Source organism: Bradyrhizobium sp. USDA3010 (assembly GCF_056429065.1).
In genome coordinates this window covers 1-57,510 of sequence record NZ_JBWJZD010000024.1, presented here as the reverse complement: position 1 = coordinate 57,510, position 57,510 = coordinate 1, and the positions used below count along the sequence as shown (strand labels likewise).

50 protein-coding genes and 1 pseudogene (1 of these 51 only partly in view) are annotated in these 57,510 nt (G+C 64.8%); 34 read left to right on the top strand and 17 right to left on the bottom strand.

The annotated features are described in order from the left end of the window. Together AC066Y_RS29565 and AC066Y_RS29560 are read right to left on the bottom strand one after the other, a co-directional pair. Window positions 1–966 carry the 5' end (the start) of a tetratricopeptide repeat protein gene (locus AC066Y_RS29565; protein WP_478276945.1) on the bottom strand. The gene continues 1,344 nt to the left of window position 1, outside the view, so 966 of the gene's 2,310 nt are visible here — the first part of the coding sequence; the start codon lies at window positions 964–966; its stop codon lies beyond the left edge, outside the window. A 213-nt stretch (window positions 967–1,179) separates the two neighbouring features. Further along, the gene (locus AC066Y_RS29560; protein WP_478276944.1) at window positions 1,180–2,475 is read right to left on the bottom strand and encodes an MFS transporter; all 1,296 of its coding nucleotides are present in this window, start codon (window positions 2,473–2,475) and stop codon (window positions 1,180–1,182) included. A 94-nt stretch (window positions 2,476–2,569) separates the two neighbouring features. Between AC066Y_RS29560 and AC066Y_RS29555 the strand changes: the two genes are divergently transcribed. Then, the gene (locus AC066Y_RS29555; RefSeq protein WP_478276943.1) at window positions 2,570–3,166 is read left to right on the top strand and encodes a TetR/AcrR family transcriptional regulator; all 597 of its coding nucleotides are present in this window, start codon (window positions 2,570–2,572) and stop codon (window positions 3,164–3,166) included. A 490-nt stretch (window positions 3,167–3,656) separates the two neighbouring features. Here AC066Y_RS29555 and fabF read toward each other — a convergent pair whose 3' ends face one another. Continuing rightward, window positions 3,657–4,919: a beta-ketoacyl-ACP synthase II gene (fabF, locus tag AC066Y_RS29550; RefSeq protein ID WP_478276942.1), complete on the bottom strand. Its 1,263-nt coding sequence runs from the start codon at window positions 4,917–4,919 to the stop codon at window positions 3,657–3,659. Window positions 4,920–5,415: 496 nt separating this feature from the next. Between fabF and AC066Y_RS29545 the strand changes: the two genes are divergently transcribed. Beyond that, on the top strand, window positions 5,416–6,426 hold the full coding sequence (locus tag AC066Y_RS29545) for a DUF262 domain-containing protein (protein WP_478276941.1): 1,011 nt from the start codon (window positions 5,416–5,418) through the stop codon (window positions 6,424–6,426). A gap of 243 nt (window positions 6,427–6,669) precedes the next feature. On the opposite strand, the gene AC066Y_RS29540 is transcribed toward AC066Y_RS29545, so the two are convergent. Together AC066Y_RS29540 and AC066Y_RS29535 are read right to left on the bottom strand one after the other, a co-directional pair. Then, window positions 6,670–6,936, bottom strand: a complete 267-nt coding sequence (locus AC066Y_RS29540; protein WP_478276940.1) for an HGGxSTG domain-containing protein — start codon at window positions 6,934–6,936, stop codon at window positions 6,670–6,672. Next, on the bottom strand, window positions 6,933–7,592 hold the full coding sequence (locus tag AC066Y_RS29535; RefSeq protein WP_478276939.1) for a hypothetical protein: 660 nt from the start codon (window positions 7,590–7,592) through the stop codon (window positions 6,933–6,935). Before AC066Y_RS29535 ends, AC066Y_RS29540 begins: the two co-directional genes overlap by 4 nt. A gap of 448 nt (window positions 7,593–8,040) precedes the next feature. On the opposite strand from AC066Y_RS29535, the gene AC066Y_RS29530 reads away from it, so the two are divergent. The 3 genes from AC066Y_RS29530 to AC066Y_RS29520 all read left to right on the top strand — a co-directional run bounded on the left by AC066Y_RS29530 (window position 8,041) and on the right by AC066Y_RS29520 (window position 12,418). Then, window positions 8,041–10,362 carry a molybdopterin guanine dinucleotide-containing S/N-oxide reductase gene (locus AC066Y_RS29530; protein WP_478276938.1) on the top strand — a complete coding sequence of 774 codons (2,322 nt, stop codon included), beginning with the start codon at window positions 8,041–8,043 and terminating at the stop codon, window positions 10,360–10,362. Between the two features lie 110 nt (window positions 10,363–10,472). Then, complete coding sequence (locus AC066Y_RS29525) at window positions 10,473–11,516, top strand: alpha/beta fold hydrolase (RefSeq protein WP_478276937.1); 1,044 nt, start codon at window positions 10,473–10,475, stop codon at window positions 11,514–11,516. 26 nt (window positions 11,517–11,542) lie between these two features. Next, window positions 11,543–12,418 carry a PhzF family phenazine biosynthesis protein gene (locus AC066Y_RS29520; RefSeq protein ID WP_478276936.1) on the top strand — a complete coding sequence of 292 codons (876 nt, stop codon included), beginning with the start codon at window positions 11,543–11,545 and terminating at the stop codon, window positions 12,416–12,418. A 13-nt stretch (window positions 12,419–12,431) separates the two neighbouring features. On the opposite strand, the gene AC066Y_RS29515 is transcribed toward AC066Y_RS29520, so the two are convergent. Next, the gene (locus AC066Y_RS29515) at window positions 12,432–12,944 is read right to left on the bottom strand and encodes a winged helix-turn-helix transcriptional regulator (RefSeq protein WP_176529401.1); all 513 of its coding nucleotides are present in this window, start codon (window positions 12,942–12,944) and stop codon (window positions 12,432–12,434) included. Window positions 12,945–13,152: 208 nt separating this feature from the next. Between AC066Y_RS29515 and AC066Y_RS29510 the strand changes: the two genes are divergently transcribed. From AC066Y_RS29510 to AC066Y_RS29455, 12 genes are all read left to right on the top strand, one after another. Continuing rightward, window positions 13,153–13,791 carry a 2-hydroxychromene-2-carboxylate isomerase gene (locus AC066Y_RS29510; protein WP_092116716.1) on the top strand — a complete coding sequence of 213 codons (639 nt, stop codon included), beginning with the start codon at window positions 13,153–13,155 and terminating at the stop codon, window positions 13,789–13,791. Between the two features lie 53 nt (window positions 13,792–13,844). Continuing rightward, window positions 13,845–15,392 (top strand): class I adenylate-forming enzyme family protein, encoded by a 1,548-nt coding sequence (locus AC066Y_RS29505; protein ID WP_478276935.1) that lies wholly within the window; start codon window positions 13,845–13,847, stop codon window positions 15,390–15,392. A gap of 51 nt (window positions 15,393–15,443) precedes the next feature. Then, window positions 15,444–16,181, top strand: a complete 738-nt coding sequence (locus tag AC066Y_RS29500; protein WP_092116714.1) for an SDR family oxidoreductase — start codon at window positions 15,444–15,446, stop codon at window positions 16,179–16,181. Window positions 16,182–16,193: 12 nt separating this feature from the next. Then, window positions 16,194–17,375, top strand: a complete 1,182-nt coding sequence (locus AC066Y_RS29495; RefSeq protein ID WP_478276934.1) for an acyl-CoA dehydrogenase family protein — start codon at window positions 16,194–16,196, stop codon at window positions 17,373–17,375. A gap of 71 nt (window positions 17,376–17,446) precedes the next feature. Further along, window positions 17,447–18,577, top strand: a complete 1,131-nt coding sequence (locus AC066Y_RS29490) for an acyl-CoA dehydrogenase family protein (RefSeq protein ID WP_478276933.1) — start codon at window positions 17,447–17,449, stop codon at window positions 18,575–18,577. Between the two features lie 15 nt (window positions 18,578–18,592). Then, complete coding sequence (locus tag AC066Y_RS29485; protein WP_478276932.1) at window positions 18,593–19,780, top strand: acetyl-CoA C-acyltransferase; 1,188 nt, start codon at window positions 18,593–18,595, stop codon at window positions 19,778–19,780. Between the two features lie 21 nt (window positions 19,781–19,801). Beyond that, a complete protein-coding gene (locus AC066Y_RS29480) occupies window positions 19,802–20,812 on the top strand; it encodes an NAD(P)H-dependent flavin oxidoreductase (RefSeq protein WP_478276931.1) in 1,011 nt (336 codons plus the stop codon). Window positions 20,813–20,823: 11 nt separating this feature from the next. Then, a complete protein-coding gene (locus AC066Y_RS29475; protein WP_478276930.1) occupies window positions 20,824–21,597 on the top strand; it encodes an enoyl-CoA hydratase-related protein in 774 nt (257 codons plus the stop codon). Between the two features lie 40 nt (window positions 21,598–21,637). Next, window positions 21,638–22,798 (top strand): iron-containing alcohol dehydrogenase, encoded by a 1,161-nt coding sequence (locus tag AC066Y_RS29470; RefSeq protein WP_478276929.1) that lies wholly within the window; start codon window positions 21,638–21,640, stop codon window positions 22,796–22,798. Between the two features lie 26 nt (window positions 22,799–22,824). Then, window positions 22,825–23,631 carry a glutathione S-transferase family protein gene (locus tag AC066Y_RS29465; protein WP_478276928.1) on the top strand — a complete coding sequence of 269 codons (807 nt, stop codon included), beginning with the start codon at window positions 22,825–22,827 and terminating at the stop codon, window positions 23,629–23,631. 39 nt (window positions 23,632–23,670) lie between these two features. Then, window positions 23,671–24,372 carry an SDR family NAD(P)-dependent oxidoreductase gene (locus AC066Y_RS29460; protein ID WP_478276927.1) on the top strand — a complete coding sequence of 234 codons (702 nt, stop codon included), beginning with the start codon at window positions 23,671–23,673 and terminating at the stop codon, window positions 24,370–24,372. Between the two features lie 55 nt (window positions 24,373–24,427). Next, window positions 24,428–25,630 (top strand): ABC transporter substrate-binding protein, encoded by a 1,203-nt coding sequence (locus AC066Y_RS29455; RefSeq protein ID WP_478276926.1) that lies wholly within the window; start codon window positions 24,428–24,430, stop codon window positions 25,628–25,630. Window positions 25,631–25,659: 29 nt separating this feature from the next. On the opposite strand, the gene AC066Y_RS29450 is transcribed toward AC066Y_RS29455, so the two are convergent. Both AC066Y_RS29450 and AC066Y_RS29445 read right to left on the bottom strand, forming a co-directional pair. Beyond that, complete coding sequence (locus AC066Y_RS29450) at window positions 25,660–27,216, bottom strand: glucosamine inositolphosphorylceramide transferase family protein (RefSeq protein ID WP_478276925.1); 1,557 nt, start codon at window positions 27,214–27,216, stop codon at window positions 25,660–25,662. Window positions 27,217–27,231: 15 nt separating this feature from the next. Further along, window positions 27,232–28,533, bottom strand: coding sequence for a glycosyltransferase family 4 protein (locus AC066Y_RS29445; protein ID WP_478276924.1), 1,302 nt, complete (start codon window positions 28,531–28,533; stop codon window positions 27,232–27,234). A gap of 166 nt (window positions 28,534–28,699) precedes the next feature. Between AC066Y_RS29445 and AC066Y_RS29440 the strand changes: the two genes are divergently transcribed. After that, window positions 28,700–30,805 (top strand): GumC family protein, encoded by a 2,106-nt coding sequence (locus tag AC066Y_RS29440; protein WP_478276923.1) that lies wholly within the window; start codon window positions 28,700–28,702, stop codon window positions 30,803–30,805. Window positions 30,806–30,895: 90 nt separating this feature from the next. On the opposite strand, the gene AC066Y_RS29435 is transcribed toward AC066Y_RS29440, so the two are convergent. Continuing rightward, entirely contained in the window at window positions 30,896–32,221 is a 1,326-nt protein-coding gene (locus AC066Y_RS29435) for a lipopolysaccharide biosynthesis protein (RefSeq protein WP_478276922.1), read from the bottom strand. Window positions 32,222–32,732: 511 nt separating this feature from the next. Here AC066Y_RS29435 and AC066Y_RS29430 point away from each other — a divergent pair. Further along, window positions 32,733–33,953: an FAD-dependent monooxygenase gene (locus AC066Y_RS29430; RefSeq protein WP_478276921.1), complete on the top strand. Its 1,221-nt coding sequence runs from the start codon at window positions 32,733–32,735 to the stop codon at window positions 33,951–33,953. A 129-nt stretch (window positions 33,954–34,082) separates the two neighbouring features. Here AC066Y_RS29430 and AC066Y_RS29425 read toward each other — a convergent pair whose 3' ends face one another. Continuing rightward, window positions 34,083–35,213, bottom strand: coding sequence for a GNAT family N-acetyltransferase (locus tag AC066Y_RS29425; protein WP_478276920.1), 1,131 nt, complete (start codon window positions 35,211–35,213; stop codon window positions 34,083–34,085). A 473-nt stretch (window positions 35,214–35,686) separates the two neighbouring features. Here AC066Y_RS29425 and AC066Y_RS29420 point away from each other — a divergent pair, with 473 nt between their 5' ends. The 4 genes from AC066Y_RS29420 (at window position 35,687) to AC066Y_RS29405 (ending at window position 40,300) form a co-directional block, all read left to right on the top strand. Beyond that, window positions 35,687–36,511 carry a WecB/TagA/CpsF family glycosyltransferase gene (locus AC066Y_RS29420; protein ID WP_478276919.1) on the top strand — a complete coding sequence of 275 codons (825 nt, stop codon included), beginning with the start codon at window positions 35,687–35,689 and terminating at the stop codon, window positions 36,509–36,511. A 72-nt stretch (window positions 36,512–36,583) separates the two neighbouring features. Then, window positions 36,584–37,873 (top strand): O-antigen ligase family protein, encoded by a 1,290-nt coding sequence (locus AC066Y_RS29415; protein ID WP_478276918.1) that lies wholly within the window; start codon window positions 36,584–36,586, stop codon window positions 37,871–37,873. Further along, window positions 37,870–38,892, top strand: coding sequence for a glycoside hydrolase family 5 protein (locus AC066Y_RS29410; RefSeq protein WP_478276917.1), 1,023 nt, complete (start codon window positions 37,870–37,872; stop codon window positions 38,890–38,892). Before AC066Y_RS29415 ends, AC066Y_RS29410 begins: the two co-directional genes overlap by 4 nt. Before the next feature lie 118 nt (window positions 38,893–39,010). Continuing rightward, the gene (locus AC066Y_RS29405; RefSeq protein WP_478276916.1) at window positions 39,011–40,300 is read left to right on the top strand and encodes an MFS transporter; all 1,290 of its coding nucleotides are present in this window, start codon (window positions 39,011–39,013) and stop codon (window positions 40,298–40,300) included. Between the two features lie 9 nt (window positions 40,301–40,309). Here the strand turns inward: AC066Y_RS29405 and AC066Y_RS29400 are convergent, their stop codons facing one another. The 5 genes from AC066Y_RS29400 to clpB all read right to left on the bottom strand — a co-directional run bounded on the left by AC066Y_RS29400 (window position 40,310) and on the right by clpB (window position 45,559). Then, window positions 40,310–40,501 (bottom strand): hypothetical protein, encoded by a 192-nt coding sequence (locus tag AC066Y_RS29400; RefSeq protein WP_097672779.1) that lies wholly within the window; start codon window positions 40,499–40,501, stop codon window positions 40,310–40,312. Window positions 40,502–40,586: 85 nt separating this feature from the next. Continuing rightward, complete coding sequence (locus AC066Y_RS29395) at window positions 40,587–41,402, bottom strand: family 1 encapsulin nanocompartment shell protein (protein WP_342709490.1); 816 nt, start codon at window positions 41,400–41,402, stop codon at window positions 40,587–40,589. Then, a complete protein-coding gene (locus tag AC066Y_RS29390) occupies window positions 41,395–42,456 on the bottom strand; it encodes a Dyp-type peroxidase (protein ID WP_478276915.1) in 1,062 nt (353 codons plus the stop codon). Before AC066Y_RS29390 ends, AC066Y_RS29395 begins: the two co-directional genes overlap by 8 nt. 118 nt (window positions 42,457–42,574) lie before the next feature. Then, entirely contained in the window at window positions 42,575–42,844 is a 270-nt protein-coding gene (locus AC066Y_RS29385) for a DUF2171 domain-containing protein (RefSeq protein ID WP_478276914.1), read from the bottom strand. A 102-nt stretch (window positions 42,845–42,946) separates the two neighbouring features. Further along, the gene (clpB, locus tag AC066Y_RS29380) at window positions 42,947–45,559 is read right to left on the bottom strand and encodes an ATP-dependent chaperone ClpB (protein WP_478276913.1); all 2,613 of its coding nucleotides are present in this window, start codon (window positions 45,557–45,559) and stop codon (window positions 42,947–42,949) included. Window positions 45,560–46,218: 659 nt separating this feature from the next. On the opposite strand from clpB, the gene AC066Y_RS29375 reads away from it, so the two are divergent. From AC066Y_RS29375 to AC066Y_RS29355, 5 genes are all read left to right on the top strand, one after another. Further along, entirely contained in the window at window positions 46,219–47,604 is a 1,386-nt protein-coding gene (locus AC066Y_RS29375) for a YXWGXW repeat-containing protein (RefSeq protein ID WP_478276912.1), read from the top strand. An 86-nt stretch (window positions 47,605–47,690) separates the two neighbouring features. After that, window positions 47,691–47,873, top strand: coding sequence for a hypothetical protein (locus tag AC066Y_RS29370; protein WP_092116659.1), 183 nt, complete (start codon window positions 47,691–47,693; stop codon window positions 47,871–47,873). Between the two features lie 122 nt (window positions 47,874–47,995). Then, a complete protein-coding gene (locus AC066Y_RS29365) occupies window positions 47,996–48,898 on the top strand; it encodes a DnaJ C-terminal domain-containing protein (RefSeq protein ID WP_478276911.1) in 903 nt (300 codons plus the stop codon). Then, complete coding sequence (locus tag AC066Y_RS29360; protein ID WP_092116655.1) at window positions 48,895–49,170, top strand: chaperone modulator CbpM; 276 nt, start codon at window positions 48,895–48,897, stop codon at window positions 49,168–49,170. Before AC066Y_RS29365 ends, AC066Y_RS29360 begins: the two co-directional genes overlap by 4 nt. Before the next feature lie 40 nt (window positions 49,171–49,210). Next, on the top strand, window positions 49,211–49,435 hold the full coding sequence (locus AC066Y_RS29355; protein ID WP_021081495.1) for a hypothetical protein: 225 nt from the start codon (window positions 49,211–49,213) through the stop codon (window positions 49,433–49,435). 5 nt (window positions 49,436–49,440) lie between these two features. Here AC066Y_RS29355 and AC066Y_RS29350 read toward each other — a convergent pair whose 3' ends face one another. Then, window positions 49,441–49,674, bottom strand: a complete 234-nt coding sequence (locus AC066Y_RS29350; protein WP_478276910.1) for a hypothetical protein — start codon at window positions 49,672–49,674, stop codon at window positions 49,441–49,443. A 39-nt stretch (window positions 49,675–49,713) separates the two neighbouring features. Continuing rightward, window positions 49,714–51,447, bottom strand: a complete 1,734-nt coding sequence (gene ybaL, locus AC066Y_RS29345; protein ID WP_478276909.1) for a YbaL family putative K(+) efflux transporter — start codon at window positions 51,445–51,447, stop codon at window positions 49,714–49,716. Window positions 51,448–51,562: 115 nt separating this feature from the next. Between ybaL and AC066Y_RS29340 the strand changes: the two genes are divergently transcribed. From AC066Y_RS29340 to AC066Y_RS29315, 6 genes and pseudogenes are all read left to right on the top strand, one after another. Continuing rightward, window positions 51,563–52,228 carry an HAD family hydrolase gene (locus tag AC066Y_RS29340; RefSeq protein ID WP_478276908.1) on the top strand — a complete coding sequence of 222 codons (666 nt, stop codon included), beginning with the start codon at window positions 51,563–51,565 and terminating at the stop codon, window positions 52,226–52,228. A 9-nt stretch (window positions 52,229–52,237) separates the two neighbouring features. Beyond that, the gene (locus AC066Y_RS29335) at window positions 52,238–53,191 is read left to right on the top strand and encodes a sugar-binding transcriptional regulator (RefSeq protein WP_456758592.1); all 954 of its coding nucleotides are present in this window, start codon (window positions 52,238–52,240) and stop codon (window positions 53,189–53,191) included. Window positions 53,192–53,533: 342 nt separating this feature from the next. Further along, a complete protein-coding gene (locus AC066Y_RS29330; protein WP_478276907.1) occupies window positions 53,534–54,847 on the top strand; it encodes an ABC transporter substrate-binding protein in 1,314 nt (437 codons plus the stop codon). Window positions 54,848–54,982: 135 nt separating this feature from the next. Then, on the top strand, window positions 54,983–55,855 hold the full coding sequence (locus tag AC066Y_RS29325) for a carbohydrate ABC transporter permease (RefSeq protein WP_478276906.1): 873 nt from the start codon (window positions 54,983–54,985) through the stop codon (window positions 55,853–55,855). A 4-nt stretch (window positions 55,856–55,859) separates the two neighbouring features. Further along, the gene (locus AC066Y_RS29320; RefSeq protein WP_092116645.1) at window positions 55,860–56,690 is read left to right on the top strand and encodes a carbohydrate ABC transporter permease; all 831 of its coding nucleotides are present in this window, start codon (window positions 55,860–55,862) and stop codon (window positions 56,688–56,690) included. A gap of 16 nt (window positions 56,691–56,706) precedes the next feature. After that, window positions 56,707–57,381, top strand: a pseudogene (locus AC066Y_RS29315) (ABC transporter ATP-binding protein); the annotation flags it as partial. Window positions 57,382–57,510 lie beyond the last annotated feature (129 nt).

Here is a 57,510-nt window from a genome sequence, read left to right as displayed (position 1 = left end):
ATCGCCCTCGATGTCGGCCTGGTCCGGCTTGAGCGCGACGGCCTTGTCATAGGCAGCGAGTGCCTCGTCGTAGCGTGCCAGAATGGATAGAACCTTGCCGCGGTTGGCATGGGCAGCCGCATCGTCGCCTTTGTGCTGGATCGCCTTGTCGATGCTGGCGAGCGCCGCCTCATGATGCTTGAGCTTGAACAGCGCCGTGCCGCGGTTGTTGTAGGCTTCGGCATAATCGGGTTGCAGCGCGATCGCCTGGTCGTAGCTTGCAATTGCCTCTTCGAGACGATCCAGCTTGATCAGCACGTTGCCGCGGTTGTAGCACGCGCCGGCAATTCCCGGCGCCCGGTCGTAGCTCGCGAGCGCATCATCGAACCTTTCGAGGTCATTGAGCACGTTGCCGCGATCGTTGTGTGCACCGGCATCGCTGGGCTTGAGCGCAATCGCCCGGTCCAGGCTCGCCAGGGCCGCCTCGAGCCGCCCCAGCTTTCTCAGCCCGGCGCCCCTGTTTCGATAGGCATCCGCATGGCCAGGCACGAGCGCGATCACGCGATCGTAGCTTGCGAGCGCCTCCTCGTGGCGCCCGAGCTCCGCGAGCGTAAGTCCGCGATTGTAGAGCGCCGGCGCAAGGTCTGGCTTGAGCGCGATCGCCCTGTCGAAGCTCGCGAGCGCTTCGTCGAGGCGACGCAATCCGCGCAGCGCATTGCCGAGGTTGTTGTGCGCGTCCGCGACGTTGCCGTTGAGCCTGATCGCTCGCCGGATCAGCTCAACGCCGCGCTCGCTGCGGCCGGTCTGCGCGGAAATCAGGCCCAGCAGATGCAGCGCATTGAAGTCGTTTGGCTGCTGCCGGAGAATGTCTTCGTAGATCTTCTCTGCTGCCGCCAACTGCCCCCGCTGATGCAGCGCGACAGCCTGCGCGAAGGCGAGCTGCAAGGCGGTCGAATTGGATTTTTGAGGTTCACCTGTATCGGGCATTCGACTTCTTCACGCGCTCCCCGGAATAGCGTGGCTGAAACGGATCGTCCCTGGCCGGCCTGCCGGCTGCCTGCCATTTGATATCTGCTTTGCCTCGAAAGCAACCGGCGGACGTGGGGCACCCACTCGCGATGGGCGAGGCGCGCGTCCGCCGGAAAACCGGGATGCTTCTCGATTGCAGTTCGTCGATACGCCAACGCGGTCGGCGCGTGCTTACGCTGCGACCAGGACCGGTTGCGCCGGCCGCCGGGTGATCGTCAGTGACAGCACGGCTGCGACGATGCCGGTCAAGCCGGCGATCATGAAGGCCTGCAGATAATCGCCCTGGGCCGAGCGCATGAAGCCGGCAAGGAACGCGGCGCAGGCGGCGCCGAGCTGATGGCCTGCAACCACCCAGCCGAACACCAGCGGCGCGTTCTTGTCGCCGAACGCCTCGTTGGCGATGCGCACGGTCGGCGGCACGGTCGCGATCCAGTCGAGACCGTAGAACACCGCGAATACCGACAGGCTGACCAGCGAGAAATCCGAGTAGGGCAGGTAGATCAGCGACAGGCCGCGCAGCCCGTAATAGAAGAACAGCAGCTTGCGCGGATCGAAACGGTCGGTGAGCCAGCCCGAGAGCGTGGTGCCGAACAGGTCGAAGAATCCCATCAGCGCGAGCAGGCTCGCCGCCTGCACCTCGACGATGCCATGGTCGCCGCAGAACGCGATCAGATGGGTGCCGACCAGCCCGTTGGTGGTGAAGCCGCAGATGAAGAAGGTCGCGAACAGGAACCAGAACGCCCGCGTCTTCGCGGCGCGCGCGAGGTTTGAGAACGCGGCGGTGAACGGGTTGCCCTCAGCCTTCGGCGCGGCATGATCCTCGTGCGGGCTGCCGAACGAGCGCAGGCCGACCGACGCGGGCCGCTCCGGCACCAGGAAATACACCAGCGGGATCAGCGCCGCGCAGCACGCGGCAACCGTCAGCACCACCGGCTTCCAGCCGCCCCATTCCACCAGCGCCGCGAGGCCCGGCATGAAGATCAGCGTGCCGGTCGCGGTCGACGCCGTCAAAAGCCCCATGACGAGGCCGCGATTGGTGGTGAACCAGCGATTGACGATGGTGGCGCCGAGCACGTTGGCGACCGCGCCCGAGCCGATGCCGGAGAGCAGTCCCCAGCTCATGAACAATTGCCACGGCGCGGTCATGAAATAGCTGACGCCGGTCGAGGCCGACATCAGCACCAGCGCGCCCAGCACCGTGCGGCGGATGCCGAAGCGCTGCATCACGGCCGCCGCGAACGGGCCCGCGAGGCCGTAGAGGAAGATGCCGACCGCGGCCGACGACGAGATCACGCCGACATCCCAGCCGAACGCCTTTTGCAGCGGCAGCATCAGCACGCCCGGCGTTGAACGCAGGCCGGCGGAGGCAAGCAGCGCGAGGAAGATCACGGCGACGACGACGAAAGCGTAGTTCTGGCCGAACGGCCGTCTCGAGGTGGCGGCGGGTTGAATGGAGGCATCGGGCATGTTACTTACCGGTACGTGTTGCGATGCGGCGTGTATACGTACCGGTCAGTAACATTGTCAAGCGTGCCCAGCGCAAAATCTGGAGGGAGCCGTCATGAAGAAGACCGCCGAGCCGTCTGCGGAACGCCCCGTGCGCGCCGCCGACCGGATCCGCGCCTCCGCGCGCGAGCTGTTCTATCGCGAGGGCATCCGCGCCGTCGGCGTCGACGAGGTGGTCGACCGCGCCGGCGTCACCAAGCCGAGCCTCTATCGCAGCTTCGCCTCCAAGGACGATCTCGCCGCCGCCTATATGCGCGATTACGACCTGGCCTTCTGGGAGGAATTCGAGAAGCCCGGCGGCAAATCCTATTCGGATGCGCGCGAGCACGTGCTCGCCTACATTCGTGACCTGTCGACGCGCGCGGTGCGCAAGGGCTATCGCGGCTGCGGCCTCAGCAACGCGACCGTGGAATATCCGGCGCGGGACAATCCCGCACGGCAGGTCGCCGAAGCCCACAAGAAGGTGTTTCGCAAGCGCCTGCGCGAGCTCGCGGCCGGCATGGGCGCGCGCCACCCCGCCGTGCTCGGCGATGCCCTGCTGCTGCTGATCGAAGGCATCTACGTCACCGGCCAGCAGTCGGAAGACGGACCGGCGCAGTCGGCGCTCGCGGCGGCGAAGCTCCTGATCGATGCGAGCGTCGCGAAGGGTTGACGTTGAGCGGCGCCGCAGGTCCACCTCTCCCTCGGGGGAGGTCGGCGCACTCGGATCGGCGCTTTGCGCCGTCCGAGCACGGGCTCCGCGCCGGGTGAGGGGTTACGGTCCCTCGTGTACCGATCAGGACCGTAACGCATCGATGGCGTGGGCAACGAGAATGCCGACGCTCACTATAATCAAAAGGGAAATTATCACGTTAAACATGGGCTCTACGAAAGCGTCCGGCCCATAATCAGTCAAAAGATTTCGCGCCATCGCGCTTGTTTCGTGCGACACTGATGCGCTCACGACACGGAATAAAAGCCGCCCCTGGCATCCCTCAGGGAGCGCCACCATGCTCCCACAATTTCAGAGGGATTTTTCCCATGCTGTTGAAATCGATTGCTGATTGCCTGTGACCTGTTGCTCTTCTTCGCGAACGCTCCGCGGGAGTACGTCGTCCGCCACGCGAGCAACCCTCTTTTCCTTGCCAGGCCAATCAGCCGGCTCAGGACCAGCGTCGAAAGACGAGACTGGCGTTGACGCCGCCAAATCCAAAACCGTTCGAGATCGCGTGTTCGATCGGCATCGGCCGCGCGACGTTCGCGACCAGGTCGATGCCCTGCGCGGCCGGATCGGCGTTCTCCAGGTTGAGCGTGGGCGGCGCCACCTGATCGCGCAGTGCCAGGATCGTGAAGATCGCCTCGATTCCGCCGGCAGCCCCAAGCAGATGTCCTGTCGCCGACTTGGTCGCGCTGACGGCAACGCGCCCCTCGCGCCCGAACACGCGCGTGATGGCCGCGAGTTCGCTGAGATCGCCGACCGGCGTCGATGTCGAATGCGCGTTGAGATGCTGGATCTGGCCCGGCCGGAGCCCGGCCTGCCGCAGCGCCGCCTCCATCGCGCGCCGGGCGCCGTCGCCGTCTTCGGGACCTGCGGTGATGTGATAGGCGTCCGCCGTCGTGCCGTAGCCGACGAGCTCGGCGATCGGCCTGGCGCCGCGCCGCAGCGCGTGGTCGAGCTCCTCGATGACGAGCACGCCGGCGCCTTCGCCCATCACGAAGCCGTCGCGGTCGCGGTCGAACGGCCGCGAGGCCCGGGCCGGCGTGTCGTTGAACGACGTCGAAAGCGCCCGCGCCGCCGCAAAGCCGCCGAGGCTCACCGGATCGATGCAGGCCTCCGTGCCGCCGCAGATCGCGATGTCGGCCTCATTGGACCTGATCAGGCGCGCGGCATCGCCGATCGCCTGCACGCTCGCGGCGCAAGCGGTCACCGGCGCGCCGATCGGACCCTTGAAGCCGTATCGGATGCTGATGTGCCCGGCCGCGAGATTGGCCAGGAAGGAGGGAACGGTGAACGGCGACAGCCGGCGCAGCCCGCTCGTCTCCGCCGTGCGCACGGCGTCCGCGATCGCGGGAAACCCGCCGATGCCGGATGCGATCACGGTCGCGGTGCGCTCCTGCGCAAGCGCCTCGGCCGGCATCCAGCCGGCCTGCGCCACGGCTTCCGCCGCGGCCAGCAGCGCGAACAGGATGAACCGGTCCATCTTCTTCTGGTCCTTGCGCGGCGCCGCAGAATCGGGATCGAAGCCGCCCTCGGCATCGTCGGTCTTGCCAGGAACCTGTCCTGCGACGCGCCCCGGCAGTGCCGCCGCCCACGCCGGCAATGCGCCAAGCCCGGAACGGCCCGCAAGCAGCCTCGACCAGACCAGTTCGGTGCCACAGCCCAGCGGGGACACCGTCCCCAGGCCCGTCACAACAATTCGACGCATGGTTCTCCTGTCGCGCCCTTCGTGCGAACCGGCATGGCCGGGATTCGCAGCTGCCCGGGCGTCGGGTCGTTATATGATGTATATCATCTATGATCTTGGCGGGCCGGGCGTCAAGGTGACGGCTCCGCTGCGCGCTTGACGCGAAGCCGTTCCGTAAGGCGATTAGCGAGGCACTGATGCGCTCCCGAGCGGCCGGGTAGCAAGCCAAGGAAGCCGCCGAGCAACTGAGGCGAGCCCAGAAAGCTCCTGCGCCGACCTCGGCGCGGGACGTCGTTGGGACTGCGCTAGAAGTTCGCCAACGCGGCCTAGATGCCGGCATCTTCAAGTTTGACTATTGCGCTGCGCGCCTCTCAAGACCGTATCTCAATGCAGATTGCTAGTCCGTTCAGATTAGGCACGGCTGGCGACCATTGTACAAAAAGCTGCGAATCGATCAAAAGTTGAAATGCGCCTCTCGGCTCGCGTCGCTATGCTGAGGGTTGGAGCAGTACCGGCTGTGTTTAATAATCTCGAAATACAAAATCCGAAACGGAACAGCCGAGCCAACTCCGGTTGGGAAGGTTTCTTCCCGTACTACGCTGGCTTTCCCGAGAGTTTCGCTGCCGGGATGTTGTGTAGTAGCGGTCTTCCTCTCACTGCAAGAATTTTCGATCCATGGAACGGGAGTGGCACTACAACGTACGCGGCGTCGCGGCTAGGCTTCGCTGCCGTTGGTCACGACATAAATCCGGCGATGGTGGTGATTGCGCGCGCACGCCTGCTGGCTTCTTCTGAGGCGGATAGCCTCGAACCCTTGGCTGGAGAAATACTAAAATCTGCTATTGGCAAGCTGAAGAAAGCCGAGATCGATAGCTCAGATCCCCTATTGTCTTGGTATACTCCAAAGTCGGCGATTTTCCTAAGAACACTTGAACGCGAAATACGCTCTCACTTGATCGGGGAGTTGTCCCTGCCACCTGATGGAAGGCTTGATCGGATTTCCGGTATCGCCGCGACTCTCTACGTCGCGCTTTTTTCGGTATCGAGAAAGCTCCTGTCTCAATTTCAATCCTCCAATCCGACATGGCTCAAATTCCCAGCTGATGGGCAGCGGAAGGTCGCGCTTGACGGAAATCGGTTGGGGACGCAAATGATCGATACCGTGCGGAGTATGGCTGGCGCCTTGTGTTCGGAATCGGTGACGCGACTTAATGAATTTGGTGTCGCCGACATGTCGGTGACCGATTACTGTCAAGCGATTAAAGCTAAGAAGATAGTTGTTAACGAGGAGTACCAGAGGAAGGAGGGGCTGTGGAATAATTCCGCTCGATCTTTCTTCATTGAGTCTATTCTGCTCGAATACCCAATTCCCAAACTTTTTCTGTATGCGAAACTTGATCTCAAAACCCGTGAGACGATCAAAGAAATCGTAGATGGTCAGCAGAGAAGCCAATCCCTCGTTGCATTCTTCGAGAATCGACTTCCGCTAGCTGAAGCACAACTCTTCTTTGAGGAGTTGATGAAGTAGGGCAACACCTTATTCATTCGGTCGAGCCATCTTCGCCTTCACGTTGCTCCCGAGAAACGAGATGCCGCAGTAGTGGAGTCATGGAAGCTGTTGGAAGCATGGCTTCAGCAGTGCTGAGCGAGCAGTTCTCCCGGTGGCGAGGTTTCGAGACCCCCCGATTGTGCGTTGTTATTTATCTCGTTGCAGCTCGGATAGCTCTCACTTGCACGCACTTAATTAGTGTACCACCGTCACCGTGGCCAATCACTTCATCTCCTCCAGCATCTTCCGCACGTCCCCCAACACCTCCCGTATCTGCCTCCGCTCGGCGATCGCATCCCTGCTGAACCGGCCGTGCTTGCGCGCGTTCCGGTTTGCTCTGGGCGCGCCGGACCCCTTTGCGCCGCCGTGCATGCGGCAGCGCGTCTTGCCGCGCACCGCCGGCGCGCGGCACGAACCGCCGCAGCGGGTTTTGGCGCCGCAGCGCGCGCTCGCCAGCATCAGGCCGATCGTGCCGCTGTGACCGCTCATGCCTGCGAGTCCTGCCTGGCATCGGCGCAATCATGCCGTCGCCTGGAGCCCGCGGGCCTCAGCGCCCGCGCTGCGGGTGCCGGCTCCTTGTCCGAGACGATCACGCTCGCATGCTGGGTGACGTTGCCGACAATGGCGTTGCCGCCGTCCTCCACCTTCACGTTCTGCACGGTGATGGCGGGCTCGCGCTGGCTGCGGTAGCGGGTCAGCGCGTCGATCTGGGCGGGAAACGTGCGGGTGAGCCGGCCGAGCGCCCGCGCGGCGCTGTCGTGCTGGGCGAGGTCGTCGGCATGCGCGAGGTGATGGGCGCAGCGCATCGCCATCACATGAACCGAAACCATCTGCGCCACCAGCATGGCCTCGACGGAATCCCGTGGGCCAATGCTCTTCACCATCGAGATCATGAAGGCGAGGTTGACCTTGCAGGCCTTGCCGCCGCTCACGCTGGCCTTGACCAATTGCCGCAGGATGCCCTCCATCGCGTCGCGATCGGCGACGCCCAGCGCGTTCGCCATCAGCTGTTCGCCGAGCTTCGGGTCGGGGTGGTCGATGGCGTAGCCGCGCGGCGAGAGCTTGATCCGCGGCGTTGTGGCAGCGGGGGTCCGATCGGTTGCGGCCGTCGTCGTCGGCATGGTGATGTCAGGTGCAGTGGTCATGTCGATTGTCCCTGGAACGCGCGCGGCGCGCGCGCAGGCGATCGCTCGCTGCGGGCGCCGGTGCGATGTCAATTGTGAGGAGGGGTTGGTCGCAAGCGCACCCGGCGCGCCCGCTGGTGCGGGCGAGGGGGTGTTTGCACGATTTCGGAATATTGGAAAAATACCCCTGAGTTGCCCGACGTGTCAAGTTGCCTCGTCGAACGCCGGCCGCCGCCCGCTCCTTTGCATGGGGTTGTTTTCGATATTTTGGCGGCGCGCCCTGCGGCGGGGCGTTCCGGCACCATCACCCGCAGTCATGCCGGCAAGGCACGGGGCGATAACCGGCCGGCGGGTATCGCGTGCCGATCGGATCACTATACTGGCCGGAACGTTGCGACCCAGGCGCGGCCTGACCGCCGGCCTGCGGATCAAGGACACTCGATGAGCGAAACCCGATGAGCGAAACCGAATGAGCGAAACCATTGGCTACCCCGATCCCGGCCTCGATCTGTCCGATGGTTTCAGGCCGCACACCTCGCATTGGGGCGTGTTTTCGGCGCGGCTCGGCAAAGCCGGCCTCGAAGTCCGGCCCTACGGCGGCGATCCCGATCCGAACCGCATCATCAACAACTTCCCCGGCGCGCTGCGCCACCAGGCGCGCATCGCGCAGCCGGCGATCCGCCGCGGCTGGCTCGAGCGCGGTCCGGGTCCCGACGATCGGCGCGGCCGCGACGAGTTCGTCTCGGTCAGCTGGGAGCAGGTGCTCGACCTGCTCGGCGGCGAGCTTGCGCGGATCCGCGACACGGTCGGTCCCGGCGCGGTGTTCGGCGGCTCCTATGGCTGGTCGAGCGCGGGCCGCTTCCATCACGCGCAGAGCCAGGTGCATCGCTTCCTCAACATCGCACTCGGCGGCTATGTCCGTTCGGTGAACAGCTATTCCTCGGGCGCGTCCTCGGTGCTGCTGCCGCAGATTCTGTCGGGTTACGAGGACGTCACCAAGCGCAACGTCACCTGGGAGCAGATCGCAGCCGAGACCGACATCGTGCTGGCATTCGGCGGCATGGCGCTGAAGAACTCCATGGTGGCCGGCGGCTCGATCAGCAAGCATGTCGAGCGCGGCGCCATGGAAGCGGCGCAGCGGCGCGGCTGCAAGTTCATCCTGGTCAGCCCGCTGCGCGACGATCTGCCGGTCGAGGCCGGCGCCGAATGGCTGACGGCGGTGCCCGGCACCGACACCGCGCTGATGCTCGGCATCGTCCACACCCTGGTCGGCGAAGGCCTGCACGATCAGGCCTTCCTCGATCGCTACACCGAGGGCTGGCCGGTGTTCCTGCGCTATCTCATGGGCGAGAGCGACGGTGTGCCGAAGAGCGCCGAATGGGCCGCCGCGATCTGCGGCATCGACGCCGACACCATCAAGGCGCTGGCGCGGCGGCTCGCCGGGCGGCGCGCGCTGATCACCGTCTCGCATTCGCTGCAGCGCGCCGAGCATGGCGAGCAGCCGGTGTGGATGGGCATGGTGCTGGCGGCAGCGCTCGGCCAGATCGGCCTGCCCGGCGGCGGCTACGCCTATTCGCTCGGCGCGATCGGCTATTACGGGCGCCGCGTCAATGCCGTGCCCGGACCGACGCTGGGGCAGGGCCGCAACGGCGTCGCCGACTTCATTCCGGTGGCGCGCATCGCCGACATGCTGCTCAATCCCGGCACCACCTATCGCTACAATGGCGAGACGCGGACCTATCCGGATATCCGCCTGGTTTATTGGGCCGGCGGCAATCCGTTCCACCATCACCAGGACCTCAACCGCCTGCGCAAGGCCTTTGCCCGGCTCGACACGCTGGTGGTGCACGAGCTGGCCTGGACCGCCACCGCCCGCCACGCCGACATCGTGCTGCCCTCGACCATGACGCTGGAGCGCGAGGACATCGGCTATTCCAGCAACGATCCCTTGATGGTCGCGATGCACCGGATCGCCGAGCCGTTCGGGCTTGCCCGCGACGACTACGAGATCTTCGCCGATCTCGCCGAGCGGTTAGGGGCTCGCGAGCCCTTCACCGAAGGGCGCACGTCGCGGCAATGGCTGGCGCATCTCTACGAGCCGACCCGCAAGGCGCTCGCCGCGCGCGGGCTGGAGGCCCCTCACTTCGAGGAATTCTGGCAGCGCGGCAGCCTGGTCGTGCCGCAGCATCTCGACGACGGCGGCTCGCTGCGCCGTTTCCGCGAAGACCCGGTCGCGCGGCCGCTGCCGACGCCGAGCGGGCGGATCGAGATCTTCTCGCAGAAGATCGCGGGCCACGGCGATGCGGACTGCCCGGGCCATCCGGTCTGGCTTGCGAAGACCGACACGCCGACATCAGGTGCGCCGTGCTTCCTCGTCGCCAACCAGCCGGTGACGCGCCTGCACAGCCAGCTCGACTTCGGCGGGCACTCGCAGGAGGCTAAGCATCGCGGCCGCGAGGTCGCGCGCATGAACCCGCGCGACGCCGCGGCGCGCGGCATCGCCGATGGCGACATCATCCGCATCTTCAACGCCCGCGGCGCCTGCCTTGCCGCGGTGCATGTCACCGACGGCATCGCGCCCGGCGTGGTGCAGCTGCCGACCGGCGCCTGGTACGACCCGATGGATCCCGAGGAGGAGGCGCCGCTCTGCGTCCACGGCAATCCGAACGTGCTGACCCGCGACGTCGGCACCTCATCGTTCGCGCAAGGCTGCACCGGCCAGCTCACGACCGTCGAGGTCGAGCGCTTCAACGGCAATCTGCCGCCGATCCGGGCGTTCGATCCGGTGTAGCCGGGGAGGCGTACGGCCGATCACGAACAAATCATCGGTCGGCCGCTGGATGGCGCCCGACCGTTCGGCTACGGCATCACGAAGTCGTCCTTGAGTCTGGATTTGCCGAGATGCACCTGAAATCCATGTTTCGTCTTGCCGTCGCTGCGACCGTCGCGCTCGGTTCGTCCAACGCATCCGCGCAATCCGCCGCCGAACCGGCCTATGGACCGGAGTTGCAGGGTTTCGACTATCCCTACCCGCTGGAGCACTATCGCTTCAGCTCGCAGGGGCAGGAGCTCGACATGGCCTATCTCGACGTCAAGCCGGCGACGCCGAACGGGCAGACCGCGGTGCTGCTGCACGGCAAGAATTTCTGTGCCGCGACCTGGGACGGCACCATCAAGGCGCTCAGCGGCGCCGGCTATCGCGTGATCGCGATGGACCAGATCGGGTTCTGCAAATCCTCTAAGCCGGAACGCTATCAGTTCACCTTCCAGCAGCTCGCCGGCAACAGCCGTGCGCTGCTGGCTTCGCTTGGGATTGAACACGCGATCATGGTCGGCCACTCGACCGGCGGCATGCTGGCGATGCGCTACGCGCTGATGTATCCGGACGCCACCGACCGCCTGGTGCTGGTCGATCCGATCGGGCTGGAGGACTGGAAGGCCAAGGGCGTGCCGTGGCTCAGCCTCGACGGCTGGATGCAGCGCGAGACGCGCGTCACCGCGGACAGCATCCGCGCCTATGAGCGCGCCACCTACTACGCCGACACCTGGGATCCGTCCTACGAGACCTGGGTGCAGATGCTGGCCGGCATGTATCGCGGGGAGGGCCGCGCCGCCGTGGCGTCGAGCTCGGCGCGGCTCTACGACATGATCGCGACCCAGCCGGTGTTCTACGAATTCGAGCAGATCAAGCCGCCGACGCTGCTGTTTGTCGGCGACAAGGACACCACCGCGATCGGCAAGGACACCGCGCCGCCCGAGATCCGCAAGACGCTCGGCAATTATCCGGTGCTGGGCAAGGAGGCCGCGAAGCGGATCCCGCACGCACAGCTGATCGAATTCCCCGACCTCGGCCATTCGCCGCAGATCCAGGCGCCGGCGCGCTTCCACGACGCGCTGCTCGGCTGGCTGCAGCATCCGGAAACCGGCGCGGCGCTGGTCAAGTAGCAACGGTGGGACAAGCGGACGACATCATGACGACAGCCGAATTGGTCAGCGTGTTCACCGTGGATGGGCAGGGCGGCAATCCCTGTCCGATCGTGGTCGATGCGAGCGGCATGAGCGCGTCCGAGATGCAGGACGTTGCGCGCCGTCATGGTCACGAGTCCGGCTTCGTGTTGCCGGCACAGAGTGACGATTTCGACGCCACGTTCCGCTTCTTCGTTCCGAACCACGAAATGGAGATGTGCGGCCACGCGACCATCGGTGCGCTCTGGCTGCTGGCGCGCCATGGAAAGCTGCCGGGCGATACGGTCCGGATCTCGACGCGCAGCGGCCCCGTCACCGGCTTCATCAGCCGGGATCGCAACGGCGAGCCCAGCGTCGAGATCACCCAGCCCGTGGGGAAGACCGTTCCGCTCACCGATGCGCAACGCGAAGACGTGCTGCGGGCGCTCGCGGTCGGGCCGGATGCGATCGGCCGGGCGACGCCCTGCAATGCGGTCACATCGCGGATCAAGACGTTGATCCCGATGCGCTCTCCCGAGGCGTTGAATGCGCTGGATCCCGCGGCCGAGGCGGTCGAAGCGGTCTGCGGCCGGATTGGATCGACCGGGCTCTACCCGTTCGCGGTGATCGACCGCGAGGCGCGTCTGTTCGAGGCGCGGCAATTCCCGCGCTCGTCCGGCTATCGCGAGGATGCCGCAACCGGCATCGCGGCCGCGGCGCTCGCATTCGGCCTGCTCGACAGCGGCCTGGTCGCGCCGAACGACGCGGAGATTCGCATCCTGCAGGGCAGGGCGATGGGGCGCCTGTCGGAGATTCGCGTCCGCATCGGCTTCGCCGGCGGCCGTCCTGTCGGTTGCCTGCTCGGCGGCAATGTCGTGCTGATGGCCGCGCCGTCACACTGATGCGAGCTGATGTCTAGGTCGATTCCGCGGCGCGCTTGGCGCGCTCTCGCGCGCTGGCGTGCACCGGCGACGATTTCCGAGCACCGGGGCCCGGATGCACATGGACCGCCTTCGCGCTCAGCGGCTCGCCGCATTCCGAGCAGACCATGACAGGGTCGAACATCTTCCCGCAGGTCTTGTGTTCGTGCAGCAACGGCCGGCCGCGCGCATCGACCATGTGGACGTTGCCCCAGTGCACGATCGACATGATGATCGGATAGAGGTCGAGACCCTTCTGCGTCAGGATGTATTCGTAGCGCTTCGGTGCCTCCTGGTAGGGGATCTTGCGCAGCACGCCGAAGCGCACCAGCTTCTTCAGCCGGTCGGCGAGCAGATGCCGTGTGATCCCGAGCGATGCCTGGAAGTCATCGAACCGTCGGATGCGCAGGAAGCATTCGCGCAGGATCAACAGGCTCCAGCGGTCGCCGATCACAGCGACGGTGCGGGCCAGCGAGCACGGCTCCTCCTCGAGGGTATCCCATTTCATCGGCGTCTCCTGCGATCTGCGACGGCATCGCACATAAAATTCTAAAACAGAACTGACGTCATTTCAATAGGATGCCTACGTGGTTGCTGCCGCACGGTCATTGGATGACAAATATCATATTGACAGTTCTAAAATAGAACTTATGGTCCGAACCACGATCAACCGGCGGCAACAGGCGACTGCCGCCCATCGAAGGGAAGGGCGTTCCATGGCTGCTCCGCTCAAGGTCGAATTCCATTTCGATTTCGGAAGCCCCAACGCCTATCTCGCCGAACTCGCGCTGCCTGGGATCGAGAAGCGCACCGGCGTCAAGTTCGACTACATCCCGGTGCTGCTCGGCGGCGTCTACAAGGCGACCGGCAACATGTCGCCCGGCGAGTCGCTGCGCGGGATCAAGAACAAGCCCGAATACAACGCGCTCGAGACGGAGCGCTTCCTGCGTCGCCACAACGTCACGAAGTTCACCATGAACCCGTTCTTTCCGGTGAACACGCTGGCCTTGATGCGCGGCGCGGTGGCCGCGCAGTTCGAGGGCGTGTTTGAGCCCTATTTCCGGGCGGCCTACAACCACATGTGGGTTGAACCCAAGAAGATGGACGACCCGCAGGTCTTCCGCGAGGCATTCCTGTCCTCGGGTATCGACATCGATCGTCTCATCGCCCGCGCCCAACAGGATGACGTCAAGAAGAAACTGATCGACAACACCAGCGACGCGGTCGCGCGCGGTTCGTTCGGATCGCCGACGTTCTATGTCGGCAACGAGATCTTCTTCGGCAAGGACAAGGTGCGCGAAGTCGAGGAAGAGATCGTCGCGCAGCTGGCTGCGGGGCAGCGCAAGACCGCCTGAGCGGGAAAGTCCTCAACACAACAAGCCCGAAGGGCTGCGACAGGGAGGTTTCAGTGCAGGCGCCGATCCAGATTATCGAAGGAAGTGTGGAAGGCTTGCCGAACCGCATCCACGAGGTGATCAATCACTACGTCGTGGCGACGCCAAATCATCCGGCGCTGATCGACGACAAGATGCGGCTGACCTATCGCGAGCTCGATCAGGCGGTCGATCGCGTCGCAGGCGCATTGCAGGCGCTCGGCATCCGCGCCGGCGACCGCATGATGATCGTCAGCGAGAATTCGATTCCGCTGGCCTGCCTGCTGCTGGCGGCGAGCCGGCTTGATGTCTGGTCAATCGTGGTCAATCCGCGGCTGTCGCCGCGGGAGCTGGATCAGATCAGGGATCACAGCGGCGCCCGCCGCGTGCTGCTGACTGCTGACGTCTCGCAAGAGGCAGCCGCGCATGCCGCGCGCTATGAGGCTGCCATTCAGGATGTCGGCCCGCTTCGCGGCGTTGCCGTCACCGGCCTGAACTTAGCGACCACGGCCGAGCCGGTCGAGCCCGACGGCGCAAACCAGGTCGCGGTCCTGATCTACACGTCCGGCACCACCGGTGCGCCGAAGGGCGTGATGCTGACCCATCGCAATCTGCTGTTCAGCGCCCGGGGCACCGCGGGCTTCCGCAAGATGGCGGCCGACGACGTGCAATATTGCGTGCTGCCGATCTCGCATATCGTCGGCATCTCGCTGCTGACAATGACCCTGATGGTCGGCGCCACCGTGCGCCTGGTCGCCAAGTACGATCCGGCCGCGCTGGTCAGGGCGATGGCCGAGGAGGGCATCACGATCCTGAACGGCGTGCCCGCCACCTATCAGCGTCTGCTCGAATACCGGCGCAACGCCGGCCTGCCGAAGCTCGATCGCGGCCGGCTGCGCGTGATCTCGGTGGCCGGCGCGCCGCTCGATCTCGATCTCAAATCCCGGGTCGAGCAGGAGCTCGGGCTGCCGCTGCTCAACGGCTATGGCATCACCGAATGCTCGCCCGGCATCTCCGGCGTCCGGCCCGACAACCCGCGGGCCGACCACGCGGTCGGCACCGTGATGCCGGGCCTCGAGGCAAAACTGGTCGGCCGCGACCTGAAGCCGGTTGCACCGGGCGAAGTCGGCGAGCTGCATGTTCGCGGCCCTAACGTGATGCGCGGCTATTACCGCGCGCCTGATCTGACCGCCAAGGCGATCGACCCCGACGGCTGGTTCAACACCGGCGACCTGGCCCGCTTCGAGAATGACGTCCTGTACATCGTCGGGCGCACCAAGGAGATGATCATCCGCTCCGGGTTCAACGTCTATCCGGCCGAGATCGAGGCGGTGCTGAGCACGCACGACGCCGTGGTGCAGTGCGCCGTGGTCGGCCGGCCGGTCGAGGGCAATGAGGAGGTCATTGCGTTTGTGCAGCTGATCAAGGGGTCGACCACCACCGTGCAGGACCTGATGGCCCATATTGCGCCGCAACTCACCTCGTACAAGCGTCCATCCGAGATTATCCTGATGGACGCGCTGCCTGCGACATCGACGGGCAAGCTCCTGAAGCACAAGCTCGCGGAGTCCCTGCGCAGCTGAGGCTGAGCCGCCGCCGCAAGCCAGTTCACTCAAACAAGACCGGAGTACACCATGCAGAAGAGAAACAAGACGGTCGCCGTCATTGGTGCCGGTGATTTCATCGGCGGAGAGATCGCCAAGAAGTTCGCCTCCGAAGGCTTCACGGTCTTCGCCGGCCGCCGCAACGGCGACAAGCTCGCGCCGCTGGTCAAGGAGATCGAGGCCGCCGGCGGCGAGATCCATGCGCGCTCACTCGATGCGCGCAAGGAGGAGGAGATCATCTCCTTCCTCAACGACGCCGACAAGCATGCGCCGCTGGAGGTCTGCATCTTCAACATCGGTGCCAATGTCAATTTCCCGATTCTGGAGACCACCGAGCGCGTGTTCCGCAAGGTCTGGGAGATGGCCTGCTACTCGGGTTTCCTCGCGGGGCGTGAGGCGGCGCGGCTGATGACGGCGCGTGGAGAGGGCAATATTTTCTTCACCGGCGCGACCGCGTCGCTGCGCGGCGGCAGCGGTTATGCCGCCTTTGCCAGCGCCAAGTTCGGCCTGCGCGCCGTGGCGCAGGCGATGGCGCGCGAGCTCGGACCGAAGAACATCCACGTCGCGCATCTGATCATCGATTCCGGCGTCGACACCGAATGGGTGCGGCAGCGTCGCATCGAGGCGCTCGGCCCGAACGCGCTCGACAATCCCGATCTTTTGATGCCACCGGCTTCGGTCGCGACGTCCTACTGGCAGCTCTACCAGCAGCCGAAGAGTGCCTGGACCTTCGAGCTGGAAATCCGGCCCTTCGGCGAGAAGTGGTAGGGAGCATCACAGATGGAGCTCGCGCTATCCCCTGAAGACGCGGCGTTTCGCGACGAAGTCCGCGCCTTCATCAAGGACAATTATCCGGCGGAGATGCGCGTCCCCAATCCGGAGACCGATCTCTCCAAGGAGCAGATGCTGCTGTGGCATCGCATCCTGCACAACAAGGGATGGATCGCGCCGCTCTGGCCCAAGGAATATGGCGGGCCCGGCTGGTCGATCACCCGCCGCTTCATCTTCGAGCAGGAGACGACGCGCGCCGGCACGATGCCGCCGCTGGCTTTCAGCGTCACCATGGTCGGCCCCGTCATCTATACGTTCGGCAACGCGGCGCAGAAGGCGAAGTTCTTGCCGCGCATCCTGTCCGGCGAGGATTGGTGGTGCCAGGGCTATTCGGAGCCGGGCTCCGGCTCCGACCTCGCCACCGTTCGTACCAAGGCGGTGCGCGACGGCGACCACTACATCGTCAACGGCCACAAGACCTGGACGACGCTCGCGCAGCACGCCGACTGGATCTTCTGCCTGGTCCGCACCGATCCCACGGCGAAACCGCAATCCGGGATATCATTCCTGCTGATCGACATAAAATCGCCGGGCGTCACCGTCCGTCCGATCATCACCATCGACGGCACGCACGAGGTCAACGATGTCTTCCTGGAGGATGTCCGCGTTCCGGTCGAGAATCTGATCGGTGAGGAGAACAAGGGCTGGACCTACGCGAAATTCTTGCTCGGCAACGAGCGCACCAGCATGGCCGGCATCGGCCGCTCGACGCGCTACATCGCGCGGCTGAAGAAGATCGTGAAGGCCGAGATCCCGGAAGACGATCCGGCGCATCTCGAATTCATCAGGGACATCGCCCGCGTCGAGCTCGACGTGCTGGCGCTGGAGGCGACTGAGCTTCGCGTCGTCGCCCAGATGGCGCGTGGGATCGATCCGGGGCCGGCGGCCTCGCTATTCAAGATCCGCGGCACCGAGATATTCCAGGACATCACCGAGCTGACCCATCGGGCGATCGGCAATGACGGCCTTGCGATCCGCGAGCATCCGGTCAGCGCCAACCGCTTCATGCCGGGTCCGGACTACGGCCACACGGCGTCGGAGAAATACCTCAATTCGCGCAAGCTCTCGATCTACGGCGGATCGAACGAAATCCAGCGCAACATCATCGCCAAGGCGGTGCTTGGTCTCTAGGGCGTGATGCTCAAACGAAGACCTGGAGCGCATCGCATTGCGCTCTAGTAGCAGCGGTACGAGAGGATCGGATGGATATCCAGTTCACGGAAGAGCAGGAATTGTTGCGGTCCAGCGTGCAGCGGCTGCTGCGCGACCGGTATGATTTCGACGCGCGCCGCAAGATCGTCGCGAGCGAGGACGGCTTCAGCCGCAAGCATTGGGCCGAGTTCGCCGAGCTTGGCCTGCTCGCCGCGCCATTCTCGGAAGCCGCCGGCGGGCTCGGCGGCGGGCCGCTGTCGACCATGATCATCATGCAGGAGTTCGGCCGCCATCTTGTGGTCGAGCCGTTCGTCGAGACTGTTGTCGTCGCCGGTGGCTTGCTTGACCAGGCAGGCTCTGACGCGAAGAAGCAGGCTTACATTGCCGACATCATCGCTGGATCGAAGCTGTGGGCATTGGCGTGGACCGAGAGGGGCTCGCGCTTCGATCTTGCCACGGTCACCACGACAGCACGCCGCGACGGCAACGACTACGTCCTGACCGGCGAGAAGACGGCGGTGCTGGCCGCACCCTGGGCGGATTATCTGATCGTCTCCGCCCGCACCTCGGGCCATCGCCACGACCGCGGCGGCGTAAGCCTGTTCGTGGTCGATCGCCGCGCCGCCAACCTCGATCTGCAGAGCTTCAGGACGATCGATGGCCGCCGGGCGGCCGAGATCAGCCTGCGCGGCGTACGCGGAGAATTGCTCGGCCGGGAAGGCGAGGGCGTCGCCGCGCTGGAGGCCTGCCGCAACCGGGCCATCGGCGCACTCTGTGCCGAGGCGGTCGGCGCGATCGGCGAGCTGAACGACGCGACGTTGAACTACTCCAAGACGCGCAAGCAGTTCGGCGTCACGATCGGCAGCTTCCAGGTGCTGCAGCACCGGATGGTCGACATGTTCATCGCGCATCAGGAAGCGCTGTCCCTGATGCAGCATCTCAGCCTCAGTCTCAGCGACGACGAGGCCGGCGTCTCCCGGCTCGCTTCGGGTGCCAAGTCCAAGATCGGCTATGCCGGCAAGTTCGTGGCGGATCAAGCGGTGCAGCTGCACGGCGGCATGGGCATGACCGACGAGCTCAATGTCGGCCACTACTTCAAGCGGATTTCCTCCATCAACGTCCAGTTCGGCGATCCCGCCTATCACGTGCTGCGTTTCGCGCAGCTCGACGCGGTCGCATAAGCCAGAGAGGCAAGCATGTCACAGGATGCAGTCATCGTTTCCACCGCGCGCACCGGCGTCGGCAAGGCCTATCGCGGCGCGCTCAACAACACCGACGGCCCCACCCTTGCCGGCCACGTGATGGCCGAAGCCGTCAAGCGCGCCGGCATCGCGCCCGGCGAGGTCGAGGACGTGGTGATGGGCTGCGCCATGCAGCAGGGCACCATGGTGATGAATGTCGCGCGCAAGGGCGCGATCCGGGCTGGACTTCCGGTTACGGTTGCCGGCACCACCATCGACCGGCAATGCGCCTCCGGCCTGCAGGCGATCGCGGTCGCTGCGCGTTCGGTCATGCTCGACGGCGTCGAGATCGCGATTGGCGGCGGCATCGAGTCGATCAGCCTGGTGCAGAACGAGCACATGAACAGGTTCCACGTTGTCGATGACGAGCTGATGGCGATGAAGCCCGAGATGTACATGTCGATGCTGGAGACGGCCGAGGTCGTCGCCGAACGCTACGGGATCGGTCGCGACAAGCAGGATGAATATAGCCTGGAGTGCCAGCGCCGCGTCGGCGCCGCGCTGCAGGGCGGCCGCTTCAACGACGAGATCGTTCCGATCACGACCAGGATGGCTGTGGTGAACAAGGACACCAAGGAAGTCAGCTTCCAGCAGACCACGCTGGCGAAGGATGAAGGCCCGCGACCCGACACCACGGCGGACGGGCTCGCCAAGATCAAGCCGGTGTTCGAGGGCAAGACCATCAGCGCCGGCAACGCCAGCCAGCTCTCCGACGGTGCGTCGGCCTGCGTGATCATGAGCGACAAGATCGCCGCGCAGAAGGGGCTGAAGCCGCTCGGCATCTTCCGCGGCTTCGTCGCCGCCGGCGTCGAGCCGGACGAGATGGGTGTCGGCCCGGTCGCGGCGATCCCGCGGCTGTTGAAGCGGCACAATTTGAAGATCGACGACATCGATCTCTGGGAGCTCAACGAGGCCTATGCCGTGCAGGTGATCTATTGCCGCGACAAGCTCGGCATCGATCCGGACAAGCTCAACGTCAATGGCGGCTCGATCGCGATCGGCCATCCCTATGGCATGACCGGGGCGCGGCTCACCGGCCACCTCCTGATCGAGGGCCGGCGGCGCAAGGCCAAATACGGCGTGGTGACCATGTGCATCGGCGGCGGCATGGGCGCGGCGGGCCTGTTCGAAATCGTCCACTGATCGGAAACGCGGGAGAAATTTGTGAAGACAGCAATCACTGAACTGTTCGGTATCCAGCATCCGATCATCCAGGGCGGCATGCACTATGTCGGCTTCGCCGAGATGGCGGCTGCGGTGTCCAACGCCGGCGGCCTCGGCATCATCACCGGCCTGACCCAGCGGACGCCGGAGCTGCTGGCGAAGGAGATCGCGCGCTGCCGCGACATGACCGACAAGCCGATCGGCGTGAATCTCACCTTCCTGCCGAGCTTCACCGCGCCGCCCTATCCCGAGTATATCGCTGCTATCCGCGAGGGCGGCGTCAAGGCGGTGGAGACCGCGGGCCGCAGCCCGGAACAGTATATGCCGGCGCTGAAGGCTGCCGGCATCAAGGTGATCCACAAATGCACCTCGGTGCGGCATTCGCTGAAGGCCGAGAAGATCGGCTGCGACGCGGTCAGCGTCGACGGCTTCGAATGCGGCGGCCATCCCGGCGAGGACGACATCCCGAACATGATCCTGCTGCCGCGTGCGGCGGACGAGCTGACAATCCCGTTTGTGGCCTCGGGCGGCATGGCCGATGCGCGCAGCCTCGTCGCCGCGCTGTCGATGGGCGCTGCCGGCATGAACATGGGCACGCGCTTCATCGCGACCAAGGAAGCGCCGGTGCATGCCAATGTAAAGCAGGCGCTGCTCGATGCCGACGAGCTCGACACCCGCCTGGTGATGCGCGCGCTGCGCAACACCGAGCGCGTGCTGAAGAACAAGGGCGTCGATGAGCTGCTCGAGATCGAGCGCGAGAAGGGCGCCAGGCTGAAGATCGAGGACATCCACGAGCAGGTCGCCGGCGTCTACCCGAAGGTGATGATCGACGGCGAGATGGATGCCGGTGCGTGGAGCTGCGGCATGGTGGTCGGCCTGATCCACGACATCCCGACCGTCAAGGAGCTGATCGACCGCATCATGACCGAGGCCGAGCAGATCATCCGGCAGCGGCTGACCGGCTTCCTCGACGGCAAGTTTGAAACCACGGCGGCCCGCGCGGTCGCCTGACGGAGAGTGCCATGACCGAGCATGTCAAAGTCGAAATCGCTGCCGGCGTCATGACGCTGACCCTGCAACGGCCCGAGAAGAAGAACGCGCTGACCGGCGCCATGTATGACGCCATGTCGAACGCGCTGAAGCAGGCCGAGGCGGATCCAGCCATCCGCGTGATCCTGTTCCAGGGCGACGGCGACAGCTTTACCGCGGGCAACGACCTGGCCGACTTCGCGAGCCAGGCGCGCGGCGAGAGCGTGGTCGATAGCCCGGCGCATCGCTTCATCGAGACCATCAGCAAGGTCGGCAAGCCGCTGGTCGCAGCCGTGCAGGGCAATGCAGTCGGCGTCGGCACCACCATGCTGCTGCATTGCGACCTGGTCTATCTCGCCGAGACCGCGCGGCTGATCACGCCTTTCGTCAATCTCGCTCTGGTACCGGAAGCCGCGTCGAGCTGGCTGCTTCCCTTAAGGATCGGGCATGCGCGCGCCTATGCGATGTTTGCGCTCGGCGAGCCGATGGACGCGGCGGACGCGCTGGCATCCGGCCTCGCCAATGCCGTGGTGCCGCAGGCCGATCTGCGCAAGAAGGCGCATGACGCGGCGGTAGCGCTGACCAAGCGGCCGGCCGGTTCGCTCAGCATGACCAAGCAGCTGATGCGCGAGCAGCAGCGGATCGCGGCGCAGATCGCCGAGGAGGGCGTGTTGTTCAAGGAGCGATTGACGACACCGGAAGCACGCGAGGCCTTTGCCGCGTTCGCCGAACGGCGCCAGCCTGACTTCACCAAGCTGTCGGCCTGACCGGCAGCTAACTCACGGACACATCGAGGGAGCGAAAAGCATGCGCGTCGTCGGCAGCCATCAATATCCCAGCATGGAATCCGTGATCTACGGCAAGCCGGCAGCCGAAGCGCTGCGCGAGGAGGCCGAACGGCTGGGCGCGAACCGCGTCTACCTGATCGCCAGCCGGACGCTGAACACCACGACCGACGAAATCGAGAAAATCCGCAAAGCGCTCGGCGATCGTCATGCCGCGACCTTCGACGGCGTGCCGCAGCACACGACGCGGGATGTCGTGACCCAGATCGCGCGACAGGCGAGCGAAGCCAGGGCGGACCTCGTCGTCGCGATCGGCGGCGGCTCGGTGGTCGACGCGGCGAAGATCGTGCTGATGTGCATGGAGCACGCGATCTTCGAACCGGCGGGGCTCGACGGCTTCGAGACCACGCCGGACCGCCGGTTCGGACCGTTCCGCACGCCAAAGGTTCGGATGATCGCGATTCCCAGCACGCTTTCGGGCGGCGAGTACAATTCCGGCGCGCTGGTCACCGACACCGGCCGCAAGCTCAAGCAGATATTCAATCACCCGATGATGATGCCGCGCAGCATCATCCTCGATCCCGCGATCACCAAATATACGCCGGAGAAGCTTTGGCTCGGCTCCGGCACGCGCGCGATGGATCACGGCATCGAGGCGATCTGCTCGAGCCGGCCCAACGTGCTGGTCGACGCGGTGTGCCAGCAGGGACTGCGCTATCTGCATGACGGCCTGCTGCGCACCAAGGCCAATCCCGGCGACGAGGCGGCGCGGCTGAGCTGCCAGCTGGGCTCGTGGCTGTCGGCTTTCGGACTGCAGTCGCGGGTGCCGATGGGCGCGAGCCACGCCATCGGCCATGTGCTCGGCGGCACCTGCGACGTCCCGCATTATTTCTGCACGGCAGTGATGATGCCGAGCGTGCTGCGCTACAACCGTCCCGCGACGGAAACGGCCCAGCAAGCGATCGCCGCCGCGCTCGGTGCGCCCGGCCGCGACGCAAGCGAAGCGTTCGCCGGCTTCATCGCGGAGCTCGGCCTGCCGCGGCGGCTGGCCGATGTCGGCGTCGGTGAAGACCGCTTCGAGCTGATCGGCCGGAACGCCATGCTGTCGATCTTCACCCGCACCAACCCGCAGCCGATCCGCGAGCCCGGCGACGTCGTCAAGATCCTGAAGCTGGCCGCCTGAGGCAACAGCACACGGAGCAGCCCATCATGGCCGCCTTGCGCATCTTCTCCTATCTGCCGAACCCGCGGGTTTGGAAGGCAACCATTGCAGCGCGGTTCTGCGGCGTCGACGTCGAGGTCAGAGGCGCCTCCGGCAAGGAATTGCGCGACTGGCTGTGGGACTACGATGCCCGTCCGCTGGCCGAGCAGGAGCGCGCTGGGCTTGCTTCGCTCGCGCGAACCGGCCGGGTCGGACTGACCGGCGCGCAGCTCTTCAAGACCGATGCGTTCATGGAAGCGCAACCGTTCGGCAATGTGCCGGCCGCGTTCGGCGCCGACGGCAAGGTCGGAATCTTCGAATCGAACAGCATCATGCGGGCCGTGGCGCGGCTCGGCGAGGCGAAGTTCCCGCTCTACGGACGTGACGCCTACGAGGCGTCCAGGATCGACAGCTTTCTCGACGTCAGCCTGGTGTTTGCGCGGGACACGCAGATCTACCTGCTCGCGCTGTCGGGCGGCACGGTCGATGCGGCCATTCATGCCCGCGCCAAGGACGCGTTCGCGATCTATGCCTCGGGGATTGAGCAGGCATTGTCGCCGCGGCGGGAGGCGCTGGTCGGGAACGACATCTCGATCGCCGACATCTGCCTTGCCGCCGAGCTCGCGCTGTTCATGAACGAGCACGGACGGACCGAGCAACTGCGCAAGCAGAGGCTGGAGAAGATATTGCATCCCGGCGTACGGGACGAATATCCGCTGATGTTTACTCACTTTGCCCGGCTGGTCGAGCACGAGCATGTCAGGCCGGACCTCAAGCCCTACGTCGAGAAGCTGCTATCGAAGGCGGCCGCCTGATCTCGAGAACAACTGGCTGCAACGCGGAGGATTGACTGCATGACCGCACCTGTCTGTCTGATATCCGGCGTTGGGCCCGGCACCGGTTCGGCGCTCGCCCTGAGGTTCGCCGAAGGCGGCTATCGGGTCGCGCTTCTCGCCAGGAACGAGGAGCGCCTCGCCGCGCTTGAGAAGCAGTTGCCGGGCGCCAAGGCCTATCGATGCGATGTGTCCGATCCGGTGCAGGTCGAAACGGTCGCGTCGGCCGTGGAGCGCGATCTCGGCCATCCCAGTGTCGTGATCCACAACGCCGTCGGCGGCGCGTTCGGTACCTTCCGCGAGATCGATCCGCAGATTCTCAATCGCAACTTCCAGGTCAACACGATGGGCCTGTTGTACCTGGCGCGGCGGTTTGCTCCGGCGATGATCAGCGCCGGCAAGGGCGCCATCGTCGCGACCGGCAACACCTCGGCATTGCGCGGCAAGGCCGGTTTCGCGGGGTTCGCGCCGACCAAGGCGGCGCAGCGCATTCTGGCCGAGGCAATGGCGCGCGACCTCGGGCCGCAGGGCGTCCACGTCGCCTATCTCGTGATCGACGCGGTGATCGATCTGGAATGGACGCGGAAGCGCTGGCCGGAGCGGCCGGACGACTTCTTCATCAAGCCGCAGGCGATTGCGGACGAGGTCTGGCACGTTGCCCATCAGGACCGCAGCGCGTGGTCGTTCAACGTCGAGATCAGGCCGTTCGGCGAAGCCTGGTAGGCGCCGCGCGGCGCTCGCAACAGCCGGTCAATTCATAAGAGTTCAGGGGGAGTTCATGTCGTTGAAAACGTTTGCTGTGTCCATTGCGATACTCGCGGCCGTTGCCGCTACTGTGGTCCGCGCGGAAACGCCCGGCGTCTCGGAATCGGAAATCAGGATCGGGGCGACATTCCCGTTCAGCGGCCCGGCATCCCCGCTCAGCAATACCGGCAAGGGCCTCATCGCCTACGTCCATTCCATCAATGATCGCGGCGGCATCAATGGCCGCAAGATCAACCTCATCACCTATGACGATGCCTATTCGCCGCCCAAGGCGGTGGAGCAGACCCGCAAGCTGATCGAGAGCGACGAGGTGGCGTTCCTGTTCAGCCCGCTGGGGACGCCCGGCATCGGCGCAACCATCAAATACGTGACCGCGAAGAAGGTGCCGCACCTCTTCGTCGTCAGCGGTGTGACCAAGTTTGCGAACTTCGCCGAGTTTCCGCTGACGACCACCGGGCTGCCGAGCTACAACACCGAAGGAAAGATCTACGCCAAATACATTGCCCAGACGGCGCCCGACGCGAAGATCGCGATCCTCTACCAGAACGACGATCTCGGCCGTGACTTCGTGGCCGCGTTCAAGGAAACCCTGAAGGGCGAGTTCGACAGGAAGGTGGTGACGTCTCCCTATGAGGTCACCGAGCCTACGATCGAATCCCGCGTGGTGACGCTGAAGGCGTCGGGGGCCCAGGCATTCCTGATCGCCGGCACGCCGAAATTCGCCGCGCAAGCGATCAAGAAGGCAAGCGAGATCGGCTGGACGCCGCTCACCATCGTGAATTACGTGTCGAGCTCGGTGTCCTCGACCATCGTGCCGGCTGGCGCGGACAAGGCGGTCGGCGTCGTCGTGGCGACCATCGCGAAGGATCCGAACGACAAGAGGTGGGCTGACGATCCCGGCATCAAATGGTATCGCGCCCACTTCGAGAAGTATCTTCCGGGTGCCGATATCGGCGACAGCAACTATCTGTTCGGGACCCAGCAGGGCCAGATCCTGGAGCAGATGCTGAAGCAGTGCGGCGACGACCTGTCGCGCGAGAACATCGTGAAGCAGGCGCGCAGCATCAAGGGGCTTGTGCTGCCGACGCTGATGCCGGGCATCACGGTCAACACTGGGCCCGACAACAGCATGGCCTATACGCAGCTTCAGCTGCAGCGCTGGACAGGGAGCTCCTGGGAGCAGTTCGGCGGCGTGCTGAGCGCCGAGCCGAACTGAGCCGTCGCAAGGATGACTAACGCGTCGTGCTAGAGGAGCCGTCGTGCGATCGGCTTCGCCAGCGTGTTATGCCAACCCCATTGCGATGATTGGCCGCCCGATCGCAGGCTCGCCAGGAACGCCGTGGTCTTCGGCTGCACCCGCGAGCCGTCGATCACCTCGAGCTGGCCGCACCGGTTGAGCGTGTGGAGCTTGCGCCCGGTCCATTGCGGCCCGGGCTTGAGCAGATGCCGGACGGCCTGCTTGTAGGTCGTCGGCGACAGCTCGAGCACCTCCGCAAGTCCGAGCGCCGCGCCGTATCCGTTGGTGCAGTCCTGCACCGGCCGCCACAGCTTTCCATCGACGGTCACGAAGTTTCCGGCCGGCCGCGTGGTCGCGCGATCCATCAGGATCGGATTGGCCGCGTGCGGTTGCCAGGGGCCGAGCAATTGCCCGGCGTAGTAGATCGCCAGCGTGTCGGAATAGCCGCCGGTGCCGTCGCGCCAGGCCCCGAACATGTAGTGCAGGCCGTTATGCTGCGTGATGGTCACGTCGGCAAGTTCGAGGCCGGACAGCAGCGTTGAGTGCCGCTCCCACTTGTCCGGAAAGCGGATGCATTTGTAGATCGGAACGTCGCGATGCGCGGTGCTTTCCGGGATCATCCAGAGTTCGCCGCCATCCTCGATCAGGAACGGGTAGGACAGATGCCAGGGCTCTTCGAGCACCGGCATCACCGTGCCGATCGGCCCGCTGCCGTCGAATTCGATCGCGGAAATGATGCCCTTGCCGGTCCGATGGTCGAGGTCCTCGAAGAACACGAAGGTCCTGCCCTGCCATTGCACCGGGAAAGGATCGGCATAGAAGTGGTTGCCGGGATCGCCGAGCACGTTCCAGGCAGGTCCCGACAGGTCGCCGGTGCGCCAGGTATCCGTATTCCCGGCGAAGCGCCAGCCGACATGCCAATGCGGCGCGTAGCAGCACAGGCGATAGATCTCCTTCGCGATCGAAGTCGCCACGCCGCGCAGGATAAAGGGCGCGGGATTTCGCGGTGCGCTGCCATTCGCCGGAGCGGCCAATTGCGGCACCAGCCGCGGAGCTCCTGACAGTATCGGCGGCAGCATCGACAGCGTGCGTGCCATCACCGTTTCGAGCCCGCCGCTCAGGCCGGCCGCGGTTTCCGCCGAGGGATGGCCGCGGTCCATCACCGAGCCGTCGAGCTCATTGACGATTTCGATCACCGGCAGATCGCCGGCGAGAACGGCCGAGAGTAGCGCACTCTCCCCCGCGTGCCCGTTGAATCGCGGACGGAGATAGAGCTTGGCGGAGCAGTCCGGATCCCGTGCGGCAGTGGTGAAGTCGACCACCACGTCGGGCTTGCCGGCGCGCGGACACTCCGGATTCGCATTCAGCCGGTCTGCCTCGCTGGTCTTGCCCCTGCGCAGGATGATGCGCTCGAGCTCGAACAGCATGTCGAGGCCGGCGGGTCGAGGCTCCGGCGTCGTGGTCCAGGCGATTTGAACGGGAATATCCTGATCGTTGACGCGCAACGACTCGCGGCACATCCAGAGCCGCGGCTGCGCGCGGTCGCAGCGAAACTCGATAATCATGGCCAGCCCAACTTCCTAGTGCGCGTCCGCTCCCACGGCATCGCCGAGAATGCGGACGTATTCCTCTATCATGGCATCCAACGAATAACGCGACTTCAGGCCCACGGCGCTTTGCCGCAGCTGGTCGCTCAACACACGATCTGTCAGGACCATCGATACGGCGGCCGAGAATTCGGCCTCGTTCGAAGCGTCAACGAATACCGCGGCAGGCTGTCCCTGGTAGGACAGCACCTCGCGCAGCACGGGGAGGTCGTTGACGACGCAGGGAATGCCGGCGCTGGCGGCTTCGACCGCGGCAAGGCCGAAGGTTTCGGCCTGCGTGGGGAATACGAAGACGTCGAGGCAGGCCAGAAAATCGGCCATCTGGCGCGGTGCAATCTCGCCGATGAAGTGCACCCGGTCCGAGACATCAAGCTCGTCCGCCAGGGCTCTCAGCCGCCCTTCATCCGCGCCCTGGCCGGCGAGCGCAAGGTGCCAGGATGGATCGGCAGCCAGCAGGCGAATGGCCGCATCGAGCCGCTTGTGCGGGTGCAGCCGTGCCGCGCAGCCGAGCAGGGTGCGATCCGGCGGCAGCTTGAACTGTTGCCGCGCAACGTCCTTCGGCAGGCTGTGCGACTTGTCATCGAAGCCGTGCGGGACGTGCTTCATGCGCGATCGATACGGAGCCGGATAGCGCGCATATTCGCGCTCCATGTCCCGCGAGTTCAGTGTGATGCAGTGGAAGAAACCGGTAGAGCCCATGATGATGTCGGCCGCGCGCACCGGCATGCTCATCGACAGCGCCGAGGATACCTGGTTGGCGATCACGGGGGCGCGGCTGACGAGGCGCGACACGCCTCCGCCGATCACATTGCCGAAGTGCTGGAAAGTCAGGACGACATCGGGCTTGATGGTCCTGAGATGACCGGCGAGCGCCCACAGCATGCGCAGCAAGGCCACCGGATTTCCCGGACGGGTCTGCGCGCAATAGAACGTATTGGGCGGCTCGTCGAAGGAATCCGATTTGCGGAAGAAGAACAGGTTGGCGACGTCGTAGCCGCGTGCGGTGAGGCCGGCGCCGAGCAGCCGCGAGATCTCCTGCGCGCCGGCGTTCTCGGCCTGGGTCTGCACCAGGACAACACGCAGCTTTCGCTTGCTCTCGTGCGGTCGATCGCGTGATGCGGTCGATGCCTCGCGCAATTCTGTGCCTGGCGTGTGCTGGAGCACGGATTCCTCACCGGTCGAAGGGGCGGATTCGGCCCCTTCATTTTTGCGCGCGTAGCTATCACGCGAAGCGCGCTCGTGCATCGAGTGGCGCGTGTTGAGGTTACTGCTCATTTAGCAATCAGACATGTGTCGGCAATCGAGAGCTATTATCTCACAGATAGGGTACAGCCGGCTCGTTAACTAATTGGTTACGGCAACGCGAAGAGGGGGTAACCGGCGATTAACCATAGATATTTACGTTGGAGCAGTACTGTCAGTTGAATTCGAGTCAGAACCCATGAAGTTCGGTAGCCGGATAGGCCCGAGACGTTCCGAAGCCACGGAACCCGCAGCGTCGTGGGAAACTGCCGGCATGCCGGCTGGCCAATCTTCGGCGGAAACCACCAAGGGCGTGCTTAGCATTCCGGGCGTGTTGGCTTTTTTTCGCGAGAAGGGTCAACGCATTCTAATGCTGGCCGCGGTCATCTTCGCGGTCGGTATCATCCTGTTGATGTTGATCCCGGCGCGTTACGCCGCCACGGCGCTTGTCGTCGTCGACCCGCGCGAGCAGCGCGTCACCGCCGATCAGGACGTCCTGCCCGGCATCGGTCAAGATGCCGCAGCGCTGCAAAGCTACGTCGAGATCGCCAAGTCCGATGGATTTCTCGGGCCGCTGATCGATCAGCTCAAGGTCGCCGAGGACAACGACATCTCCGGCGGCAAGACCGACACGACGCGTCTGCTCGACCGGTTTCGCAACCGGCTTGATATCTCAAGGCGCGGACTAACCTATGTTATCGCCATCAAGTTCACGTCCAACAGTCCGCAGCGCGCGGCGTACTACGCCAATGCGGTGGCCGAGGCGTTCGTCGCCAGCCAGCGCGGGACGCGCAGCGTGGCAACCGACGAGGCCGCCGACTGGCTGAAGAGCCGGCTGAAGACATTGAACGACCGGCTGCGGTCGTCGGAAGATGCCGTCGCCAAGTTCAAGCTCGAGCACCGGATCGTCAACGCCGGCAAGGAATCCACCACGCAGCAATTGCGCGTCACCGACCTGACGCAGCAGGTTGCCGCGGCGCGCGCCCGTGCCGAGGAGGCCAAGTCGCGCTATGAGCAGCTGCAACGCGACCTGAAGGCCAATGTCGACGGGCCGGTCAAGCAGGACCTGCTGAGCGCGCTGCGCGCCCAGCGCTCCGCGCTCAACGACCAGATTGCGCAGAAGCGCGGGGTGCTCGGCGATCGTCATCCCGACCTCGTGATGGCGCTCAGCCAGTTGAGCGATCTCAACCGGCAGATCGAGATCGAGCGCAAGAAGAACATCGACACCGCGAAGTCGGAATACGAGGCGCAGCGCGACCAGCAGAAGGCGCTCGAAGACCAGCTGAAGGCGGCCGAGCAGCAGATCCTTGTCGATGGCCAAGCGCTCGTCAAGCTGCAGGAATTGCAGCGCGATGCCGATGCCAACAAGAATATCTACGAGCAGTTCCTGTCGCGCTACAGGACGACCGACGAGCAGCGCGGTCTTCAGAACTCGCAGACCAAGGTGGCATCGCCCGCGACGCCGCCGGTGCGTTCGACGCTTCCGCCGCTTCCTCTGTTGCTCGTCGCGCTCGCGATCGTCTCGCTGTTGACGTCGACGGCGATCGTCGCCGTGCCCGGTCTGGATCTGAAGCAGCTCCCCATCAAAAGCATTGCGCCGCTTCGCCGCGCCGATGCGCCCGCACCGACACCGGCCGCGCCGCAATCTGCGTTGCCGCCGGGATTGCCGGTGCTGGCCCGCATTCCGAACATGGTGTCGTCAGATGCCGTCAGGAGCGTCTGGCAGACCCCGATTTCGACGGCGGCCGAGCCCGATCTCAGTCCGCATCTTCAGTTGCTGATCGAGAACATCGAGCAGCTTCCGGGTGAGCACGGCAAGGTGGCGCTGCTGCTGTCGGTCGAGACCGGTGCGGGCGGCAGCACCGTCGCACGGTCGCTCAACCGGTCCGCCGTCAAGAACGGGATGCTCAGCGTCCTGATCGAGATGGAAACCAGCCGCGCCGAAGCCGCGCCGCCGCAAGGCGCGGGGACCGTCAAGGCCAATCTGCCGTCGGTCGTCGAACTGCTGGGCGCCAGCAGCAAGGCGCCGCCCTATCCGCAGGACGACATTCGTGCCGATTTCGGCCTGATCATCGTCGACGCATCGTCGCTTGCCATGCAGCCGGCCGCGGTCGCGCTGGCCGCCCAAGCTGACCTCGTGATCCTCGTGGTTCGAGAGGGCGCCGCCAACCCGGCTGCGATCGGCAAGGCGCGGGCCGATCTGTCCAGGTTCGGTTCGGTCCCGATTGCGCTCGTCGTCAATCGCGTGGCGGCCAATGCCGCGGTCAGCAACCCTGAGCGCGAAGCCCTGGGATTGGCAAGCTGAAGGTCTAGATTCGCGTTTGACGCGTTTTCGTCACGCGAACCGGCGTCCATCCCGCATCAAGTGCGGGACAGGCTTTCGCTTGAAAGCGCTCTAGTCCTTGCCATCCGCAACGCGGACGGCGTAAGCGCCGGCCTTCGACGACGCGAGATGCGACAGCACCAGGATTGACGGGTCGACGCCGGTTCGCCGGCGGCACAGCACATTGAGCGCGACGGTGGCGAGCACCAGGGAAACCGTCGCCGAGATCGCCGCCCCGAGCACGCCGAGCCAGGGGATCAGCACGACAAACCCGACCAGTCGCAACGCCACGTTGGCGGCGACCACCGGAACATAATCGCGCTCATGCCCCGTCAGCTGCAGGACCGCGGCGGACGGCCCGCCCGCCGCCTGGAAGGCCGTTCCGATCGCGAGCACGATCAACACCCACTGCTGCGCGGCAAAATGCGGTCCGAACAAGCCGAGCAGGTAGGGAGCGCCGACCCAGACGATGACGAGCCCGCTGAGCACGCAGAGCGCGGTCACCTCGGCCATCAGCTTCAGCGTATGCTCGAGCTCGCGGTGATTCTTGCTGAAATACAGCGACGGCAGCCGGCGTGCGCCGAACGTGTAGAGCGCGGCGGAAAGCATCGCGAAGATGTTCGCCAGACGCGAGGCGGCGAAATAGACGCCCGCAGTGGCCGGATCCAGCATCCAGTAGACCAGGATGACGTCGAAATACTGGTTCGCCGCTTCGAGAATCGAGGCGAGCCAGAAGCGGAACGCGCTGCGGTTCCAGCGCGACGTCTCGAAGCGCGCCGTGACCGCGCGCAGGTTCGGCAGCACGCGCACGATCGACACGATCTGCACGACCAGCCCCAACGCCATCGCGACCGTCATCGCGGCGAACAGTTCGGCGGGGGTGAGCTGGCGGTGGCCGAACAGCGCCGCGATCAGGACCAGGACGACGGCAACCCGCCAGAAGAATTCGCGATTGCCTTCGCCCATCAGGATGCTGACCAGCGATCGTGCGATCTGGCTGCCGAGCATCAGCCCGGCATTGACGGCGGTGAACGCCGAGACCGAGAGAATCAAGAGCCACCATTCGCCGCGAATGCCTGCCACCGCGGCGATCGCGGCGATCGAGATCAGCATCCCGATCGCCGAGTACTTCAGGCTCGACAGCAGCACGCCCTTGGTCAACTCGGCCTGGCCGCGCACCTCGTACTCATTGAGGAAGCGAACCAGCAGCAGCTCCTGGCCGACCAGGCCCACGACCGCGGCGATCTGGGCGACGGAGAGCAAGGTTGCGAAGTCTCCGAACGCGTCAGGCGTCATCGTCCGCGCCGCCAGCGAAAACAGGGCGAACGCGAGTCCGCCGCTGCCAACCTTGAGGAGGATGGTCCCGGCAACGCCGCGCGTGACATCGCGCCGTAGCATTTGAAGAACAGAGGCAATCACAAGCGACGTCTCAATATCCTGTCAGGCTGCTGACCCTAGCAATCGGTGAGATCAGGAGTGTTAATGTTCTCTTGCTAAGATTCCGTTCCTTCCAACCGGCTCCCGGGCGCACGCAGTCGGCCAATATGTCGCGCTGCTCCATTCTGGAACGCTGCCGTCCTCGCTGTGTCCAAACGGCGCAGATTGGAATTTTCGCCCGGCCCCCGGTTCGACAGCGTGGACTGCGCCGGTTGAAGCCGCGTTAGCGCGTCAACGGTACTCGTCGAAGCGCCACGGCCGCGCAATTGCCCAGCCAGCCTGCTGTGGAGCGCCCAAAACGTCGGTTTCATGACCGCTGTGGCTGCAAGCCATGTGCCGGGAAGGGGCTGATCGCAGTGGGGGCGTTGTCGTTAACCTCAATCATGGAACTCGTCGCGTCCGATCTGCGCGGCGGCAGGGCAGGCAAGGAAATTGCAGTTCCGTAGCCAATTAGCCGTCGGAGCGGACAAAGATGATTGCCGAGGAAAGCATGACCCAGCCGATCGCAACCTGCGAGGCTGAAGCGATCGAAGCGGAAATTGCCATTGTAGGCGCCGGTTTGGCGGGCTCGCTCGCGAGGGCCGTCCTCACGCGTGCCGGGTATCGGGTCGTCCTGATCGACAAGCGCTCGATCCCGCCGGATGAATTCCGCGTCGAAAAGATCGCCGGAAGGCAGATCGATATCTTCCGCCGCCTGGGCTTCATCGACGATGTCGAGGCCGTCGCCTCGTCCTATGACCGGGTGCTCAACATCAGGGACGGCAGACTGGTCGATATCGGCGTCGGCCGGTCCTACGGGGTTTCCTATGCCAACCTCGTCGACATGGCCCGCGGCCTGACGCCTGACGCGTCGAGCTTCCTGCTCGACCAGGTAACCAATGTCAGCTGCAGCGAGGATCGTCAGCAACTGACACTGGCCTCCGGAAAACGCGTCGTCTCACGCCTGGTCGTTCTGGCGACCGGCATGGCGGGCGCGCTTGGCTACAATCTCGGAATGCGCCGGCAGATGATCGCCGCGCGCCACTCGGTGACGTTCGGCTTCACGATCGCGCGGCCGGGTAACGCGCCATTCGGCTTCGACGCGCTGACCTGCTACGGCAAGCAGGCGGCTGACGGCGTCGACTATCTCAGCCTGTTTCCGATGTCGGGCGGCATGCGCGCGAACCTGTTCATGTTCCGCGACCCGACCGATCCGATCATGCGCGAGCTGCGCCGCGACACCAGGCGGACGCTGCTCCGTCTGATGCCGGGACTGGAGCGCTACCTTGGCGATTTCCAGATCGTCGGCCAGGTGCACAACTGGGTCATGGACCTGTCCGTGACCGAGGGCCATCTGCAGCCGGGCGTCGTGCTGATCGGCGATGCCTACCAGACCAACTGTCCCGCGGCCGGTACCGGCGTGAGCCGCCTGCTGGTGGATGTCGAGCGTCTCTGCACCGAATATGTGCCGCGCTGGCTCGAGACCGACGGCATGGGCACGGAGAAGATTGCGCAGTTCTATTCCGATCGCGACAAGCTCGCCGCCGACCGGCATTCACTGCAACTGGCGCGCTTCCGCCAGGCTTTGACCTCCAACACTGATGTACGCTGGACCATGCAGCGGAAGCTGCACTTCCTGCGCCGCATGATCACGCATCAGGTGGACCGGATTCATCCGGGATGGGTCATGCGCGTTCGTAGCGCGCTCCGCTAGAGCATGATCCGGAAAAGTGCGAAGCGGTTTTCCGAAAAGATCATGTTCAAGCAAAGAACTAATGCGCGATGACGATTCAACCTAATCTCATCGCGCCTTAGGCGGCAGTAAGGCTTTTCCCAGGCGGCCTTACCGCGTGCCGGTCGAGGTGCGGACCGGCCTGAGGTCGGTCACCCGCTTGGCGGCCTGCTTGATCCAGGGCGCCTGCTTCAGCGCAAACAGTGCAAGCGATCCGGCCGCGCTGCCGGCCTGCGTCACGCTCGACATCGGCGTGGGCTGGCCTCCGAACTGCATCTTGTAGGGTTCGTCACCGATGGTGAAATCCAGCACCCGGTCTCCGCGCTCGATGCAGTCCTTGGCAACACTCTCGAATGTGAGCGCGCCGATCGACTGGCTCTTGTATCCCTCGATGTCGAAAGCCGTCATGACGACGAGCAGGCTGCCGCGGTGAGCCAGCCCAAGGGCGGTGGCGATGACCTCGCCATCCATCTTCATGGCGTAGAGCCGGGTAAACGAGCCCATGCCGCGAAGCGCCACGCTCGAGTAGAAATCGAAATATTCCGGACGCTGCAGCAGGTCACCGTCGCCGTGTGCCTGGAAACGCGGGCCGCGAAACTTCCTCATCACGTCCATGGCTTCGCCGATGGAAGCGCTGTCGTTGCAGCATGCGAAGGTGAGCGTGCCCTTCTTGTGGATCTGGCGCCATTTCTTTGCCAGTTCCTTCTGATAGGATTTTCCGAGCGCATTGAGCTCCCATTGCTCGAACGGCGCGGACAGGACTGTCGCATAGGCATTGGTATCCATCAGGCTGCGGTGCGGCGCCCCGAGCAAATTCTCGATCGGCATCCTGGCATCGAGCAGCTTGGGAATGCGCAGCAGGTCGAATGGCCGGACCAGTTTGCGAAGCTGCTCGCAGGCCTGCCGGTCCTGCAGCAGGTCGGCGAATGTCTTGGCGGCGCAGACCGGCGACAAATAGTCGGACACGCGAAGGTCCGCGAATTCGACCGTGCGCATCGGGCCGCGCCGCACGCGGAGCAGCGGCAACACGGCCGCAAGCGCCTTGTTGGTGCGATGACGGACGACGACGACCAGCGGCTTCGCTGCCGCCGCGGGAGCGAGCTTGCGATAGAGGCTGTCGAGCCACAGCGGATGCTGGAAGGCGGTCGCGTCCGAGCCTTCGAACAATGTCGCGTATTCGTCAGACAGGAAGTCGAATGCGTCGTCGATGCAAACATCGAACGCGTCATCATTCTTATTCATGTGAAACCAAACAAACGGGTTTTCAAAGCGCCGGTCGAGCCGCCGTGATCTCCTTATAGCAAAGGCTGATGATCTCGGGCACCGGGAGATTACGATTTGTATTAATGTAGTCCCTCGACCTTTGCGCAGTGTTGCTGCTCAAGCGTCGCCGGCCTTGTGTGATGCTGTCGCTCCGCCCAGCGCCGGCATCGTTAACCATCCCTTACGGTCCGTCTCACGTCACGCTGCCGCGTGATATCGCATCCATCTGGACCGGATATTGCAGTTAGGTGCACGTAAGCACTGGAGCCCCTGCTGAAATGTTGACTAACAGCCAAAAAGCCCGCGTTTCCGACGCAATCTCGCCCCTGCAGGCCGATCGCGAGTGGCCGCGGCGTCTCGATTCGGATATGGCTGCTCCAGTTGTCCGGATTTGCAACACTTCGAGCGCCGGGCAGCCGGTTTCCTTCGCGGATGGGCCAGCCGAATCAACGATGCCGAACGGCGTGCCGGAGCGGCGCACCAATCCTGTCGGCAGGGCTGCGACCGCCAGCGTTGCTCGCGCTACGATCGGCGGGCTGCGGCTCGCCGTGCTCGATCGCGAGCAGACCGCGGATTTCATGGTCGAGGCGGTGTATCCGAACCGGCGTATCAATCGGCCGCTGTATCTGACATCAGCCAATGGCGAGGTGTTGTCGCGCTGCTCCACCGAGCCGATGACCGACCGGCTGTTCCGTGCCGCCGACCTGATCAATGCCGACGGGCAGCCGCTGGTCATGGTGTCGAAGCTGCGCTCGCCGAACCCGCTTCCCGAGCGCGTCGCGACCACGGATTTGTTCCACAACGTCGCGCGCAAGGCCGAAGAACTCGGGCTGACCTTCTACCTGTTTGGCGCCAACGAGGCCGAAAACAAGGCGGCAATCGCCAATGTCCGCCGGGCCTATCCGGCTCTCAAGATCGTCGGCCATTCGCACGGCTATCTGCGCGGCGACGCGCTTCGGGCCAAGGTGGATGAGATCAACGCCCTGGCGCCGGACTTTCTCTGGGTCGCGCTTGGCGTGCCCTACGAGCAGGCCTTCGTCGACGAGTTCATGTCGCGGCTTGGGAATGTCGGCGTCATCAAGACGTCGGGCGGATTGTTCAACTTCCTGTCCGGATCGCGGCCGCGCGCGCCGAGATGGATGCAGATCGTCGGGCTCGAATGGGCCTGGCGTCTTTGGCTCGAGCCGCGCCGGTTGTTCTGGCGCTATCTGACGACCAATCCGCACGCTCTCTATCTGCTGTTCAACCGGACCCGGTCCTCGGCGACCAGGGACTGAGTCCGTACCGAGTGCAATGTGCCGCTCCGATCCACCGGAGCGGCGAGCTCTTCAATGAGCGGAGTACAACCGATGGACGGTCGAGCAGTCGATAGCTCGGTCTGGCAGGCGCCGGGCGTTGATGCTGAAAATTTCGCGCGAACCGTCGTCAACTGGTCGATCACCGTCAACGTGATCATGTCGATGGGGACGTTCCACCCCGCGCTGCTTCCGACCGAGGTAACGCTGGTTCAGCAGGCCGTCGCCCTGCTGATGTGGGGCGTGCTGATCTATGCGAGCCTGTTCATCCGTCCCTCCCTGCGGCTGGCGTTCAATCTCGACACGCTTGTGATCGTCGCATTCTATGCGTTCGCCACGATTTCGGTGTTCTGGACCAATTTGGACGCGGCGGCGCTGATGAAGGCCGCGGCGCTCGCCGTCACGACGCTGGGCGCGTTCTTTATGGTCAGCCGCGTCGACATCGACGACATCGTGAAATCGACCACCCGCGGCCTCTTCGTCCTGATGGCGGGCTCGGCGTTTTGCGCAGTCGCACTCCCGGACATCGGCGTGGACCAGACCTGGATGCACAATGGGCAATGGCAGGGCGTCTTCGAGTCGAAGCAGACCTTGGGCTTCGCCGGCGCCTATCTCATGTTCTTTGCCTGTTATCGAAAGATAACCGGACAGGGGTGGCTGCCGTTCCTCGTCACGTTCGCGCTGGCCTCGACCTGCGTCGTCTTTTCGGAGTCGCGCGGCGCCGGCGCCCTGTCGCTGGTCGCCTGCGCGCTGTTGCTGACCTCCTTGTGGTCGGTCAGCTGCATGCGGGTCTACGCGGTGCTGCCATGCGCCATGTGCGTCGCGGCCGCGTTGCTGATGCTGTACTTCTACACGACCGGGTACGACTCGATCCACGTGTTCGACACCACGATCAATTTTACCGAAAGAACCTTCATCTGGCATTACGCCATCAGCCATTTCGATGACGCGCCGCTGTTCGGGTTTGGCATCAACGGGTTCTGGACCAGACCGGAGATCTACGACTATTTCAACCAGAACCACGGCTGGGTGCTCGACAATTACCACAACGGCTACATCGCCATTCTCGTCGAAACCGGATTCCTGGGCTATTTCCTGTTCATGGCGAGCGTCTTTCTGTTTTCCTACAAGATGCTCTGCCTGATCGCGGAGCGGGCGATCGACCGGCTGCATTGCGCGCTGATCGTCGGGTTCGTCTTCCTCAACTGCCAGACCAATTTTACCGAAACGGTCTTCCTGCGTTCGACGATGTTCACATCGGTGCTGTTGATCGCCTTTTTCCTCGCCGCTTGCCGCGCGTTGCCGTCGCAGCGCCTGCAGCTGCGCGAGCCGGAGCCGTCATGACCGCGTTTCGATTTCCGCAAAGAGCCTTGAGCGTGCTGCTGGCGGCGGCGCTTTCTGCCGTGCTGATCTCGCCCGCGCGTGCGGCGGGGCAGGGGGCATCTGCGGACGTCGCGGCGTTGGGGCGCGGCATCAATATTCTTGGCTATGACGGCATCTGGGAAGGCTACCCGAACGCGCCCTTTCGCCCGGAAAACCTCACCGCCATCCGTAAGGCAGGCTTTTCACACGTCCGGATCAACTTCTTCGGCTTCAAGTACATGGATTCCGGCAACATCCTGGATGACGCCGTCTTGCGGCGCCTCGATGCCGTGATCGAGCAGGTGCTGGCGAGCAAACTGATCCCGATCCTCGATGAGCACGACACCGATCTCTGCCAACGCGACGTGCCGGAATGCACGGCGAAGCTCACGGCGTTCTGGCGCCAGATCGCGTCGCGCTACGCGGGCAAATACCCGGCGCTGGTGTTCGAGATCCTGAACGAGCCTGGTGGGAACATGACGTCGGCCGAGTGGAACGTGCTGCTCGGCGAATGCCTGGCCATCATCAGGGGCACGAATCCGAAGCGCGATGTCGTTGTCGCCGTCCTGAACACCGAGGAACTGCCGGTCGAGCAGCTGACGTTGCCGGCGCGCGACAGGAACCTGATCGTCACATTCCACTATTATTTGCCGCTGCAATTCACCCATCAAGGCGCGCCGTGGTCGGCGACTTTCTCGAAGATCGGCCCGTTGAGCTGGGGCTCCGCGGAGGACGAAGCCAAGGCCGCCGCCGATTTCGACAAGGTCAGGTCCTGGTCGGAGAGGGAGCAGCGCCCGATCTATCTCGGCGAGTTCGGCGTCTATGAGCGCGCGCCGGCGGAGAGCCGGACGAAGTACCTGTCGTTCGTGGCGAGGCGCGCTGAAGGCTTCGGCTGGGCGTGGGCCTATTGGCAGTTCGATCACGATTTCGCGGCATTCGACGGCGCCCGGCAACGCTGGAACAGGGACATCCTCCGCGCGATCATTCCGCCGGTTCGTTGAACCCTTGTGGCCCATGCGCGGCCCCTGATGCAGGATCGCGCGGAACGCCATGCCTTGCCTTGCATGGCCTGAGGAATAATACTTGCTCGGGACAGCCAAGCTTAAGGAATCGAGAGCGTTGCCGGACGTTGCGAGCAGGGAACAGTTCGATGTCAAGCGCGCCGCCTTTGCTGCGACCATCGGCAACATGCTGGAGTTCTACGACTTCATCACCTACAGCTTCTTTGCGACCGAGATCGGGCGCACCTTCTTCCCCGCGCATAGCGAATACGGCAGCCTCATGCTGTCGCTTGCGACCTTCGGTGCCGGCTTCCTGACGCGACCGATCGGCGGCATCGTGCTCGGCATCTTCTCCGACCGGGTCGGTCGGCGGCCGGCGATGCTGCTGAGCTTTGCGCTGATGGGTGGCGCGATCCTGACCATCGCGCTGACGCCGTCCTATGCCGCGATCGGCGTCGTAGCGCCGATCATCGTGATCCTGGCGCGGATGGTGCAGGGGTTCGCGCTCGGCGGCGAGGTCGGGCCGACCACGGCCTATCTCATCGAGATCGCGGCACCCCGGAACCGCGGCCTGGTGGTGGCATGGCAGCCGGCCAGCCAGGAGGTCGCGGCCACCGTCGGCGCCCTCGTCGGTGTCATCCTGAGCAGCACGATGGCGCCTGACATGCTCGAGGCGTATGGATGGCGCGTCGCGTTCCTGCTCGGGGCGGTGTGCCTGCCGTTCGGCATATGGATGCGCCGCACGCTGCCTGAAACCGTCCCTCACGGCGAGCGCGCTGCCGCAAGCGTCGAGCGCTCGAACCATGTCATGCTGGCGCGCCGGCACCTTCGCGTGATCATGCTGGCCGTGATGATCCTGGCGAGCGGCACGATCTCGACCTACGTGACGCAATACATGACGACCTACGCCAAGAATACGCTGCATGTGTCGCCGTCGCTGGCGTTCACGGTATCGCTGGTGAGCAACGGGCTTCAGATCATCGGCGCGGTGCTGGGCGGCTGGCTTGCCGACCGGCTCGGACGCAAGCCGATCATGATCTGGCCGCAACTGGTCGTGCTGGTGCTGACCTATCCGGCTTTCCTGTGGATCGTCCGGGATCCCGGCGCGTGGTCCCTGCTGTTCGGCTTCGGCATCCTGTCGTTCATCGGATCGCTGCCGTTCACGGCATTCTATGCGGCCTTCACCGAAGCGCTGCCGCAAAACATCCGCGGCGGCGTGTTCGCGACGATCTACGCGGTTGCGATCGCGACCTTCGGCGGCACCGCGCAGCTCGTGGTCACGTGGCTGCTGCACGTGACCGGAGATCCGCTGGCGCCGTCCTGGTATCTGCTGCTCGCAGCGGCGGTCGGCATCGTGGCCATGAGCCTGATGCCCGAGACCGCCCCGGTGAAGATCGGCGAGAAGTAACCGCTGGGCTCAATCCATGTCGCGAAAGGCGTGGCCGTTGGCCTCGATCTCTTTCACGAGCTGCGGCGGCAGATTGGCCTGCGCCGAGGTGCCGTCGAACACCCAGTCCTTGGCGTCGCCGAGATCGGGAAGGCCGGCGCCCTTGCGGACATAAAGGCCGACCGATGCCTTCTTCGGGTTGATGTAGAGATCGTAGTCCATTGCGCGCCTCCTCTCCGTTGAAGTTCAACGGAAGCTCCGGCACAGATTGGCCGGAGGCTTCCTGGAAGAGTCAACGCCGGCGGGTCTAGGCGGGTTTCTTCGCCTCCGGCGCAAGCACCACCGACGCTTCGCTGGTCAGCATCAGGAAGGTGATGGTCTCCTGGAAGTAGAGCTGGACCGAGGTCGCCGAGTGGCTGAGATAGCCGATCGAAAGGTCCTGGCCGATCGAGAGCTGGAAGTCGCCGCCGCGGGTGGTGAGCAGGACGCCGCCCTCGATCGCAGGCGCCCAGATGATCTTGCCGTCGATCAGGCGCTGGATGTGCTGCAGCACGGGGTAGCCGTCGTCGGTCGCACCGCCGATCGCGGTATAGGGCTCGGTGCCGAGCAGCAGCGTGTAGGGACCGTTGACGCCGGCGAGCCGCAACTGGCTGACCGCTTGCGCGACCACGGCGGGGTAATTCTTGATGCTCGACGGCAGCTTCAGCACCGGGTTGCTGGTGCCCTGACGGATGCCCTGAATCCCGGCGGCCGTGTAGCCATCGAACACCGCGCGGTCCTCGGCGAAGGCGATCTTTCGCGCGGCCTCCTTGAGCGGGTCCCAGTCGGAATCATTGGAGCCGCGTTCGACGTCGTCGATCGCCTGGCGCGACAGCTCGAACGGCACGCGCAGCTCGACCAGCGCGCGGACATCGCGCTGCGTCGCCTCGACACCGTCACCAGGCGTCGCAATCTTCTTGAGATGGCCGGTGCCGACCGCGGAGAAATCCGTGCCCTTCGGGCCATCGACATCGACGACACGGCGCGCCGCCAGATGGCGCTTCAACGTCCGCGAGGCTTCCTCTTCGATCTGGGCCCATGCCGCGTCCGAGATGGGGGCGAGTCCCCGATGAAGATTATTCATGTCCAGCCTCTCCTTTGAGTGAGCCAATCCCGAGCGAGCCGTCGGACGGCAATATTCTTGGTGCAGGTGCCTCGTCAGCCCCGGCGTCGTCCAGCGACGGCTCAGCCGGCGCGGCCGCAGGCGCCTCGCTCATGACATCCTCCAGGAAGGTCGCCGACGGGATGAAGAACAGCGTGCCGGTCACGGCGCGGCTGAAGTCGAGCAGGCGGTCGTAATTGCCCGGCGGCCTGCCGACGAACATGTTCTCCAGCATCTGCTCGATCCGGTGTGGGGACTTGGCATAGCCGATGAAATAGGTGCCGAACTCGCCCTTGCTGATGTTGCCGAACGGCATGTTGTCGCGGACGATATCGAGCTCCTCGCCGTTCTCGACGATCGTCGTCAGGGCATTGTGCGCGTAGCTCGGCTTCACCGCATCGTCGAGCTCGATGTCGGACAGCTTGGTGCGGCCGATGATCTTCTCCTGCATCTCGACCGGCAGCTCGTTCCACTTCTTCAGGTCGTGCAGGTATTTTTGTACGATCACATAGCTGCCGCCGGCGAAGGCCGCGTCCTCGTCGCCGATGATCGTGGCCTCCGTCGCCGCCTGGTCCTCCGGATTCTCCGTGCCGTCGACGAAGCCGAGCAGGTCGCGCTCGTCGAAATATTTGAAGCCGTGCACCTCGTCCGAGGTGGCAACCGCCTCGCCGAGCCGCGACATGATCTGTGTCGCGAGCTCGAAGCACAGGTCCATCGGCACGGCGCGGATGTGAAACAGCAGGTCGCCCGGCGTTGCGACGGCGTGGTGGACGCCGTTGATCTCGCGGAACGGATGCAGACCTTGCGGCTTCGGCGCACCGAACAGCCGGTCCCATGCCTCCGAGCCGATGCCCATGACGCAGGACAGCCGACCCTCGAGATCGCGGAAGCCGACCGCGCGCACCAGCGCAGCCAGATCGGCACACAGCGACCGCACCACGGTATCGTATTCCGGATTGGGCTTGATCGTGACCGCAAGGAAGATCGCCGCGCGCGTCAGCTTCGCAGCGACCGGTTGCGGAACGGCTGATGGCACGCATCTCTCCCTAACTAACGGCACTTTCACGCGCAAAAGGTCTGAACCGGACGCCGGATCGACGTCCAGACAGGGGCAGAGGAGCATGCCATCGGAGCCTTTACAAGAGCCCGGATTGCTAGGCTTCCGCGGACGGACCAACCGGCTTGCCGGACTTCTCCTCCTCGAGCGTCACCGCAATGGCGGCGTTGGCGGAGAGCCGCACCTTTGTGCCTTCGACACCGGCAACGAAGCCGAGCTCGATATAGTGGTGATGGCCCTTGTGGAAGCCGTCGCTTTCGCTCTTCTTGAGCTTGATGCGGTTGCCTTCCACGTGATCGACGGTGCCGACATGCACGCCGTCGGCGCCGATGACCTCCATGTTGTCCTTGATGTTCGGTTGCGCCATGGCGCTCTCCCTGGTTGCAGGTCGGCTTGTATATTCAGCTTGCATATGATGCGCCCGGACGACGCGGCGATGACGGCGCGCCGTCGGCAATCCGGGCTTCCCTCACACCGGTTCGAATTCGTCCGCGGCAGCGTTCTCGGGCTTCTTGCCGTTGAAGGTGAGGCCGGCCTTGGTGGCGGATAGCTTCACCTGCGAGCCGTCGCGTACGTCGCCGGCGAGGATCATCTCGGCCAGCGGATCCTGCACGCTGCGCTGGATCACCCGCTTCAGCGGCCGGGCGCCATAAGCCGGATCCCAGCCCTTTTCCGCGAGCCAATCGCGCGCCTTCGGATCGAGCTCGAGATCGATCTTGCGATCCTCGAGCAGCTTGCGCAGGCGCGAGAATTGAATCTCGACGATGCGGCCCATGTCGCTCTTCTGCAGCCGGTGAAACAGGATGATTTCGTCGATGCGGTTGAGGAATTCGGGGCGGAAGTGTGCCCGCACCATGTTCATCACCTGCTCGCGCACCGCGCTCGTGCTCTGGCCCTCCGGCTGGTTGACGAGATATTCCGCGCCGATATTCGAGGTCATGATGATCAGCGTGTTGCGGAAATCGACGGTGCGGCCCTGGCCATCGGTCAGGCGGCCGTCATCGAGCACCTGCAGCAGCACGTTGAACACGTCAGGGTGCGCTTTCTCGATCTCGTCGAACAGCACGACCTGGTAGGGTCGGCGGCGCACGGCTTCGGTCAGTGCGCCGCCCTCGTCGTAACCGACATAGCCCGGAGGCGCGCCGATCAGCCGCGAGACCGAGTGCTTCTCCATGTATTCGGACATGTCGAGCCGGACCATCGCGGTCTCGTCGTCGAACAGATATTCGGCGAGCGCTTTTGCGAGTTCGGTCTTGCCGACGCCCGTAGGCCCCAGGAACATGAACGAGCCGATTGGCCGGTTCGGGTCCTGCAGGCCGGCGCGGGCGCGGCGCACCGCGGTCGACACCGCGCGCACGGCCTCGGCCTGGCCGACGACGCGCTTGCCGATCATCTCCTCCATGCGCAGCAGCTTGTCCTTCTCGCCTTCGAGCATCTTGTCGACCGGAACGCCGGTCCAGCGCGACACCACCTGCGCGATGTTGTCGGCGGTCACGGTCTCGCTGGCGGACGAGGTCTCGCTGGCCTCGACGGCAGCGAGCTTCTTCTCGAGCTCCGGAATGCGGCCATAGGCCAGCTCGCCCGCCTTCTGGAATTCGCCCTTGCGCTGCGCATTGGCGAGCTCGGTGCGCAACTGCTCGAGCTCACCCTTCATCTTCTGCGCGTCGGAGAGCTTGCTCTTCTCCGACCGCCATCTCGATGTCATGTCCGCCGACTTCTTCTCGAGATCCACGAGATCCTTCTCGAGGGTTTGCAGACGGCTCCTGGAGCCGAGATCGGTCTCCTTCTTCAGTGCCTCCTGCTCGATCTTGAGGCGGATGATCTCGCGGTCGAGCGAGTCGAGTTCCTCAGGCTTGGAATCGACCTGCATCTTCAGCCGCGCCGCCGCCTCGTCCATCAGGTCAATGGCCTTGTCGGGCAGGAAACGGTCGGTGATGTAGCGGTTCGACAGCGTGGCGGCGGCGACCAGCGCCGAATCCGCGATGCGCACGCCGTGATGCTGCTCGTACTTGTCCTTGAGGCCGCGCAGGATCGAGATGGTGTCCTCGACCGTCGGTTCCGAGACGAACACCGGCTGGAATCGCCGGGCCAGCGCCGCGTCCTTCTCGACATGCTTGCGGTATTCGTCGAGCGTGGTGGCGCCGATGCAGTGCAGCTCGCCGCGGGCGAGCGCGGGCTTCAACAGGTTCGATGCGTCCATCGCGCCGTCGCCCTTGCCGGCGCCGATCAGGGTGTGCATCTCGTCGATGAACAGGATGATGCCGCCCTCGGCCGACGTCACCTCCTGCAGCACGGCCTTGAGCCGTTCCTCGAACTCGCCGCGATACTTTGCACCCGCGATCAGCGCGCCGAGATCGAGCGCGAGCAGCGCCTTGTCCTGCAGGCTCTCCGGCACGTCGCCATTGACGATGCGCAACGCAAGCCCCTCGACGATCGCGGTCTTGCCAACGCCGGGCTCGCCGATCAGGACGGGATTGTTCTTGGTGCGCCGTGACAGAACTTGAATCGTGCGCCGAATCTCCTCGTCGCGGCCGATCACCGGATCGAGCTTGCCATCGCGCGCGGCCTGGGTGAGATTGCGGGCGTACTTCTTCAGCGCGTCATAGGCATTCTCGGCCGATGCGCTGTCGGCGGTGCGGCCCTTGCGCAGGGCGTTGATCGCCGCGTTCAGGTTCTGCGGACTGACGCCGCCCTTGGCGAGCAGCTTGCCGGCCTCGCTGTCCTTGTCGGCGGCCAGCGCCTGCAGCAGGCGTTCGACCGCGACAAAGCTGTCGCCGGCTTTGTCGGCGGCCTGTTCCGCCGCGGCGAAGGCGCGCGCGGTCTCGGGCGCGAGGTAAATCTGTCCGGAGCCGGCGCCGCTGACCTTCGGCACCTTCGCCAGCGCGTCCTCGGTCGCCTTGAGGATCGCGCGCGAGTTGCCGCCGGCGCGGTCGATCAGGCCGGCAGCGAGGCCTTCACTGTCGTCGAGCAGCACCTTCAGGATGTGGAGCGTCGAGAACTGCTGGTGTCCTTCGCGCGTCGCGAGCGATTGTGCCGACTGAATGAAGCCGCGGACGCGATCGGTATATTTTTCAATGTTCATCGTGGCACCTCAAGGCAGCACAGGCTCGTCGAGATCCATTATGCCATGCATTGCCGCCGGCGACAGATGGCGGAACGATGACATCCATCATGCGACAGGCGTCCAATCGTGCCGGGCGGAGAACCGCGGGCCTGACGCTGCCGTAGCTCGTATCGTGTGGTCGTTTCAGGGGAGTGTCAATCGCGGAGCGTGGCCGCCGGCATACCGCTTTTTGAGGTGTTTGCGACTGCCGGTGCTCGCTTCCGGCACTGATCCGGAGGCACTGCTACGGACGCACCGACAAATCGGGGTCCGGCATCACGCCGATGGCGGCTCGGCTGATCGCGATGCTTGCGGAATGAGCGGCGCGACGAACCCGGATGGTTGCAATCGTGCGCGAGCGGAAGTCATGTCCGCGATTTCAGTAACTGTCATCTCGCACTTCGCGGAATACACGCGATGATGCAGACGTGCCTCGCGCGCTGTTCCACTGAATCGCTCGATCATGAGTCACTGCACACTCTGAACCGTCGATGAATAGCTGTGTGATGCGTTTGGCGCTGTTTCAGGTTGATGTAAGGTCAAGGCGCTAGCGATGAGAGTGTGTCGGTCTGTTGCCGATGCACGGAACTTTTGTTCCGGTTCTCACGTTGAATGTGCTCATCGAAGAGGCTCCCCCAATGATCACTCGTCTTCTTTCGACCGCGTCGTGCGCAGCGATCGCCACGGCGCTGTTCACTGCGACCGCCGTGCCGGCAATCGCGCAGGATGCGGCATGCGCGCCGGTCTCTGCCGTCGAGACCGCACCGCCGCCGTTGCCGACCTACGATCAGCCGCCGGTGCCCGGGCCCGGTTACATGTGGTCGCCGGGCAATTGGTCGTGGGACGAGGATCGCGGCGATTACTACTGGGTGCCGGGCACTTGGGTGCAGCCGCCGCGGGTCGGGCTGCTGTGGACCCCCGGTTACTGGGGCGCTTTCGGCGGCGGCTTCATTTTCCATCCGGGCTATTGGGGTGATCGCGTCGGCTTTTACGGCGGCATCAATTACGGCTTCGGCTACGGCGGTTCAGGCTATGAAGGCGGCCGCTGGGATCACGGCACGTTCTTCTACAATCGTACCGTGAACAATCTGCAGGGCACGCGGATCACCAACGTCTACGAGAAGAACGTCACGATCAACCAGACCACCGTCAACAACGTCAGCTACAATGGCGGCCGTGGCGGCATCGAGGTGCGGCCGACTCCCGCCGAACGTGCGATCGCCAAGGAGCAGCATTTCGCGGCGACGCCGTTGCAACGCAAGCAGGTCGAGACCGCAAGCCAGGATCCGAGCCTGTTCAAGCGGACCAACAACGGCGTGCCCGCCATTGCGGCAACAGCGCGTCCCGGCGAGTTGAAGGGACCGGGCGTGGTTCGCGCACGGCCGGCCGGCGAGGTGGTGCCTGCCAACGCTGCTCGGCCGGCGGCCGGGGAGCCGGCGCGGCCGGGCGCTGCAGCGGCACCCGCCGATTCCCATGCGCTCCCGGTGCCGGGCAAGGAGCTTCCGGCGGCGCATCCATCCGCCGAGGTGAACAAGCCTGCGGCCGAGGAGAAGCGCGCAACTCCCGAGACGAAGGTTGAGCCGCATCCCGCTGCACCGGCGCCTGCCGAATCCCATGCGCTTCCGGTCCCCGAGAAGGGCGTTGCGGCGCATCCGCCCGCCGAGGTGAACAGGCCTGCGGTCGAGGAGAAGCGCGCAGCGCCCGCCGCCGAGCCGAAGTTTGAGCCGCGGCCTGCAACGGAAGCGGCGCGGCCTGCCGCACCGGAGAGGCGGCCCGAGGAGGTGCGCAAGGAGGAGCCGCGGCCGGAGCCTGCCGCGAAGCCCGTCGCGCGACCGGAGCAGGCAGCACGGCCCGAACCGCGACCGGAGCCTGCGCCAAGGCCGGAAGCGCGGCCGGAGACCATGGCGCGCCCCGAGGCGCATCCGCAGCCGGCAGCACGGCCGGAGCCGCACGTTCAGGCGCCGCCGCATGCTGCGCCCGCCGCAGGTCATCCTGCAGAGGAGAAGCGGCAGGAGCAACGCTGAGGTACAATCGCGCTCCGCCGGCTCGTTCCGGCGGAGCGCGCACTCTCTTCCACCCGCGCGCAAGCGATCATCACTGGAGGTCGGTCATGGCACAGAGTCACGGTGGCAGCGGACAGCTTGACGACGGCAAGCCACGCCTGAGCGAGGACGATATGCAGCGAGCCCTGCTGGGTCCGCGGGGCGTGCCGGGCAAGCCGGATCCCGCCAGGATGACGCCGCAGCAGAAAAAGAACATGCCGAACTATCTCGATCCCGGACATACGTCGTAGCGCCCGTGGTCTGAGCGCGTGCTGCGCCGCCCATTGCCGGGTGGCGCGCGGGCGCACTTGCAAATCGCCTGCTTTTGCGCCCTCATGATTGCAGGTGCACTCACGGTGTTGCGGAGCAGGTTGTGAGAAATCCGTACGAGGTTCTAGGCGTTGCCCCGACGGCGTCCTCGGCCGATATCCAGAAGGCCTATCGAAAGCTGGCGAAGAAGCTGCATCCGGATCTCAATCCGGGCGACAAGGCGGCCGAAGAAAAGTTCAAGGAAGTCGCCGCGGCGAACGATCTGCTCTCGGATGCCGACAAGCGCAAGCGCTTCGATGCCGGCGAGATCGACGCTGATGGCACCGAGCGGCCGCAGCATCGCTACTATCGGGATTTCGCCACCGCGGATGGGGGGCATCCCTACGCCGACAGTTCGGGCTATGCCGACTATATGGATCAGGACGACGCGTTCGCCGAGCTGCTCCGGCGCAGCGAGCAGGCACGCGCCAACCGGCGTGGCCGCGACCTGCACTACAGCCTCGCGATCGATTTCGCGGAATCGATTGCCGGTGCGAGCAAACGCCTGACGCTTCCGGATGGTGGCACGCTCGACGTCACGATCCCGCCGGGGCTCGTCGACGGCCAGGTCATTCGTCTGCGCGGCAAGGGCATGCCGGGCAGCGGCAAGGGCGGTCCCGGCGATGCTCTGATCGAGGTCGAGGTTCGCCCCGATCCGCGCTTCACCCGCGAGGGCGACGACATCTCGCTGGAATTGCCGATCTCGCTGTCAGAGGCTGTGCTCGGCGGAAAGGTCAACGTTCCAACGCCGACCGGCGCGGTCACCATGACGGTTCCGAAGGGCTCGAACACCGGCACGACGATGCGGTTGCGCGGCAAGGGCGCGCCCAAGGTCGGCGGCGGTCACGGCGATGAGTTCGTCAAGCTCAAGGTGGTCCTGCCCAAGGGACCCGATCCCGCGCTCGAGGCGTTCGTGTCGAACTGGGATCGCAAGGGATTCAATCCACGCGATGATGGTGCATCATGAACAAGCAGCAGTTCCTGATCGATGCGGGTCTGGAGGTGCAGACCCTGGAGTTCTGGATCGAGCAGCAATGGCTCGTTCCGGACGAGACCACGCACGAGATCAGCTTTTCCGACACCGACCTGGCGCGCGCGCATCTGATCCGGGATCTGAAGGGCGATTTCGGCGTCAACGACGAAGGGATCGACGTCATCCTCCATCTGGTCGACCAGCTGCATGGCTTGCGCCGTGCGTTCGAAGAATTGCACAAGGATATCGCGTCATCGCCGCGCTAGCCGCCTCGCTTGCGACGAACCTCGGTCCCGGGAGACATTCATGACGGACAAGCCGACGCCGCTGGCCCATGGCGAGATCGACGTGCTGATCTTGCAGGCGCTGGTGCGGAAGCTGATCGCAAAGGGCGTGCTGACGCCGGACGATGTCCGCGCGATGCTGTTCGAGGCCGCGAAAAACCTGGACCTTGTCGGCAGCGAGCTGACGACGGAAGCCGCCAACATCATCGTGCAGGAAGATCTGGCGCCGGCATTCCTCGGCGGTTGATTACGTCAGGTCTGGCCGCTGCGGTTGGAGACCAGCCGGATTTGCGTGATCTGGTCGGCATTGCCGGCAAGATAGGACTGCGCGTCGCGCACCAGACGCTCGATTGCCGCGGCATCATAGCTCGGATGACGGGTGTTCAGATGCAGATCGGTCTCGATCTGCATCACATTGGCCGTGGCATCGGCGCCGATCTCGATCGAGAACGACACCAACGAAACGTGCGGGCTCTTGAACGCCATGTCTTGATCTCCTTTCGTCGCGCAGTGGGCGCCGTTACCTCAGGCTGCTGACTCTTCCCTTGCGCTCGCAGCATTTTGCGTGACCACACCAGCGTGTCTGCGGTCGAGCTCCTCGATCATGCCACGGGCAATCTCGCGCTCGCCCATGATCACGATGTCGGCCCCGAGCCCCTTCAGATGATCGACCTCGGCGTCGGAATGGGCGCGCGCGATGATCTGGATGTCGGCATTGGCGGCGCGCGCCTGTTCGACGATCTGTCCGGCCTCGAACGCTTCGGGAATCGCGATGACAAGCGATCGCGCGCCGGCCGGATTGGTCGCGCGCAGCACGCTGGCGCGCGCGGCGTTGCCCATCAGGGCTTCGATGCCGCGCTGCCTGAGCTTTGCGACCATGTCGTCGGACGCCTCGACCGCGAGGAACGGCGCGTTGCGCTGATGCAGGGCATCACCGACGATGCTGCCGACCCGGCCGTAGCCGACCAGGATGGTGTGACCCAGCAAGTCGGTCACCGGGATCGCTTCGGCGGTCGCAACGGTTGGCGAGGCGGCCTGCGGCTTCTCGAGCCGCGCGGTCAGCCAGTCGACGACCGCGAACACCAGCGGGTTGAGCATGATCGAGAAGATCGCGCCGGCCAGGATCAGGTCGCGGCCGGCCTTCGGCAGCAGATTGAGGGCAACGCCGAGCTCCGCCAGGATGAAGGAGAATTCGCCGATCTGGGCGAGGCTCGCCGAGATCATCAAGGCGGTCGCCATCGGATGACGGAACAGCACGACGATCAAGAGCGCTGCAAGCGACTTGCCGACCACGATGACGAACAGCGTCGCGAGAAACGGCCACGGCTCGCGCACCACGCTGAGCGGATCGAACAGCATCCCGACCGAGACGAAGAACAGCACCGCGAATGCGTCGCGCAGCGGCAGGGTTTCCTGGGCGGCGCGCTGGCTCAGCGGCGATTCCCGCAGCATCATCCCGGCGAAGAAGGCGCCGAGCGCGAGCGACACCCCGAACAGCTTGGTCGCGCCGAACGCGATGCAGAGCGCGATCGCGAGCACGGCCAGCCGGAACAGCTCGCGCGAGCCGGTATGCGCGATGTAGTGCAGGGCCCACGGGATCAGCCGCCGTCCGACCACCAGCATCAGCGCGATGAACACGGCGATCTTGATCAGCGTCAGCGCCAGCACGCCGGTCAGCCCGAGGCCGAAGCGGGTGGCGAGCGGGTCGGAAACCAGCGCCGCGCCGTCGCCGCCCTGGAAGCTCGCCACCGCCGGGAACACCACCAGTGCGAGCACCATGGCGAGGTCCTCGACGATCAGCCAGCCGACCGCGATCTTGCCGCGTTCGGTGTCCATCAGGCGGCGCTCCTGCAGCGCGCGCAGCAGCACGACGGTACTTGCGACCGACAGCGCGAGCCCGAACACCAGGCCGGCGCCGACGGTCCAGCCCATCACCAGCGCGAGGCCGAGGCCCAACAGTGTGGCGACCGCGATCTGCGCAATCGCGCCGGGCACCGCGATCGCGCGCACCGACAACAGATCGTTCAGCGAGAAATGCAGGCCGACGCCGAACATCAGCAGGATGATACCGAGCTCGGCAAGCTCGGTCGCGAGCGCTTGATCGGCGACGAAGCCGGGCGTGAACGGACCCACCGCGACGCCCGCGATGAGATAACCGACCAGCGGCGGAACCCGAAAGCGCTGGGCGATGGTTCCGAAGACGAAGGCGAGTCCGAGGCCCGCGACGACCGTCGCGATCAGAGGTGTGTCATGCGGCATTTCGCCTTGTCGCACAGCATGGTTGGCGGTGCACCGCGACCATTTGAGGCGCGGCATTCCGCGCGCGAAACTGTGATCTATTGCTCATGGCGTGAGCATATGATCTCATGCCGCGATGGATCCGCGGCTGCCAAGGACCGATCTTGTCATCTTCGACTGTGACGGCGTGCTCGTCGACAGCGAGGAATTGAGCTGCCGCTGCCTCGCCGAGGCGATGGCGAAGGCCGGCATCGAGATGAGCACCGAGCGGACGCTCGAACTCTTCCTCGGGCGCAGCACCACGGCCCTGGTCGCGTATTGCCGGGGCGTGGGCAGGCCGTTGCCTGAGACCTTCCTGCCTGAATTGGCGTACCAGGTGCGCGAGACCTTCCGCGCGCAGCTCAAGCCGATTGCGGGCATCGCCGCCGTGCTCGCGGAATTGCGCCTGCCGTATTGCGTCGCCTCATCGAGCGATCTTGACCGCGTGAGGTTCTCGCTCGAGCTGACCGGTCTTGCGTCGAGCTTCGGACAACGGCTCTACACCGCGCAGATGGTCGAGCACGGCAAGCCGGCGCCGGATCTGTTCCTGTTTGCCGCCGGCAAAATGGGAGCCGATCCGCGCAGCACGCTGGTCATCGAGGACAGCGTCAGCGGGGTGACGGCGGCAAAGGCCGCCGGCATGAAAGTGTGGGGATTTGTCGGCGGCGCCCACTATCGGTTGACGGACGGCAGTGCTCTGCTGAAGCAGGCCGGGGCGGATCGAATCTTCGCCGCGATGACGGATTTCTGGAACGAAGGCTGACGCACGATCATGGCTGCGCCCGACAACGAAAAGTCTCGCCTTGACGATGCGGCGCGCGCCGGCTGGCTGTATTTCATCGCGGGCCACACCCAGGACGAGATTGCAAAAATGCTGCAGGTGTCGCGCGCCTCGGCGCAGCGCCTGGTGTCGCTGTGTCTTGCCGAGCGGCTGATCACGTTTCGTCTCGAGCACCCCATTGCGGCCTGCATGGAGCTGGCATCGCGGCTGAAGGCGCGGTTCGATCTAGTGCATTGCGACGTCGTGCCGACGGATCCGGCGGCGCCGCTGTCGAATGCAGGGATCGCGGAGCGCAGCGCCAATCTGCTGGAGCTGACGCTGCGCTCGGAGACGCCGGTCATCGTGGCGCTCGGCACCGGCCGCGCGGTGCGCGCCGCAGTCGAGCGGGTCTCGCCGATCGAGCGGCCCGATCACCAGATCGTCTCGCTGGTCGGCAACATCTCCGCCGACGGCTCGGCGAGCTTCTACGACACGGTCGGACGGCTCGCCGACCGCACCGGCGCCCGGCATTACCCGATGCCGCTGCCGTTCCTGATGTCGAGCGAGGACGAGCGCAACCGCATGATCCGGATCGATCCGATCGCGCGGGTGAGGGCGGTGGCCGCCAAGGCCGATCTTCGGTTGATCGGCATCGGCCAGATGGACCAGAAGGCCCAGGTCCATGTCGACGGCTTCGTCACCCGCGAAGAATTGTTGGAGATGATGCGGCTCGGCGCGGTCGGTGAGGTGACCGGCTGGGCCTATGACGCCAAGGGCCGCTTGATCAAGGGTGGCACCAACAAGCGCCTGACCAGCATTCCGCCGCAGATCCCGGCGGTATCGACCACGATTGCGGCCGCCGTCGGCGCCGCCAAGGTGCCGTCGATCAAGGCCGCGCTGGCGGGCCGGGTGATCAACGGCCTCATCACGGATGAGGCCACCGCACGCGCGGTGCTGGATCGCTAGAAGTCACGAGTCGGGTCACTCCCTCTCCCGCTTGCGGGGGAGGGCTGGGGTGGGGGTCTATCCTCGAGTCGTACTGCGGAGAGAGCCCCCACCCGGATTGCATCGTCGATGCAATCCGACCTCCCCCGCAAGCGGGAGAGGTGAGCCTTCGATGCCGCTCCAGCTCAATCCAATTCGCCGTCAGTCGCTCCCTTCGCATCCGCGAAAACCACCATTCCGGGCTGTGATGGAACCCGCAATCGCGCGGGACGGCGCACCCGCGTGCTTGACAAATTTTAACGACGGGATGAACATACGCTCAACACGTGGGCATATGCTCAACGTGACATAAGGGAGGTCACCTTGAAAAACGTCCTTTGCGCCGTTGCGGGCGCGGTCAGTCTTTTGATCTCTGCCCCCTCGATCGCCCAGACCACGCTGACGGTGGCGACCGTCAACAACAGCGACATGATCCGCATGCAGGGGCTCACGAGCGAATTCACCGCGAAGAACCCCGACATATCAGTGAAATGGGTGACGCTCGAGGAGAACGTGCTGCGCCAGCGCGTGACCACCGACATCGCCACCAAGGGCGGCCAGTTCGACGTGCTCACCATCGGCACCTACGAGGTGCCGATCTGGGCCAAGAAGAGCTGGCTGGTGCCGCTCGACAAGCTCGGCGCCGACTACGACGTCGGTGACCTGCTGCCGAAGATCAAGGATGCCGTCTCGGTCGACGGCAAGCTCTATGCCGCACCGTTCTACGGCGAGAGCTCGATGGTGATGTATCGCACCGACCTGTTCGACAAGGCCGGCCTGAAGATGCCGGAAAGCCCGACCTGGGACTTCGTGGTCGATGCCGCCAAGAAGCTGACCGACAAGGCCGGCGGCGTCTACGGCATCTGCCTGCGCGGCAAGGCCGGCTGGGGCGAGAACATGGCGTTCCTGACCGCGATGTCCAACTCGTTCGGCGCGCGCTGGTTCGACGAGAAGTGGGAGCCGCAGTTCAATTCGCCGGAATGGAAGAAGACGCTCACGACCTATGTCGACCTGATGAAGCAGGCCGGACCTCCCGGCGCCTCGTCCAACGGCTTCAACGAGAACCTCGCGCTGTTCAGCGCCGGCAAGTGCGCGATGTGGATCGATGCCACGGTGGCGGCGTCCATGGTGACCAACCCGAAGGATTCCAAGGTTGCCGACAAGGTCGGCTTCGCACTGGCCCCGAATACCGGGCTCGGCAAGAACGCCAACTGGCTGTGGGCATGGAGCCTCGCGATACCCGCCGGCTCGAAGAAGGTCGATGCGGCCGAGAAGTTCATCGCCTGGGCGACCAGCAAGGATTACACCAAGCTCGTCGCGTCGAAGGAAGGCTGGTCCAACGTGCCGCCCGGCACGCGCACCTCGCTGTACAAGAACCCTGACTATCTGAAGGTCGCCCCCTTTGCCAAGCTGACGTTGGCCTCGATCGATGCGGCCGATCCGAACAAGCCGACGGTGAAGCCGGTGCCTTACGTGGGCGTGCAGTATGCGGCGATCCCTGAATTCCAGGGCATCGGCACCCAGGTCGGCCAGCAGTTCTCGGCCGCGTTGTCCGGCTCGACGTCAGTCGATGCGGCGCTCTCGGCTGCGCAGTCCGCAACCGAGCGCGAGATGAAGCGCGCGGGCTACATCAAATAAGCCACGCCCGGACAAAGCCAGGGCGCAGCACGCGCCTTGGCCGCCCGACCAGCTCAAACCTCCCGGGCTGGGCCACTCGCGACCATCCTGTCCCGCAGCGGGATGGTCGCTCCTTTCCTTAAGAAGGAGGCGGGGATGGCGACCCAGCAGACCCAACTGCTCGCACGCACGCTGCTCACGCCCGCGGTGGCGCTGCTGTTCATCTGGATGATCGTGCCGCTCGCGCTCACGATCTACTTCGCGACCCTGCATTACAATCTGCTCGATCCCGGCTCCGAATCCTTCGTCGGGCTGGAGAATTTCCGCTACTTCCTGACCGATCCGGCCTTCCTCGCCTCGCTGCAGAACACCCTGGTGCTGGTCGGCTCGGTGCTCGCGATCACGATCATCCTCGGCGTGCCGCTGGCGCTGCTGCTCGATCAGCAGGTGGTCGGGCTCTCCATCGTCCGCTTGATGGTGATCGCGCCCTTCTTCGTGATGCCGACGGTGAGCGCGCTGGTCTGGAAGAACCTGTTGATGCATCCGGTGTCGGGACTGTTCGCCTGGATCGCGCATCTGTTCGGCCTGCCGGCAATCGACTGGTTCAACGATGCACCGCTGCTCTCGGTGATCCTGATCGTCTCCTGGCAGTGGCTGCCGTTCGCGACGTTAATCCTGCTGACAGCGCTGCAATCGCTCGACGAGGAGCAGAAGGAAGCGGCCGAGATGGACGGCGCGAGCGCGATCTCGACCTTCATCTACATCACCCTGCCGCACCTGGCGCGCCCGATCACGGTGGTGATCCTGATCGAGACCATCTTCCTGCTCACGGTGTTCGCGGAGATCTTCGTCACCACCGGCGGCGGCCCCGGCCTGCAGACCACCAACATCGCCTTCCTGATCTATTCGCAGGCGCTGATCCAGTACGACGTCGGCAGCGCCTCGGCGGGCGGCCTGGTCGCGGTGGTGCTCGCCAACATCGTCGCGTTCTTCCTCGTTCGTATCGTCGGCCGGAATCTGGAGGCGTAACGTCATGGCGCGGATGGTCACGACACGGAACAAGGTGATCTCGACGGCGGCGGCCTGGCTGGTCGGCTTCCTGATCTTCTTCCCGATCCTCTGGATGGTGCTGGCGAGCTTCAAGACCGAGCTTGAAGCCTTCGCGATCCCGCCGTCGTTCCTGTTCTTCCACTGGACGACGGAGAACTACGTCACGGTGCAGGAGCGCAGCGACTACCTCCACCATGCGCTCAACTCGATCATCATCGCCGGCGGGTCGACGTTGATCGCGATGCTGATCGCGATTCCCGCGGCATGGTCGATGGCGTTCTCGCCGACCAAGCGCACCAAGGATGTGCTGCTCTGGATGCTCTCCACCAAGATGATGCCGCCGGTGGGCGTGCTGGTGCCGATCTACCTGATCTACCGGACGTTCGGCCTGCTCGACACCCGCAGCGGCCTGATCTTCATCCTGTGCCTCGGCAATCTGCCGATCGTGATCTGGATGCTGTTCACCTATTTCAAGGAGATCCCGAAGGACATCCTCGAGGCGGCGCGGATGGACGGCGCCACGATCGGGCGCGAGCTGATCTATGTGCTGACGCCGATGGCGGTGCCGGGGCTCGCCTCGACCTTGCTGCTCAATCTGATCCTGGCGTGGAACGAGGCGTTCTGGACCCTCAATCTGTCGACGCTCGAGGCCGCGCCGCTCACCGTGTTCATCGCATCTTATTCCAGCCCGGAAGGATTGTTCTGGGCGAAATTGTCGGCGGCGTCGACGCTCGCGATCGCGCCCATTCTCGTGCTCGGCTGGTTCAGTCAGCGGCAGCTCGTCCGCGGCCTGACCTTCGGCGCGGTCAAGTAGCAGAAAGGCTTGTCCAATGGGTCAGATTACGCTGCAGGGTGTGCAAAAATCGTTCGGGCCGGTCCACATCATCAAGGGCGCCGACCTCGAGATCACTGACGGCTCCTTCGTCGTCTTCGTCGGTCCGTCAGGCTGCGGCAAGACCACGCTGCTCCGGCTGATCGCGGGGCTCGAGGATGTCACCGGCGGCGCCATCCTGATCGACGGCCGCAACGTGGTCAATGTGCCGCCGGCCAAGCGCGGGCTGTCGATGGTGTTCCAGTCCTACGCGCTCTATCCGCATATGAGCGTGCGCGGCAACATCGCGTTCGGCCTGAAGATGGCCGGCATCGCCAAGGACGAGATCAACCGCAAGGTCGAGGCCGCCGCGGCAACCCTCAACCTGACGCCCTATCTCGACCGCAAGCCGCGCGAACTCTCCGGCGGCCAGCGCCAGCGCGTCGCGATCGGCCGCGCCATCGTGCGCGAGCCGAAGGCGTTCCTGTTCGACGAGCCGCTGTCGAACCTCGACGCCGCGCTGCGGGTACAGATGCGGCTCGAGGTGACGCGATTGCAGAAGCAGCTCGGCACCACGGCGATCTACGTCACCCACGACCAGGTCGAGGCCATGACCATGGCCGACAAGATCGTGGTGCTGAACGGCGGCAAGATCGAGCAGTATGGTTCGCCGCTCGAGCTCTATGAGAAGCCTAACCCGTCTTATTCATCAGCGGCTTGTTGAGAGGCTGGCGAGCGTGGCGTAAGCCGCTGAGGTGGCGTAGGATTCGGTTGCTGACACCCACCCTCCGCGCATCCGGGCCGCCACACTCGCCATGACCGA

Coding starts and splice junctions, on each gene's coding strand:
- AC066Y_RS29525 (WP_478276937.1), top strand. CDS start 10,473: ATGCACCTGAAATCCATGTTTCGTCTTGCCGTCGCTGCGACCGTCGCG.
- AC066Y_RS29495 (WP_478276934.1), top strand. CDS start 16,194: ATGGAGCTCGCGCTATCCCCTGAAGACGCGGCGTTTCGCGACGAAGTC.
- AC066Y_RS29335 (WP_456758592.1), top strand. CDS start 52,238: ATGGCTGCGCCCGACAACGAAAAGTCTCGCCTTGACGATGCGGCGCGC.
- AC066Y_RS29530 (WP_478276938.1), top strand. CDS start 8,041: ATGAGCGAAACCATTGGCTACCCCGATCCCGGCCTCGATCTGTCCGAT.
- AC066Y_RS29515 (WP_176529401.1), bottom strand. CDS start 12,944: ATGAAATGGGATACCCTCGAGGAGGAGCCGTGCTCGCTGGCCCGCACC.
- AC066Y_RS29555 (WP_478276943.1), top strand. CDS start 2,570: ATGAAGAAGACCGCCGAGCCGTCTGCGGAACGCCCCGTGCGCGCCGCC.
- AC066Y_RS29500 (WP_092116714.1), top strand. CDS start 15,444: ATGCAGAAGAGAAACAAGACGGTCGCCGTCATTGGTGCCGGTGATTTC.
- AC066Y_RS29455 (WP_478276926.1), top strand. CDS start 24,428: ATGTCGTTGAAAACGTTTGCTGTGTCCATTGCGATACTCGCGGCCGTT.
- fabF (WP_478276942.1), bottom strand. CDS start 4,919: ATGCGTCGAATTGTTGTGACGGGCCTGGGGACGGTGTCCCCGCTGGGC.
- AC066Y_RS29520 (WP_478276936.1), top strand. CDS start 11,543: ATGACGACAGCCGAATTGGTCAGCGTGTTCACCGTGGATGGGCAGGGC.
- AC066Y_RS29440 (WP_478276923.1), top strand. CDS start 28,700: ATGAAGTTCGGTAGCCGGATAGGCCCGAGACGTTCCGAAGCCACGGAA.
- AC066Y_RS29325 (WP_478276906.1), top strand. CDS start 54,983: ATGGCGACCCAGCAGACCCAACTGCTCGCACGCACGCTGCTCACGCCC.
- AC066Y_RS29475 (WP_478276930.1), top strand. CDS start 20,824: ATGACCGAGCATGTCAAAGTCGAAATCGCTGCCGGCGTCATGACGCTG.
- AC066Y_RS29370 (WP_092116659.1), top strand. CDS start 47,691: ATGGCACAGAGTCACGGTGGCAGCGGACAGCTTGACGACGGCAAGCCA.
- AC066Y_RS29535 (WP_478276939.1), bottom strand. CDS start 7,592: ATGACCACTGCACCTGACATCACCATGCCGACGACGACGGCCGCAACC.
- AC066Y_RS29430 (WP_478276921.1), top strand. CDS start 32,733: ATGATTGCCGAGGAAAGCATGACCCAGCCGATCGCAACCTGCGAGGCT.
- AC066Y_RS29560 (WP_478276944.1), bottom strand. CDS start 2,475: ATGCCCGATGCCTCCATTCAACCCGCCGCCACCTCGAGACGGCCGTTC.
- AC066Y_RS29490 (WP_478276933.1), top strand. CDS start 17,447: ATGGATATCCAGTTCACGGAAGAGCAGGAATTGTTGCGGTCCAGCGTG.
- AC066Y_RS29450 (WP_478276925.1), bottom strand. CDS start 27,216: ATGATTATCGAGTTTCGCTGCGACCGCGCGCAGCCGCGGCTCTGGATG.
- ybaL (WP_478276909.1), bottom strand. CDS start 51,447: ATGCCGCATGACACACCTCTGATCGCGACGGTCGTCGCGGGCCTCGGA.
- AC066Y_RS29340 (WP_478276908.1), top strand. CDS start 51,563: ATGGATCCGCGGCTGCCAAGGACCGATCTTGTCATCTTCGACTGTGAC.
- AC066Y_RS29510 (WP_092116716.1), top strand. CDS start 13,153: ATGGCTGCTCCGCTCAAGGTCGAATTCCATTTCGATTTCGGAAGCCCC.
- AC066Y_RS29445 (WP_478276924.1), bottom strand. CDS start 28,533: ATGAGCAGTAACCTCAACACGCGCCACTCGATGCACGAGCGCGCTTCG.
- AC066Y_RS29350 (WP_478276910.1), bottom strand. CDS start 49,674: ATGGCGTTCAAGAGCCCGCACGTTTCGTTGGTGTCGTTCTCGATCGAG.
- AC066Y_RS29465 (WP_478276928.1), top strand. CDS start 22,825: ATGGCCGCCTTGCGCATCTTCTCCTATCTGCCGAACCCGCGGGTTTGG.
- AC066Y_RS29415 (WP_478276918.1), top strand. CDS start 36,584: ATGGACGGTCGAGCAGTCGATAGCTCGGTCTGGCAGGCGCCGGGCGTT.
- AC066Y_RS29385 (WP_478276914.1), bottom strand. CDS start 42,844: ATGGCGCAACCGAACATCAAGGACAACATGGAGGTCATCGGCGCCGAC.
- AC066Y_RS29460 (WP_478276927.1), top strand. CDS start 23,671: ATGACCGCACCTGTCTGTCTGATATCCGGCGTTGGGCCCGGCACCGGT.
- AC066Y_RS29375 (WP_478276912.1), top strand. CDS start 46,219: ATGATCACTCGTCTTCTTTCGACCGCGTCGTGCGCAGCGATCGCCACG.
- AC066Y_RS29355 (WP_021081495.1), top strand. CDS start 49,211: ATGACGGACAAGCCGACGCCGCTGGCCCATGGCGAGATCGACGTGCTG.
- AC066Y_RS29395 (WP_342709490.1), bottom strand. CDS start 41,402: ATGAATAATCTTCATCGGGGACTCGCCCCCATCTCGGACGCGGCATGG.
- AC066Y_RS29435 (WP_478276922.1), bottom strand. CDS start 32,221: ATGCTACGGCGCGATGTCACGCGCGGCGTTGCCGGGACCATCCTCCTC.
- AC066Y_RS29420 (WP_478276919.1), top strand. CDS start 35,687: ATGCCGAACGGCGTGCCGGAGCGGCGCACCAATCCTGTCGGCAGGGCT.
- clpB (WP_478276913.1), bottom strand. CDS start 45,559: ATGAACATTGAAAAATATACCGATCGCGTCCGCGGCTTCATTCAGTCG.
- AC066Y_RS29485 (WP_478276932.1), top strand. CDS start 18,593: ATGTCACAGGATGCAGTCATCGTTTCCACCGCGCGCACCGGCGTCGGC.
- AC066Y_RS29540 (WP_478276940.1), bottom strand. CDS start 6,936: ATGAGCGGTCACAGCGGCACGATCGGCCTGATGCTGGCGAGCGCGCGC.
- AC066Y_RS29425 (WP_478276920.1), bottom strand. CDS start 35,213: ATGAATAAGAATGATGACGCGTTCGATGTTTGCATCGACGACGCATTC.
- AC066Y_RS29470 (WP_478276929.1), top strand. CDS start 21,638: ATGCGCGTCGTCGGCAGCCATCAATATCCCAGCATGGAATCCGTGATC.
- AC066Y_RS29410 (WP_478276917.1), top strand. CDS start 37,870: ATGACCGCGTTTCGATTTCCGCAAAGAGCCTTGAGCGTGCTGCTGGCG.
- AC066Y_RS29320 (WP_092116645.1), top strand. CDS start 55,860: ATGGCGCGGATGGTCACGACACGGAACAAGGTGATCTCGACGGCGGCG.
- AC066Y_RS29400 (WP_097672779.1), bottom strand. CDS start 40,501: ATGGACTACGATCTCTACATCAACCCGAAGAAGGCATCGGTCGGCCTT.
- AC066Y_RS29360 (WP_092116655.1), top strand. CDS start 48,895: ATGAACAAGCAGCAGTTCCTGATCGATGCGGGTCTGGAGGTGCAGACC.